Annotated in this window: 46 protein-coding genes and 1 pseudogene (1 of these 47 cut by a window edge); 13 read left to right on the forward strand and 34 right to left on the reverse strand. The window is 69.3% G+C overall.

Annotated elements, in window-relative coordinates:
* Positions 1–170: the end of a M14 family metallopeptidase gene (locus G9Q41_RS08450; RefSeq protein ID WP_165632444.1), read on the forward strand. The gene continues 1,096 nt to the left of window position 1, outside the view; 170 of the gene's 1,266 nt are visible here — the last part of the coding sequence; its start codon lies off the left edge, out of view; the stop codon is at positions 168–170.
* Between the two features lie 150 nt (positions 171–320).
* Here the strand turns inward: G9Q41_RS08450 and G9Q41_RS08455 are convergent, their stop codons facing one another.
* The 6 genes from G9Q41_RS08455 to G9Q41_RS08480 form a co-directional block, all read right to left on the reverse strand.
* Positions 321–473: a hypothetical protein gene (locus G9Q41_RS08455; RefSeq protein ID WP_165632311.1), complete on the reverse strand. Its 153-nt coding sequence runs from the start codon at positions 471–473 to the stop codon at positions 321–323.
* A gap of 94 nt (positions 474–567) precedes the next feature.
* The gene (locus G9Q41_RS08460) at positions 568–1,209 is read right to left on the reverse strand and encodes an ATP-binding cassette domain-containing protein (protein WP_165632312.1); all 642 of its coding nucleotides are present in this window, start codon (positions 1,207–1,209) and stop codon (positions 568–570) included.
* Positions 1,203–2,150, reverse strand: a complete 948-nt coding sequence (locus G9Q41_RS08465) for an ABC transporter ATP-binding protein (protein WP_165632445.1) — start codon at positions 2,148–2,150, stop codon at positions 1,203–1,205. Before G9Q41_RS08465 ends, G9Q41_RS08460 begins: the two co-directional genes overlap by 7 nt.
* Before the next feature lie 92 nt (positions 2,151–2,242).
* The gene (locus G9Q41_RS08470; protein ID WP_092522227.1) at positions 2,243–3,160 is read right to left on the reverse strand and encodes an ABC transporter permease; all 918 of its coding nucleotides are present in this window, start codon (positions 3,158–3,160) and stop codon (positions 2,243–2,245) included.
* On the reverse strand, positions 3,153–4,166 hold the full coding sequence (locus G9Q41_RS08475) for an ABC transporter permease (protein ID WP_165632313.1): 1,014 nt from the start codon (positions 4,164–4,166) through the stop codon (positions 3,153–3,155). Before G9Q41_RS08475 ends, G9Q41_RS08470 begins: the two co-directional genes overlap by 8 nt.
* Positions 4,163–5,752, reverse strand: a complete 1,590-nt coding sequence (locus G9Q41_RS08480; protein WP_347567489.1) for an ABC transporter substrate-binding protein — start codon at positions 5,750–5,752, stop codon at positions 4,163–4,165. Before G9Q41_RS08480 ends, G9Q41_RS08475 begins: the two co-directional genes overlap by 4 nt.
* A 219-nt stretch (positions 5,753–5,971) precedes the next feature.
* Here G9Q41_RS08480 and G9Q41_RS08485 point away from each other — a divergent pair, with 219 nt between their 5' ends.
* Together G9Q41_RS08485 and G9Q41_RS08490 are read left to right on the forward strand one after the other, a co-directional pair.
* Positions 5,972–6,763: a carbon-nitrogen hydrolase family protein gene (locus tag G9Q41_RS08485; RefSeq protein WP_347567490.1), complete on the forward strand. Its 792-nt coding sequence runs from the start codon at positions 5,972–5,974 to the stop codon at positions 6,761–6,763.
* 139 nt (positions 6,764–6,902) lie between these two features.
* Positions 6,903–8,243: an NAD(P)/FAD-dependent oxidoreductase gene (locus G9Q41_RS08490; protein ID WP_165632315.1), complete on the forward strand. Its 1,341-nt coding sequence runs from the start codon at positions 6,903–6,905 to the stop codon at positions 8,241–8,243.
* A gap of 64 nt (positions 8,244–8,307) precedes the next feature.
* On the opposite strand, the gene nadC is transcribed toward G9Q41_RS08490, so the two are convergent.
* Genes nadC through nadA form a run of 3 tightly spaced genes read right to left on the reverse strand, consistent with a single transcriptional unit; the run spans position 8,308 to position 11,878 of the window.
* Positions 8,308–9,195: a carboxylating nicotinate-nucleotide diphosphorylase gene (gene nadC / locus G9Q41_RS08495; RefSeq protein ID WP_092522235.1), complete on the reverse strand. Its 888-nt coding sequence runs from the start codon at positions 9,193–9,195 to the stop codon at positions 8,308–8,310.
* Positions 9,192–10,805: an L-aspartate oxidase gene (locus G9Q41_RS08500; RefSeq protein WP_165632316.1), complete on the reverse strand. Its 1,614-nt coding sequence runs from the start codon at positions 10,803–10,805 to the stop codon at positions 9,192–9,194. The genes nadC and G9Q41_RS08500 overlap by 4 nt, the downstream gene beginning before the upstream one ends.
* On the reverse strand, positions 10,802–11,878 hold the full coding sequence (nadA, locus tag G9Q41_RS08505) for a quinolinate synthase NadA (RefSeq protein ID WP_207630743.1): 1,077 nt from the start codon (positions 11,876–11,878) through the stop codon (positions 10,802–10,804). Before nadA ends, G9Q41_RS08500 begins: the two co-directional genes overlap by 4 nt.
* A gap of 184 nt (positions 11,879–12,062) precedes the next feature.
* Between nadA and G9Q41_RS08510 the strand changes: the two genes are divergently transcribed.
* The 5 genes from G9Q41_RS08510 (at position 12,063) to G9Q41_RS08530 (ending at position 17,586) form a co-directional block, all read left to right on the forward strand.
* Positions 12,063–12,713: an NUDIX hydrolase gene (locus G9Q41_RS08510; RefSeq protein WP_165632449.1), complete on the forward strand. Its 651-nt coding sequence runs from the start codon at positions 12,063–12,065 to the stop codon at positions 12,711–12,713.
* Between the two features lie 165 nt (positions 12,714–12,878).
* Positions 12,879–13,559: an LON peptidase substrate-binding domain-containing protein gene (locus tag G9Q41_RS08515; protein ID WP_165632317.1), complete on the forward strand. Its 681-nt coding sequence runs from the start codon at positions 12,879–12,881 to the stop codon at positions 13,557–13,559.
* A gap of 235 nt (positions 13,560–13,794) precedes the next feature.
* A complete protein-coding gene (locus G9Q41_RS08520) occupies positions 13,795–14,754 on the forward strand; it encodes a hypothetical protein (protein ID WP_242687245.1) in 960 nt (319 codons plus the stop codon).
* Positions 14,755–15,120: 366 nt separating this feature from the next.
* Positions 15,121–16,038, forward strand: coding sequence for a diiron oxygenase (locus G9Q41_RS08525; RefSeq protein ID WP_165632318.1), 918 nt, complete (start codon positions 15,121–15,123; stop codon positions 16,036–16,038).
* A 3-nt stretch (positions 16,039–16,041) separates the two neighbouring features.
* Positions 16,042–17,586 (forward strand): FAD-dependent oxidoreductase, encoded by a 1,545-nt coding sequence (locus G9Q41_RS08530; protein WP_165632319.1) that lies wholly within the window; start codon positions 16,042–16,044, stop codon positions 17,584–17,586.
* 80 nt (positions 17,587–17,666) lie between these two features.
* On the opposite strand, the gene G9Q41_RS08535 is transcribed toward G9Q41_RS08530, so the two are convergent.
* Entirely contained in the window at positions 17,667–18,257 is a 591-nt protein-coding gene (locus G9Q41_RS08535; protein ID WP_165632320.1) for a DUF2567 domain-containing protein, read from the reverse strand.
* A 133-nt stretch (positions 18,258–18,390) separates the two neighbouring features.
* Between G9Q41_RS08535 and G9Q41_RS08540 the strand changes: the two genes are divergently transcribed.
* Entirely contained in the window at positions 18,391–20,388 is a 1,998-nt protein-coding gene (locus tag G9Q41_RS08540; RefSeq protein WP_207630745.1) for an arabinofuranosyltransferase, read from the forward strand.
* Between the two features lie 184 nt (positions 20,389–20,572).
* On the opposite strand, the gene G9Q41_RS08545 is transcribed toward G9Q41_RS08540, so the two are convergent.
* Both G9Q41_RS08545 and dnaE read right to left on the reverse strand, forming a co-directional pair.
* Positions 20,573–21,814, reverse strand: a complete 1,242-nt coding sequence (locus tag G9Q41_RS08545) for a cytochrome P450 (protein WP_092522251.1) — start codon at positions 21,812–21,814, stop codon at positions 20,573–20,575.
* 207 nt (positions 21,815–22,021) lie between these two features.
* A complete protein-coding gene (gene dnaE, locus G9Q41_RS08550) occupies positions 22,022–25,624 on the reverse strand; it encodes a DNA polymerase III subunit alpha (protein WP_092522253.1) in 3,603 nt (1,200 codons plus the stop codon).
* Positions 25,625–25,925: 301 nt separating this feature from the next.
* On the opposite strand from dnaE, the gene G9Q41_RS08555 reads away from it, so the two are divergent.
* Positions 25,926–27,020, forward strand: coding sequence for an AsnC family protein (locus G9Q41_RS08555; protein ID WP_165632321.1), 1,095 nt, complete (start codon positions 25,926–25,928; stop codon positions 27,018–27,020).
* Between the two features lie 177 nt (positions 27,021–27,197).
* The gene (locus G9Q41_RS08560; protein ID WP_347567491.1) at positions 27,198–27,875 is read left to right on the forward strand and encodes a DedA family protein; all 678 of its coding nucleotides are present in this window, start codon (positions 27,198–27,200) and stop codon (positions 27,873–27,875) included.
* Here the strand turns inward: G9Q41_RS08560 and G9Q41_RS08565 are convergent.
* From G9Q41_RS08565 to G9Q41_RS22635, 3 genes and pseudogenes are all read right to left on the reverse strand, one after another.
* Complete coding sequence (locus tag G9Q41_RS08565; protein ID WP_217637757.1) at positions 27,869–28,801, reverse strand: RluA family pseudouridine synthase; 933 nt, start codon at positions 28,799–28,801, stop codon at positions 27,869–27,871. The genes G9Q41_RS08560 and G9Q41_RS08565 overlap by 7 nt on opposite strands.
* Positions 28,798–29,517: a signal peptidase II gene (gene lspA, locus G9Q41_RS08570; RefSeq protein WP_165632322.1), complete on the reverse strand. Its 720-nt coding sequence runs from the start codon at positions 29,515–29,517 to the stop codon at positions 28,798–28,800. The genes G9Q41_RS08565 and lspA overlap by 4 nt, the downstream gene beginning before the upstream one ends.
* A 98-nt stretch (positions 29,518–29,615) precedes the next feature.
* Positions 29,616–29,702, reverse strand: a pseudogene (locus G9Q41_RS22635) (type I methionyl aminopeptidase); the annotation flags it as partial.
* A gap of 218 nt (positions 29,703–29,920) precedes the next feature.
* Between G9Q41_RS22635 and gndA the strand changes: the two are divergent.
* Positions 29,921–31,354: an NADP-dependent phosphogluconate dehydrogenase gene (gndA, locus tag G9Q41_RS08580; protein WP_165632323.1), complete on the forward strand. Its 1,434-nt coding sequence runs from the start codon at positions 29,921–29,923 to the stop codon at positions 31,352–31,354.
* Between the two features lie 205 nt (positions 31,355–31,559).
* Here gndA and ileS read toward each other — a convergent pair whose 3' ends face one another.
* The 8 genes from ileS to ftsZ all read right to left on the reverse strand — a co-directional run bounded on the left by ileS (position 31,560) and on the right by ftsZ (position 41,139).
* A complete protein-coding gene (gene ileS, locus G9Q41_RS08585; RefSeq protein WP_165632324.1) occupies positions 31,560–34,757 on the reverse strand; it encodes an isoleucine--tRNA ligase in 3,198 nt (1,065 codons plus the stop codon).
* 378 nt (positions 34,758–35,135) lie between these two features.
* On the reverse strand, positions 35,136–35,729 hold the full coding sequence (locus G9Q41_RS08590) for a hypothetical protein (protein ID WP_092522263.1): 594 nt from the start codon (positions 35,727–35,729) through the stop codon (positions 35,136–35,138).
* A gap of 110 nt (positions 35,730–35,839) precedes the next feature.
* Positions 35,840–36,700: a DivIVA domain-containing protein gene (locus tag G9Q41_RS08595; RefSeq protein ID WP_165632325.1), complete on the reverse strand. Its 861-nt coding sequence runs from the start codon at positions 36,698–36,700 to the stop codon at positions 35,840–35,842.
* Between the two features lie 46 nt (positions 36,701–36,746).
* Positions 36,747–37,031: a YggT family protein gene (locus tag G9Q41_RS08600; protein WP_175455020.1), complete on the reverse strand. Its 285-nt coding sequence runs from the start codon at positions 37,029–37,031 to the stop codon at positions 36,747–36,749.
* A gap of 19 nt (positions 37,032–37,050) precedes the next feature.
* Positions 37,051–37,668: a cell division protein SepF gene (gene sepF / locus G9Q41_RS08605; RefSeq protein WP_165632326.1), complete on the reverse strand. Its 618-nt coding sequence runs from the start codon at positions 37,666–37,668 to the stop codon at positions 37,051–37,053.
* Positions 37,669–37,729: 61 nt separating this feature from the next.
* A complete protein-coding gene (locus tag G9Q41_RS08610; protein WP_092522269.1) occupies positions 37,730–38,473 on the reverse strand; it encodes a YggS family pyridoxal phosphate-dependent enzyme in 744 nt (247 codons plus the stop codon).
* Positions 38,470–39,189, reverse strand: a complete 720-nt coding sequence (gene pgeF / locus G9Q41_RS08615) for a peptidoglycan editing factor PgeF (protein ID WP_165632327.1) — start codon at positions 39,187–39,189, stop codon at positions 38,470–38,472. The genes G9Q41_RS08610 and pgeF overlap by 4 nt, the downstream gene beginning before the upstream one ends.
* 348 nt (positions 39,190–39,537) lie before the next feature.
* A complete protein-coding gene (ftsZ, locus tag G9Q41_RS08620) occupies positions 39,538–41,139 on the reverse strand; it encodes a cell division protein FtsZ (protein ID WP_165632452.1) in 1,602 nt (533 codons plus the stop codon).
* A 577-nt stretch (positions 41,140–41,716) separates the two neighbouring features.
* Between ftsZ and G9Q41_RS08625 the strand changes: the two genes are divergently transcribed.
* Positions 41,717–42,406 (forward strand): hypothetical protein, encoded by a 690-nt coding sequence (locus tag G9Q41_RS08625; protein ID WP_347567492.1) that lies wholly within the window; start codon positions 41,717–41,719, stop codon positions 42,404–42,406.
* Between the two features lie 72 nt (positions 42,407–42,478).
* On the opposite strand, the gene G9Q41_RS08630 is transcribed toward G9Q41_RS08625, so the two are convergent.
* The 11 genes from G9Q41_RS08630 to rsmH form a co-directional block, all read right to left on the reverse strand.
* Positions 42,479–43,225, reverse strand: coding sequence for an FtsQ-type POTRA domain-containing protein (locus G9Q41_RS08630; RefSeq protein WP_165632329.1), 747 nt, complete (start codon positions 43,223–43,225; stop codon positions 42,479–42,481).
* On the reverse strand, positions 43,222–44,727 hold the full coding sequence (gene murC, locus G9Q41_RS08635) for a UDP-N-acetylmuramate--L-alanine ligase (protein WP_165632330.1): 1,506 nt from the start codon (positions 44,725–44,727) through the stop codon (positions 43,222–43,224). The genes G9Q41_RS08630 and murC overlap by 4 nt, the downstream gene beginning before the upstream one ends.
* On the reverse strand, positions 44,724–45,866 hold the full coding sequence (gene murG, locus G9Q41_RS08640) for an undecaprenyldiphospho-muramoylpentapeptide beta-N-acetylglucosaminyltransferase (RefSeq protein ID WP_175455021.1): 1,143 nt from the start codon (positions 45,864–45,866) through the stop codon (positions 44,724–44,726). The genes murC and murG overlap by 4 nt, the downstream gene beginning before the upstream one ends.
* A gap of 108 nt (positions 45,867–45,974) precedes the next feature.
* A complete protein-coding gene (gene ftsW / locus G9Q41_RS08645) occupies positions 45,975–47,417 on the reverse strand; it encodes a putative lipid II flippase FtsW (RefSeq protein WP_165632331.1) in 1,443 nt (480 codons plus the stop codon).
* Positions 47,418–47,423: 6 nt separating this feature from the next.
* Positions 47,424–48,860, reverse strand: a complete 1,437-nt coding sequence (gene murD / locus G9Q41_RS08650) for a UDP-N-acetylmuramoyl-L-alanine--D-glutamate ligase (protein ID WP_347567515.1) — start codon at positions 48,858–48,860, stop codon at positions 47,424–47,426.
* Between the two features lie 83 nt (positions 48,861–48,943).
* Entirely contained in the window at positions 48,944–50,023 is a 1,080-nt protein-coding gene (gene mraY / locus G9Q41_RS08655; protein WP_165632333.1) for a phospho-N-acetylmuramoyl-pentapeptide-transferase, read from the reverse strand.
* Positions 50,020–51,528, reverse strand: coding sequence for a UDP-N-acetylmuramoyl-tripeptide--D-alanyl-D-alanine ligase (murF, locus tag G9Q41_RS08660; RefSeq protein WP_165632334.1), 1,509 nt, complete (start codon positions 51,526–51,528; stop codon positions 50,020–50,022). The genes mraY and murF overlap by 4 nt, the downstream gene beginning before the upstream one ends.
* Positions 51,525–53,120, reverse strand: a complete 1,596-nt coding sequence (locus G9Q41_RS08665; protein WP_165632335.1) for a UDP-N-acetylmuramoyl-L-alanyl-D-glutamate--2,6-diaminopimelate ligase — start codon at positions 53,118–53,120, stop codon at positions 51,525–51,527. The genes murF and G9Q41_RS08665 overlap by 4 nt, the downstream gene beginning before the upstream one ends.
* A 241-nt stretch (positions 53,121–53,361) precedes the next feature.
* A complete protein-coding gene (locus G9Q41_RS08670; protein WP_207630747.1) occupies positions 53,362–55,128 on the reverse strand; it encodes a penicillin-binding protein 2 in 1,767 nt (588 codons plus the stop codon).
* Between the two features lie 182 nt (positions 55,129–55,310).
* A complete protein-coding gene (locus G9Q41_RS08675; RefSeq protein WP_165632337.1) occupies positions 55,311–56,108 on the reverse strand; it encodes a hypothetical protein in 798 nt (265 codons plus the stop codon).
* On the reverse strand, positions 56,105–57,055 hold the full coding sequence (rsmH, locus tag G9Q41_RS08680) for a 16S rRNA (cytosine(1402)-N(4))-methyltransferase RsmH (RefSeq protein ID WP_092522891.1): 951 nt from the start codon (positions 57,053–57,055) through the stop codon (positions 56,105–56,107). Before rsmH ends, G9Q41_RS08675 begins: the two co-directional genes overlap by 4 nt.
* Positions 57,056–57,671: the final 616 nt, after the last annotated feature.

A 57,671-nucleotide genomic window follows, 5' to 3' on the forward strand; every position in this document is an offset into this window, starting at 1 on the left:
GCGTCAACGACTGGATGTGGGCCGAGCACGACATCCTGTCCTTCACCTTCGAGATGTATCCCGGCAGCGGCGGCTCCGAGGGATTCTACCCGCCGGACGAGGTCATCCAGCGCGAGACGAGCCGCAACGACGAAGCCGTCTCGATCCTGCTGGACGAGAGCGGACGCTGATCCGCCCCTGTCGCCACGGCTCCACACCCGGCGGAACCGACCTTCCGGGCCGGTCCGGATCCGGACCGGCCCGGGGGGTGGTCTCCGCACGACCGCGCTGCCGGGGTGAAACCCGGCCGGGTCGGATCGCTTCCCGGACGAGCGAAAAGCTCAGCCCAGCAACAGGACCACCACTCCCGCCAGGATCCCGAGCACCACCACCGCTCCGGCGATGAGCAGCAACCAGCGCAACTGCGGGTGTTCCTCGCGGATCTCCGACCTCGCTCGTTCGCGCCATTGCATGAACGTGGTCTGTTCGCTCATCAGTGCTCTCCACAACCAATCGGGCGCCTCAGGCCGCCGCTGTCACAACGACCTTGCACTGGTCAACCACCTCACCTTGCCACACCCGTGATCATCACAGCCGGATGACATCGTCCCCGGCCCACGCGCGCAGCAATGACTCGTCGTGACTGATGGCGAGCACCCCGGTCCCCTCCACCCGCACCTGCTCGTCGACAACGCGCACCAGCGCTGCCGTGGTGGAGGCGTCCAACATGCCGGTCATCTCGTCACAGATCAGGTAGCGCGGCCGCAGCGCGATGGCCCGCGCCAGGCAAGCGCGCTGCAACTGACCGTCACTGACCTCGTGCGGGAGCCTTCCGAGCAGCTCCTCGTCCAGTCCCGTCAGCTCCGTCAGCTCCGCCACTCGTTCGGGCACACCCCGCTTCCCGCTCGCCCGGAGCGGTTCCTCCAGCACCCGGCGCAGGGACATCCGCGGGTCCACGGCGGGACGCGGCTGCTGGAAAACGATCCCGACAGCGGTCCGCTGCTCCCGGGAGGCCGCGTGCCGGAATCCCCTGATCGGGGTTCCGTCCAGTTCCACGGTACCGGCCCACGGACGCTGCAACAGCGCGAGCACCCGAGCCAGGGTCGACTTCCCGCAACCGCTCGGCCCGGCCAGTCCACGAACCCCTCCCCGGGGCAGCTCCACGTTCACCCCGTCGAGCACGCGTTGCCCCCGCTGGTAGCCCGCGACCAGCCCGCTCGCCCTCAGCATGGCGGATGAGCCGCGACCGCGCGGTCGCCGTACGAGACGAGTTCCGTGGTTCCGTCGCAGGCGGCCACCCCCGGGGTGTCCGGGCGGCGCTGGCAGAACACGCAGCCCCACTTCCGCTCCAGCGCGTCGAGCTCGGTGAGCGCCGGAGGGTGCCCGGGTATTGGTTCGAAGCCCCGCTCGGGAAGCGCGTTGAGCAGCCCCACGGTGTAGGGGTGCCACGGACGGTCGAACACCTCCTCCGCAGGACCGGTCTCCACCACGCGACTGGCGTACATCACGGCCACGTGCGTGGCCACGCGCCGAGCGGCGGACAGGTCGTGCGTGATCAACAGTACTCCTCGGTTCCGATTCGCCAGTTCACCGAGCAGATCCATGGTGCGGTCCACCAGCGGGCGGTCCAGTCCGGTGGTGGGTTCGTCGGCTACGACCACGGGAGGGTCGGCCACCAGCGCCGAAGCGACCGCGACGCGCTGGGCCATCCCCCCGGAGAGCTCGTGCGGGTAGTGCTCGAGGGCGGCGGGGTCGAGCCCCACCCGCTCGGCCAGCTCGTCCACGTCCCCGTCGTCCTCGTGGCCGCGCAGTTCCCGGACGGTCTCCGCCAGCTGCGCCCGCGCGGTGCGCACCGGGGTCAGATGAGTGGCGGCGGACTGCGGCACCAGGCCGACGCGCCGCCCGCGGACCCGGTCGGCCAGCACCCGCTCGGATGCGGAGAGCAGCTCGATGTCCTCCTCCGCGGCAGCACCGCCGACCCGGGCGCTGCCGCGCAGCCAGGCGTTGGCGGGCAACAACCCCAGCAGGGCCGAGGCCAGCACGGACTTGCCACAGCCGGACTCGCCGACCAGCGCAAGCACCTGTCCCGGGCGCAGCTCCAGCCGCGCCTCCGTGACCGCGTGCACCGTCTCCCCCGCACGACGACCTCCGAGCGCGAAGCGCACCGACATGTCGTCCAGGCTCAACAGCGGTCGGGACGGACCGTCCAACACCGCACCCCCTTCTTCCGACGACTCGGACACCGCTTTCACCGGCCCCGCGGTCACAGCGACAGCTCGGAACGACGCGTGGGAACGGCCCTGTCCCGCCACCCGGCCGCGATGCCGGAAACCGCGAGGGTGGTCGCCACCAGCAGCAGCGCGGGGAACACGACGATCCACCAGGCCCCGAGCAGCACCGCGGCACGTCCGTCCCCCAGGATGTTGCCGATGCTGGCCAGGTGCGGCGGCAGCCCCAGCCCGAGAAAGCTCAGCGCGGTCTCGTGGAAGACCGCGTGCGGAACCAGCAGCACGGCGGACAGCACCGCCTGCGGAACGACCGCGGGAAGAACGTGCTTGCGCAGCACCCACCACCGACCGGCACCCGCCGAGATCGCCGCGTCGATGTACGGGCGGTTGCGCAGACCGAGCACCTCGGAGCGGACCACGCGGGCGACGGTGGCCCAGTGCGTGAGCCCGATGGACAGCACCACGGCAAGCACGGTGCCGCGGTACAGCGCGACTATCACGATGCCCAGCAACAGGTGCGGCACGGAGTTGATCGCGTCGACCAGCCGCATCAGCAGCCGGTCCACCCATCCCCCGAAGGAACCCGCGACGGCTCCCACCGCGGAGCCGAGCACGGTGGAGACCAGGGTGCTGACCGCGGCCACCAGCAGCGAGACGCGCAGCCCCGCCCACGCGCGCGCGAACAGGTCCCTTCCCGAGGTGTCCGTCCCGAACGGGTGGTCGAGCCCCGGGGGCGTGCGCACCGAGGTGTAGTCGACCAGTCCCTGAGCCGGGGACAACAGCGGGACCAGCACGGCCGCGAGCACCAGCGAAACCAGCACGACCACCGACGCACGCGCGCGCAGCCGGACCCTGCCGGTGCCGCCGCGCACGGTGCCCGCACGTGTCCGGGCAGCGCTGCGCCACTCGCCACCGGCCGGGGGGCGGGTTCTCTCGGAATCGACTTCAACCATCGGCGGACACCCTCGGATCGAGCAGTACGGCGGCGACGTCGGCGAGCAGGGATCCGAGCAGCACGGCAGTCGTCGCGAGCAGCGTGAGCACGGCCAGCAGCGGGTAGTCCGCGGCCTCGGCTGCCGTCACGACCGCCGAGGCCACACCGGGCCAGGAGAAGACCTCCTCCACGAGCACCGCACCGGTGACCAGCTCGGGCACGCGGGCTCCCAGCACGGCCACGAACGGGAGCAGCGCGGTGGGCAGGGCGTGCCGCAGCACCACGACCCGCTCCCGCAGCCCGCGGGCCCGTGCTCCGGCCACGTGATCCTCGGTGAGCGCGGCCAGCAGGGACTGGCGCACGTGCAGCACCAGCCACGGGGCCTGGGAGACGCCGAGCACCGCCGTCGGCAGCAGCAGGTGCTCGATCACCTGGACCGCTCCGAGGTCGCTGCCCGCGTCGGTGAGCCCGGCCACCGGCAGCCAGCCGAGCCCCAGTGAGAACAGGGCGATGGCCAGCAGCGCCAGCACGAAGGGCGGTATCCCCTCCAAGGCGTGCCCGAGGGCGGTGATCGTCCGGTCGAACCAGCCACCCTGGCGCCAGGCCGCCACCGTCCCCGCCACCAGCGAGAGGACCACCGCGAAGACCAGACCGCTCGCGGTGAGCAGCAGCGTCCACGGCAGCCGCTCCGCGAGGACCTCGGCCACCGGCTGGCGCATCGAACGAGACACCCCCAGGTCCCCGGTGACCAGGCCGCTGAACCAGTCCCAGAAGCGCAACGGCACCGGCTGGTCGAGGCCGAGCTCGGCACGCACCCTGGCCACGTCCGCGGAGGAGGCGTTGAAGATCTGCACCCCGTAGTACTGGTGGATCGGGTCGAAGGGCGAGGCCGCGGCGAGCAGGAACACGCCGAAGGAGACGAGCAGCAGCACGGGAACAGCCATGGCCAGTCTGCGCAGGACCAGCCACAGCACCGCCTCGCTCCGCCGCCCCGGACGCCCGGCGGGCCACAGTCGAACGCTCAATTCGCGGGGGTCCAGTCCTCGACGTTCCACCAGGGGCCCCAGGTCGTGCCGTGGGTGTGCGGTTCGACCACCGACGCGTACCCGTTCCAGATCCCGGAACGCACGACGTAGCTGTGCTGGATGAAGGCCAGGTACACCAGCCCGGGGTCCTCGGCGTAGGCCCGCTGGGCCTCCTTGTAGTGACGTGCGCGTTCCGCCGTCTCGACGGTGCGCCTGCCCGCGTCCAGCGCGGAGTCGACCCGGGAGTTGCGGTACTTGGCCGGGTTCTTGTAGGTGCCGGTCCCGATCATCGAGGAGTGCAGGGCGGAATACATCTGGATGTCGGGGTCGAGCGGACTCCCGCCGCCCAGCACGATCGCGTCGGTCCCGATGCGTTCGGCGGCCTCCGAGCGCTGCACACCGGCGAGCTCGACCCGGAATCCCACTTTGCCCGCGTCCGAGGCGAAGGCCTGCGCGAACTGCTTGCGCAGCGTGTCGTCGGCGAAGTACATGACGGTGAACCGCGCTTCCGTGCCGTCCTTGCGCCGGACACCGTCCGCCCCGGTGCGCCATCCCGCCTCGTCGAGCATCCGGCGGGCGCGCTGCTGGTCGAAGTCGAACCGGGCCGCGGGTTCGTGGTAGGTGTCCATGGACTCCGGGACGGGTGTGTGGGCGGGTGTGCCGTGCCCACCGAGCAGGCTGGAGATCATGGCCGAGCGGTTCACCGCCAGGTTCAGGGCCTTCCGCACGACCGGGTCCCCCGTCACCGGCTGATCGTTCGGCAGGGCGATGGCGCGGTAGTCGGCCGTGTCGTGGTGGATAGTCCGGTAGGGGGCGGTGCCCACCTGCTCGGCCAGCCTCGGCGGGAGCACGGTTCCGTCGAACTCGCCCGCCTGCACGCGCTGCGCCCTGGTGTTGTCGTCGGTGGCGAACACGACGGTGATCTTTCCCACCGCGGGAGCGCCGCCCCAGTAGTTCTCGTTGGCCTTCCAGATCATCCGCTCGCCCTGACGCCACTCCGTCAGGCGATAGGGGCCGGTGCCGACCGGCGCGGTGTTGATCGGGGAGCGATCCTGCGGAACGGGCTCGCTCAGGGCGGACCTCGGCAGGATCCCCATCACCATCCTGGACGGCCAGGCTGCGTAGGGGATGTTCAGCACGAACCGGACCGTGTGCTCGTCCACGGCCTCGACCTCGTCGAGCATGGACAGATCGGAGCTGATCGTCGACGCGTAGTCCGGGTCGATGGCGGCCCGGTAGGTGGCCACCACGTCGTGAGCGTCGAAGGGCGCGCCGTCGTGGAAGGTGACTCCGCGCCGCAGGCGGACCGTCCACGTGCGGGCCTGCTCGTCGGGAGTGGGCTGTTCGACCGCCAGCGCGGGGTGGAGTTCTCCGTTGCCGTCGAAGGCGAGCAGCCCGTCGTAGAACTTGGCCGCTCCGTAGCGCGCGTAGCCCAGCAGCGGGTTCAGGCTGCTCGGCTCGTACCCGTCGGCCAACAGCATCGACCCCGGGTCGGTTCCGCTCCGGTTGGACGGCGCCGAGCAGGCGGTTCCGGCCAGGGCGAAGGCAGCCAACGACGAGGTCATCAGGGTGCGGCGGTTCAACACGCCGAAACTCTAGACATTGCTGCAATTCACTGGCAACACGATGAGATCTTGCCTACTCCTCCGCGCAGCTACCGCGGCACAACGTGGTCCACCGCCCGCGCGGCGTGGGCGCGCGACCGACCGGCCGGACCGGACGGTCGCGCTGAGCGCGTTCCGCTCGGAGCGGCCGGGATGGGACCATGGGACCGTAGGCACGGTCACAGCTGGAGGTGGAGCCACGTGCGAATCGCACTGTGCCAAATAGCGTCCACTCCGGAGCCGGACGCGAACCTGGAACTCGTGGCCGGTGGTGTGCGGCGCGCGAGCGAAGCGGGCGCGGAACTGGCGGTGTTCCCCGAAGCCACCATGGCCTGCTTCGGGGTGCCACTGGCACCGCTGGCGGAGCCCCTGGACGGCCCGTGGGCCGGAGAGGTGGGCAGGTTGGCCGCCGACGCGGGCATCACCGTGGTCGCGGGCATGTTCACCCCGGCCGAGGACGGACGGGTCACCAACACGCTGCTGGTCACCGGACCCGAGCAGCGGACCCGTTACGACAAGATCCACCTCTACGACGCGTTCGGGTTCGCCGAGTCCCGCACGGTCTCGCCCGGCGAACAACCGCGCACGGTTCGGTTGCCCAGCGCCACCGTCGGACTGACCACCTGCTACGACGTGCGCTTCCCCGGGCTGTACACGACCCTGGCCGAGCAGGGCGCCTCGGTGCTGATCACGGCGGCCTCCTGGGGAGCGGGCAGCGGTAAGCGCGCGCAGTGGGAACTGCTCACCCGTGCCAGGGCGCTCGACTCGACTTCCTGGGTGGTCGCCTGCGGACAGGCCGACCCGCGCAGCATCGGGCGGGAACCGGCTGCCAAGGCCCCCACCGGCATCGGGTACAGCACCGTGGCCACTCCCTACGGCGAGATCCACGACCAGCTGGAGGCCGAACCGGACGTGCTGATCACCGACATCGCCCCGGAACGGGCCGACCAGGCGCGGGAGTCGATCCCCGTGCTGGCCAACAGGAAGTTCTGATCACCCCGGGGGAGCTCGGATCCGCTCCCCCGAACCGCACCCGGTCACCACCGCGGCCGTGCGTCCGCCCGGAGATCGGTTTGATCGAGTTGCCCAGCGGGTACGGGGTAACCGACGAAGCCGAACAGTTGGGGACACGATGGGACGCAACCGAGTAGTGATCGTGGGCGGAGGATTCGCCGGTTACCACGCAGCTGAGCGCCTCGCCGAGGAGACGCGCCGGGAAGAGGTGGAGATCGTCCTCGTCAATCCGACCGACTACTTCCTGTACCTGCCGCTGCTGCCGGAAGTGGCCGCCGGGATTCTCGACCCCCGCGCCATCACCGTGTCGCTGCCGGGAACGCTGCCACGGGTTCGGCTGGTGCTCGGCGAGGTCACCTCGGTCGACCCCGACCAGCGGGAGATCGCCTACACCGACCCCGAGGACAACCCGGGGCAGCTGTCCTTCGACCAGCTGATACTCGCCGCGGGCAGCGTGAACAAGCTGCTCCCGATCCCCGGAGTCGCCACGCACGGGCACGGTTTCCGGGGGATCCCGGAGGCGCTGTACTTCCGCGACCACGTCACGCGGCAGATCGAACTGGCCGCCACCACCACCGACCAGGCCGAGCGGGACGCGCGCTGCACCTTCGTCGTGGTCGGGGCGGGATACACCGGCACCGAGATCGCCGCCCAGGGGCCGGACTTCACCAGGATGCTGGCCAACCGCCACCCCGAGCTGGCCAACCAGTCGATACGTTGGAAGCTGCTCGACGTGGCCCCGAGACTGCTCCCCGGCCTCGACCAGCGGTTGTCCAGGGCGGCCACCGACGTGCTGCGCGCACGCGGGGTCGAGCTGCTCACCGGGACCTCGATCGAGCAAGCGGACACGAACGGAGTCACGCTCGACAGCGGGCAGCACGTGCCGACGCACTCGCTGATCTGGTGCGTGGGCGTCCGCCCCGATCCGCTCGTGGAGTCCCTCGGGCTGGAGACCAGGGAGGGCAGGATCGCGGTCGACGAGACGCTCAACGTGCCCGGATACCCTCGGATCTTCGCCTGCGGTGACGCGGCGGGGGTGCCGGACCGCGGCAACCCCGGCGGGCTCACCGCCATGACCGCCCAGCACGCGACGCGCCAGGGCAAGCTCGCCGCGAGCAACGTGGTCGCCTCGCTGCGCGACGGCACGCCGAAGGCGTACCGGCACCGCGATCTCGGTTTCGTGGTGGACCTCGGGGCGCACCAGGCCGCGGCCAACCCGCTGCACATCCCGATGTCGGGCTTCCCGGCCAAGGTGGTCACCCGGGCCTACCACCTGATGGCGATGCCCGCGAACCGGCTACGAGTGGCGGTGGACTGGACCCTGGAGGCGACGGCGAAACGGCAGTGCGTCCAGCTCGGAATGGTCCGCTCCGGAACCGTGCCGCTGGACACCTCCTCGCCCGAGGTTCCCGACCTGCGCGGCGAGGAGTCCTCCGCCGCGACCTCGTCCACGAGCTGAGCCCGGCCCTTCGCGTGCGCCCCGTTCGAGTACGGCCGCTCACGAGGGGGCGGGCGCCCCGCGCTCACATGTCCAGCCCTATGTCCAGCACGGGGGCGGAATGGGTCAGCGCCCCGACCGCCAGGTAGTGCACCCCGGTGCTCGCGTAGGCGGAGGCGGTCTCGAGGGTCAGCCCCCCGGAAGCCTCCAGCTCGGTGTCGGGGGAGACGGCAGCCGCGCGGCGGACCGCTTCGGCGCAGTCCGCGGGCGTGAAGTTGTCCAGCAGCACCAGCTCGGGGGACTCGGCCAGCACCTCGTCGAGTTCGACCGCCCCGCCGACCTCCACTTCCAGCGGGAGGTCGGGAGCGTGCTGCCTGCACGCCCGCAGCGCGGCACCGGCCGAGCCCGCAGCGGCCACGTGGTTGTCCTTGACGAGCATCGCGTCACCCAGCCCGAACCGGTGGTTGCTTCCTCCGCCGCAGCGCACCGCGTACTTCTGGGGGATTCTGATCCCCGGTGTCGTCTTGCGGCTGTCCCGGATGACGCACCCCGTCCCCGCGACCGCCGCGACCCAGTCTGCTGTCGCGGTGGCGATCCCGGAGAGGTGGCCCAGCAGGTTCAACGCGGTCCGTTCCGCCGTGAGCAGGGGACGTACCGGAGCCCGGACCTCCAGCACGCACTCGCCCGCACGTACCGGCGCGCCATCGGCACCCGCCCGGTTCACCCGGTACCGTTCCGGCCCGATCACCTCGTCCAGCACGGCCAGCACCAGCGGAAGCCCGGCCAGCACCCCGTCGGCGCGGGTGTTGAACCCGGCCGTGGCGACGTTCTCCTCCGGGACGGTGGCCGCCGTGGTCGCGTCCGGACCGTACCGGAGGTCCTCGGCCAGCGCGGCCCGAACCAGCACCTCGGATTCGGCGGGATCCAGTCCCGCGGTGCGCAGGTTTCGAATCGTGGCCTCTGCCAAGTTCACGCGACTGCCCTCATTTCGCCCGGGGTGGATCGGATCAGCCAACCGGACACGTCCAGCCGCAGCGCGTTGCCGCGGCGCCAGTGGCGGTCGTCGGTGTCCGGGTGGTCGCGCCGACGATGGCATCCCCTGGACTCGGTGCGTTCGACGGCCGAGGCGAGCAGCGCGTCCGCCGTCAGGGTGAGGGCGGCGTCCTCCGCGGTCTCCCGCGTCCGCAGCGGACGCACCACCGACGCCTCGTCCAGCCGCTCACGGGCCGCGGCCAACCCGGCGGCGTCGCGTTCGATCCCGGCGTGCGCGCTCATGACCGCTCGCAGCGCGGCGCGATCGACCACCGGGGCCGCCGGCAGCGCCCCGGAGCCGAGCGCGGTCCGCGCTGCTGGAGCACAGCGGAGGTCCCGCTGCACCGCCTCGGCCGCGCGGTTCGCCAGCACCAGCCCTTCGAGCAGGCTGTTCGAGGCCAGCCTGTTCGCCCCGTGCAGCCCCGTTCTGGCCACCTCCCCAGCCGCGTACAGCCCGGACACCTCGGTCCTGCCATCCACAGTGGTCACGATGCCGCCGCAGGAGTAGTGCGCGGCCGTGGTGACGGGGATCGGCTCGACCACCGGATCGATGCCCTCGGCGCGGCACGCCGCGTGCACCGTGGGGAAGCGTTCGGGCAGCGCCGCTCCCAGGCACGTCGCGTCCAAGTGGACCGAGTCCGCACCGGTGGCGGCCATCCTCCTGTCGATGGCCGCGGCCACCACGTCGCGCGGGGCCAGGTCCTCGGCCGGATGCACCCCGCGCATCACCCGGCGCCCGTGGACGTCGACCAGCACCGCTCCCTCGCCACGCAGGGCCTCGGTCACCAGCGGACGCCTTCCGCCCCCGGAGGTCTCCCCGGACGCGGAGCGCAGTGCCGTGGGGTGGAACTGGACGAACTCCAGATCTGCCACGGACGCCCCCGCGCGCAGCGCCAGGGCTATCCCGTCGCCGGTGGCGACCTCGGGATTCGTCGTGGACCGGTACAACTGTCCGATCCCACCGGTGGCCAGCAGCACGGCCTGCGCCTGGATCGTGCCGGGCCTTCCCGCGTCGTCCAGCACGAGCGCTCCGCCCACCGCACCGCTGTCGGTGTGCAGCAGCTCCACGACGCAGTGCTGTTCCAGCACCGGCACGCCCTCGGACGAGGTGGCCTCGTTCAACGCACGCTGCACCTCCGCCCCTGTGGCGTCCCCTCCGGCGTGCACGACGCGGAAAGCACTGTGCCCGCCCTCGCGAGTTCGCGACAGCGTTCCGTCCTCGGCGGTGTCGAAGCACGCCCCGGCCTCCCGCAACCGACGCATCGCCGTGGCACCGTTCTCCAGGATGCCGTGCACCGCTTCGGGATCGCACAGTCCAGCCCCGGCCTCGAGCGTGTCCCGCACGTGCCGCCGCACGCTGTCGCCCGCGTCCCTCTCCTCCTGGCGCACCACGGCGATGCCGCCCTGCGCCCACGCGGTGTTTCCGACCGCTGCCGCGTCCTTGCCGACCACGAGCACGCGCATGCCGAGCTCACGGGCGCGCAGCGCGGCAGTGAGCCCGGCCACTCCGGTACCGACGATCAGCAGGTCGGCCTTCGCCCGCCAGGTCATTCGCCACCACCGGGGCGACCGATGCTGATCATGCGCTCCACCGCCGAACGGGCCTCGACCGCGGTCTCCGGGGCGACCTCGACCCGGTCCGCGCCCTCGGACAGGCACCGCAGCAGCGCGGCGGGAGTGATCATCTTCATGTACTTGCAGGAGGCCCTGTCGTTGACCGCCCGGAAGTCGATCTCGGGAGCGGCGGTGCGCAGCTGGTGCAGCATCCCGACCTCGGTCGCGACCAGCACCGAGGAGGCCCCGGTTTCGCGCGCCGCATCCAGCATCCCGCCGGTGGACAGGATCTTCACCCTCTCGGAGTCCACGGCCCCGTCACCGGCCAGGTAGAGCGCCGAGGTGGCGCAGCCGCACTCGGGGTGGATGAACAGGTCCGCGTCCGGTTCGGAAGCGGCGCGCTCCGCGAGCTCGGCCCCGTTGATCCCGGCGTGCACGTGGCACTCACCCGCCCACACGTGCAGGTTCTGCCTGCCGGTCACCCTCTTGACGTGCGCGCCCAGGAACTGGTCCGGGCAGAACAGCACGGGGCGGTCCTCGGGAACCGAGCGGACGACGTCCACCGCGTTCGAGGACGTGCAGCAGACGTCGGTCTCGGCCTTGACCTCGGCCGTGGTGTTGACGTAGGAGACGACCACGGGCTCGGGCTCACCCGCGCGCACGAACTCGGCGCGCCACGAGCGCAGGTCCTCGGCCGTTATCGAGTCGGCGAGCGAGCACCCCGCCCGCTCGTCCGGAATCAGCACCGTCTTCTCCGGACTCAGGATCTTGGCCGTCTCGGCCATGAAGTGCACACCGCAGAAGACGATCTCCTCGGCCGTGCTCTCCGCCGCGATCCTGCTCAACGCCAACGAGTCACCGGTGTGGTCCGCGACGTCCTGGATCTCGGGAAGCTGGTAGTTGTGCGCGAGCAGCACCGCGTTGCGCCGCTCGGCCAGCCGACGCACTTCCGCTGCCCACTCCGCGTCTCCCGTGACGCCCGTGTACCCGTCCTCGGTGCGCCGCACGGCCGCTGCGTCGATCCCGGCCGGTACGCCGTCGCCACCGGAAGTGGCTGCTGTCGCGGCCATGTCCTCCTCCTCACCGGCGCGGTGGCCGATCACCGCGCCGATTGCCCGCGAGACCCGGCACCCGCCGGGCCGTCGGTCTCCTGATTTTTCCGATCAGGGTTTTCGTCTTATAATCGAAAACGTGTCCCATGCTAACACGGAATCCCGCGGGGATCACCCGAATGTGATATCGACGGGCCACGAGGTGCTCGCGGGCGTACTGCGGATACGGGAGAAGCGGCTGCAGGCACTGCTGTGGCAGCGCGCCAAGCCACCTCACCCGAACCGCTGGTCCCTGCCCGGCGGCAGGCTCGGCCCCGACGAAACGGTGGAGCACTCCATCCGCAGGCAGCTGGCCGAGAAGGTCGACGTGCGGGAGCTCACGCACGTCGAGCAGATCTCGGTGTTCAGCGCCCCGGACCGCGTTCCGGGAAGCCGGGTCGTGGCAACGGCGTTCCTGGGACTGATCCCCTCCGACGCGGACCCGGAACTGCCGGACGACACCTGCTGGCACCCCGTCGAGGACCTGCCGGAGACCGCGTTCGACCACGAGGGAATCCTGTTCGCCTCACGGGAGCGACTGCGGGCCAAGCTCTCCTACACCAACATCGGGTTCGCCCTGGCGCCACCGAGGTTCACCGTCTCCGAGCTCAGGGACATCTACTCGGCCGCGCTCGGATACCGCGTCTCGGCGACGAACCTGCAGCGCGTGCTGTCCCGCCGCGGGGCCCTGGAAGCCACCGGCCAGACCGTCGCGGCGGGCCCATCCGGGGGCAGACCTCCCGCCCTGTTCCGGTTCACCTCGCGGGACCTGCAGATCACCGACGCCTTCGCCGTCCTCCGCCCTCCGGGGTGATCCGGCACCGGCAACCGGATCGCCGGGATCCACCGGGTCGAGCGGGCGCTCGCCGCGCGCCTGCCGCGGTCTCGCGAGCAGCGCCCCGAGCGGCAGCGCGGCACGGACCGGTGAACCACTCCGATCAGTTGGTCAGCCGTGGCCCCGGGCAAGTAGGTTGGAGGCGTGACTGAGACTATCCCGTTGTTCCCGCTGGGAAACGTGCTGCTGCCCGGTGGCTCGCTGCCGCTGCACATCTTCGAGGCACGTTATCGCCAGCTCGTGCAGGATCTGGTCAACGAGGTGATTCCCGGACGCAGATTCGGCGTGGTCGGGATCCGGCAGGGCTGGGAAGTCGGCGAGGACAACGTCGACGCCATGTACGACATCGGTTGCTCGGCCCGGATGAACGAGATACAGCAACTCCCCGAGGGACGCTACGACACCACGAGCAGTGGCGAGCACAGGTTCCGACTGCTGCAGCTGGACACCGAGGCCGCCCCCTACCTGATGGCACGGGTGGAATGGCTGCCGGACACGGAACCGGACCAGGACTCCGAACAGGTCAGGGACCGACTCGCCGCCTCGGCGCGGGCCGCGCACGAGCGGTATCTCGCCACGGGGCTGCGCATGGAGGGCAGCACCTCCCCTCCCGAGGACGCCGACACCGCCGATCTGGCCTACGGACTGGCGGAAAGCTGCGTGCTGAGTCCGGACGACAGGCAGAACCTGCTGGCCGAGACAGACCCGCTGCTGCGACTGCGCAGGGTCAGGTCCCTGATCAACCGGGAGACGGAGTTCGTCCGCAGGCTGCGGGCAGTGCCCGCGCAGCTGTCCGAGTTCGCCGAGCACTCCGGGCACAACTGATCCCCCCGTTCGGGGCCGGCGACCTCGAACGGCCCCACCGAGGTGCCGGTGCCTCCGTTGGAGTCCCTTCCGGAATCCGCGTTCCGGCCGCGGCCCACGCGGAGTCGACAGGGACGCGGGACGCGTGGCACCGGGCCACGTCCGCGGAGATCCCCGCACGCGCTCCGGAAGAGGTTCCCACCGGAACGACCGTCTCGGCGACCGAGCCGACCGGCTCCTACTAGGATCTTGGACCATGTCGTTACCTGGTGGGCCGAACAACCAGTACGGAGCCGACGGTGGGGGTCGGCAATACTACGACCCGTTGAGCGGGCACCCCCTCGACGGGACGTCCGGCCACGATTCCCAGCAGTACCAGGGCGGGCAGTCCCTGCCCGGTGCGCACGTCTCCGGCAATCCGGAAAACTCGGGGTATCAGTCCTTCGCCGCTCCCGGATCCGAACCGGGCGCAGGCTTCGGACCGACACCCCAGGCTCCGCCGAAGCGGAGCTACGGGCCCACCATCGCCGTGGCCGCCACCGCCGTGCTCAGCATCATCGTCATCATCACCACCCTCGTGGTGGTGAAGGGCGGTGACGACCGGGCGAACCCGGCAACGAGCGCATCTCCCTCCACGAGCAGCCCGGTCCCGACCACCGACCTCACCCCGGTGCGGCCGGGGTGGCAGACCGTCCCCATCGGGGACGCCGGAATCGCCTACGACGCCCCTCCCGCGTGGGAGACCGATCACGAGGGAGTGACCGGCTTCGAGAACGACGCCGGGGAACGACTGACGATGAGCAGCTACTCGACCTATCTGGAGGGGTTCTGCCCGCAGGCCTCGTCCTCGTACCGGGCCGTGGTCGGGGTGACCTCGATCAAGGAGTCCAACGCCGAATCCGCGGTCACGACGGTGCTGCGCCGCGTGGCCCGGCTGGGATGGTCCTCCCCCGACGGCACCGAACCACGTGTCGAACTGGACAGTCCGCAGTCGGCCTCCTTGGACGGAGGGTCCCTCGAGGGAACCTTCCGGTCCGGAACCATCACCCCAGTCGAGCAGGGGTCGTGCGGCGCCCCCTCCACCTACGTCGCGGCCATAGCCCTGCCCAGTCAACAGGAGAACGTGGTCATGCTCGGCATCGCCGACCAGGAAGCCATCGGCAGCGTCTCCCCGGAAAGGATCAATCGCTCGCTCAGGTCGTTGCGAATGATCTGAGCCCACGCTCGATCCCTCCGCCACACGCGAACCCGTCCGGCATCCGGGCGGGTTCGTTTCTTTTCCGGCACCGGCGCGCGACTCGGGGCAACGACGGTCGACTCGGCCCGCCCCTGGAGACACAGCGCGGTTCGAGCAGCGCCGCGCAACCACCTGCCCCGCTGTTCGCGCACCACGTTCCGCGCCGGGAACCGGACCTCACCGCGAACACTCGGGAGGACGTCCGAACCGCGCGGACCACTCGTTCCCCAGAATCGAGTGTTACACATCACAGTGACCAGGATCTCGTCGCTTCAGTTGAATAAGTGTTACCTTCAGTAACCCCTAACCGCCGGTAACACCCGAACACCGCTTCAGGGAGATCCCATGACCAGCAGCATCACCGGCTCCGAAACGACTTCCGCCACCTCCGACCGGGACGATGTCGCTCGCAGGCTGCTCGACTCCTCGGAGACCCTGTCCTACGACCCCGCCCAGGAGGTCGACTGGGACACGCCGCTCGACACGAACTACCACGGCACCAGCCCCGAGTGGAGCACGCTCTACGGCACGGCCTACTGGAAGGAGATGACCCGGGAGCAGCAGCGCGAGCTGACCCGCCAGGAAGCGGCGTCGGTGGCCAGCACCGGGATCTGGTTCGAGATGATCCTGCAGCAGATGATGCTGCGGGACTTCTACGCGAAGGACCCGACCGACCCGTCCTTCCAGTGGGCGCTGACCGAGATCGCCGACGAGTGCAGGCACTCCATCATGTTCGGACGCGGAGCCGCGAAGCTGCGCGCTCCCGCCTACCGCCCACCCAGAGGAGTCATCGAACTCGGCCGCGTGTTCAAGACGCTCGCATTCGGCGAGGCCGCCTATGCCGCGATCCTGGTCGCCGAGGAAGTCCTCGACGTGATGCAGCGGGACTGGATGAGGGACGAGCGGGTGGTGCCCTTCGTCCGCACCGTCAACAACATCCACGTGGTCGAGGAATCACGGCACATGAAGTTCGCCAGGCAGGAGACCAAGGAACGCCTGGAGAAGGCCGGACCACTGCGCAAGCAGCTCAACTCCCTGGTCGTGGCCATCGCCTCGTACTTCATCGTCACCAGCATGGTGAACAAGAAGGTCTACGAGAACGCGGGGCTGGACGTGAAACGAGCCGTCCGCGAGGCGAAGAGCAACCAGCACTACAAGTCGCTGCTGCGTTCCAGCTGCTCCGGGTTGATGGAGTTCCTCAGCTCGGCCGGAATGCTGACCAAGGCATCGACCTGGTTCTACAAGCGCGCGAACCTGATCTGACCCATGGCCTACGCGATCACCCAAACCTGCTGCACGGACGCCTCCTGTGTGGCGGCGTGCCCGGTCAACTGCATCCACCCGAGGCCGGACGAACCGGACTTCGGCAAGACGGAGATGCTGTACGTCGACCCGCAGACCTGCATAGACTGCGGTGCCTGCGCCGACGCGTGCCCGGTCGACGCCGTGTTCCCGGTGGACAAGCTCACCGGACCGCTCAAGGCGTACGCCGAGGTCAACGCCGAGTACTACGCGGACCGGAGTCCCTCCACCGACGCCGGAAGCCCCTCGCCCAACTTCCACGAGTGGGGACCTCCTGCGTTCGACCGCGCCGTCCCCAGCGACTTCACTCCCCTGGACGTCGCCGTGGTCGGCACCGGACCGGCGGGCATGTACGCCGTCGAGGACCTGTTGCTGCACACGAACTCCCGGGTCACCCTCATCGACCGGCTTCCCGTCGCGGGAGGGCTCGTGCGGTACGGAGTGGCACCGGATCACCCCTCCACGCGCAAGATCGGTGAAACGTTCGCCCGGTTCCACGAGCACCCACGGTTGCGCCTGCGGCTGGGCGTCGAGGTCGGCGGCGAGGTCTCCGCGGCCGAGCTGTCCGCACGGCACGACGCGGTGATCTACGCCGTCGGGGCCTCCGCCGCCCGCACGCTCGACGTCCCCGGCGAGGAGCTGCCCGGCAGCGTGGCAGCGACCACAGCGGTGGCCTGGTACAACGGCCATCCCGAGGTCGCGGCCGATGCGGTCGACCTGTCGGCGGAACGGGTGGTCGTGGTGGGCAACGGCAACGTCGCACTGGACGTGGCCAGGATCCTGACCACCGATCCCGACGAGCTGGTCCACACCTCCATCTCGCCGCAGGCCCTGCAACGGCTGCGTTCGAGCCGGGTTCGCGAGGTGGTGCTGCTCGGACGACGCGGCCCGGAGCACGCCTCCTACACCAAACCGGAACTGCTCGCCCTCACCCAGCGGGACGACGTCGAGCTCGTGGTGGACACGCACGACCCGCGGATCGAACGGACCATGGACGCGGCCTCCCCCGGGGACAAGGGGGGACTGCTGCGCGACGTCGCCCGCGAGGAAGTCGACTGGTCCGCCGCGCCCGACCCGGGAAGACGGCGCATCGTGTTCCGGTTCAACTCCGCGCCCGAAGCGCTCCTCGGTGAGACACGGGTGCAGGCGCTGCGCACCACCGGTCAACCGCGGACGACCGAAATCCCCACCGGTCTGGTGATCCGTGCGATCGGCTACCACGGGAAACCGGTCCCCGGTCTGCCCTTCGACGAGCGGAGCGGAACCGTCCCGCACTCCGGTGGGCGCGTGGAAGGCAGTCCCGGCAACTACGTCGTGGGCTGGATCAAGCGCGGCCCCTCCGGGGGAATCGGCACCAACAGGAGATGCGCCGAGGAGACGGTCGGCACCCTGCTCGACGACGCCGTCGCGGGCAGACTCCCCGAAGCGCCCAGGCAACCGTCGAAACCGATGAGGATCGCGCAACGACTCCGCCTGCGGAGATCGGACTCCCTCGAGCGGAACCACTGACCCAGCCGCCCGGCTCGGCCGAACTCGGCGACGGAGCGGCTCGGCCGAGCCGGGGCTCACCTCCACCCGGATCTTCCGGGTCAGTCGCGGTGTCTGCCGAGACCGTCCAAACCGTTCCACGAGGCCAGCAACCCGTAGACGAACGCCACGGCCAGCGGCTGGGTCAGCCACGCGGCAGGTGTGTCGATCCCGGGAGCGACCTCGACGACGTCTCCCGGGCTCACCTGCTGCGGCATCGGATACATCCCCGCCGCGATGGAAGTGCCCATCCGAGTACCCAGCCACCCGGCCAGCACCGACCCCGCCACCGCGGCGATCAGCAGCACCGGCCCCCTGCGGCCGCGCAGCAACCAGAGCGCGGCCGCGGTGAGCACACCCGCGGACAGGCTGACGAGCAGGAAGATGGCCAGCCCGTCGAACTCGTGGTAGCTCTCCACCAGCACCGGGACCAGCTCGCCGTCGGCGCTGAGGGTGCTCTCCTGCGGCGGGGCCAGACGTGCCCAGATCCATCCGAGAGGGAACCCCAGCAAGCCCACCAGGCAGAGCACGCTCAGCGCGGGCAGCAGGTCGGCCTTGACCACCACTCCCGGCTTCCGCCGCGGCTCGCCCTCCACCGTTTCCGCCGTGGTCCCCGCAGCGGAAACGGGCTCGTCCTCCGGTCCCTCCGACACGGATCCTCCTTTTCGTGCCGACGCTCGGCTCCTACACCCGCGCTGCCGGGTCCGCAAGAGCCTACCCGTACGTACGTCGATTATTCTTCGTGCGCAGTCATCATCGAATTCGCGGACGAAAGTGGCGGAAGCCTTGCCAAACCCCACGCCGACCGGACCGGGCAACGCCGAACACGACCACGCGATCTCGGTTTCGAGATTACCCACCGGCCAGACGGTCGCCGAGCTGCTGCTCGGCGCGGTGACGGCGGCTGTGCTGAGCATCGTGTTGCAGTTCGGGATCGCCCGGATCGGGATCGTCGAACCGAGCAACGGCCCCGAGGCGCTGGCGGTGCTCGGCACCACAGTGCTGCTCGTCCTCGTCTTCGGCGCGGTGGTTCTCGCCCGCTGGTTCCCCGAAGCGAGATGGCTGCGCCTCGGGGGGGTCTGGGTGACGCTGACCACGCTGAGCACCCTCGCCCTCGCCCTCCCGCTTCAGGGGACTCGCTTCTACTACGGCGGTTCCGGCGGTGACAACGCCTTCCGGATGCAGTACATGACCCGGATGGCGGAGAACCTGATCCCCGCGGACATGAACTACGCCAACATCCCCCCGTACTACCCCTCGGGATGGTTCTGGCTGGGCGGCCGCTTCGCCAACCTGATCAACTGGGAGGGCTGGGCCGCGTACAAACCGTACGCGGTGGCCTGGATAGCTGTGGCCGGAGTCGTGGCCTTCACGCTGTGGAGCCTCAGCCTGCCGCGCAAGCTGGCCCTGCTCGCCGCGTTGGCCACCGTTCTGGCCGGGACCCGGCACGGGCTGCTCGAACCCTACGCATGGCCCTCGGCAGCCTGGCTCGCCCCGATCGCGGTGCTGACCTGGCGCGCGCTGTCCGCACGAGCACGCGCGCCACGCGGAGCGCTGATCGGCATCGGAGTGTTCACCGGTTTCGCCGCGATCACCTACACGCTGCACTTCGGCTTCAGCGTGCTGCTCACAGTTGTCATGGCGGTGATCATCGGGGTGCTCCGGGTGCGGGGCGGCTCCTCGGTGGGCGGAACCGCGCGCGAGCTCTTCCTCCGGCTGCTGCCCGTCGGGATCACCAGCGGGATGATAGCCCTGGTGGTGTGGCTGCCGTTCCTGCTGGCAGGTGGCCTGTTCCAACGCAGCGCCGCCCAGCACTACCTCCCGGAGGGCAGCGCCTTCCTCCCGCTGCCGATGACGGATCCGGAACCGTTCGGCCTGCTCTGCCTCTGCGGACTCGTGTGGCTGGTCGGCTACACCAGAACGAACCGCATCGCCCAGGCGCTGCTCGTCGTGATCGCCGCGGTCTACGTCTGGTTCGGACTGTCCACGCTGGCCCTGCTGGCGGAGACGACCCTGCTGGCCTTCCGCCTGGAGGTGGTCCTGGAAAGCGCGCTGGCCGTGGCGGGAACGCTGGGGCTGGTCGAACTGGTGAGTTACCTTCGCCGGAGGCTCTCGGTGTGGCACGCGACGCGGTTGACCGTGTTCGCCGTCGTCATCGCGGTAACCGGTTCGCTGGCCGTGCTCCAGCACGAGATGTCGTCGGGGTTGAGCTCGGAGAAGAAGGCCGCCTACAACGACTACTACCCGAACGGGACCAACGCGCTGGCCGAGGAGGAGTCCGGTGAGCCGGGGGTCTGGCTGGACGAGCTGCACTCGACGATCGGCGAGCTCACGCACGACCCGCCGCAGCGCGACATCCTGCTCACCACGAACTACGACCTGCTCTCCTACCACCCCTACTGGGGCTTTCAGCAGGAAACCCCGCACTACGCCAATCCACTGGCCGAGTACGCGCGCAGGGCGGCCACGGTGCGGAGGTGGGCGCACGCCGCGAACAGCGCGGAGCTGTCCAGCATGCTCCAGCACTCCGCTTTCGAAGCTCCCGACGTGTTCGTCGTGCGGCACCACGTCCCCCGGAAGGAGGTGTACGTGCCGGAGATCATCGACGACGCCGATCGGGTCAATCCCCCGAAGGGCAAGTACTCGGTGACCATGAAGGCCGACGCGTTCCCCCGCCAGCCCAATGTGCACAACTACCCCGTGGTGTTCGACGCCGAGCTGTTCCAGGGGTCCGACTTCGTCAAGCGCCGGGTCGGCCCCTACACCGTGATCGCACGCCGCTGAGGCTGCGCCGGCGTGCGCCGGACCGAGACGCCGCAGCGAAGGTGCGGTGCTCTCCCGGCGGTGGCGAGCAGCGCAGCGAGCCGTTCCCCGGGCGGTGCGGGTCCTCTCCCGCCCGCACCGCCCGGTGGCGAGTTCGCCCGCGCAGCGGGCACCGCGGCTCGAGCCGACCCGGCAGCTCTCACTTTCAGGAGAGCCGCACCGGCAACCGCTCGAGACCGCGCATGAGCGTGCTGAAGCGGTAGCGCAGGTTCTCCCGCGGGACGCCGAGCGCGATGTCCGGGAAGCGTTCGGCCAACTGCCGCAGCGCGATCTCGCCCTCCATGCGGGCCAGGGGCGCTCCCACGCAGAAGTGGATGCCGTGCCCGAACGCCAGGTGCCCGCCGGTGGCCCTGTCCTGGTCGAACCGGTGCGGGTCGGGGAACTTCTCGTCGTCCCTGTTCGCCGAGGACAACGCCACCAGGACCACCTCCCCCTCGGGGATGTCCACTTCGCCCACCCGCACCGGTTCGCTCGTGAACCGCAGGGTGGCGAGGTTGACCGGTCCGTCGAAGCGCAGCGCCTCCTCGACCACCTTCGCGGCCCGCGTCGGATCGGCACGCAACTTCGCGTGCTCCTCGTCGTTGTCCAGCAACGCCAGCATCCCGTTGCCTATCAGGTTGACCGTGGTCTCGTGCCCGGCCACGAGCAGCAGGAATACCATGGCGACCAGCTCGTCGCCGCTCAGCCGGTCGTTCTCGTCGCTGGCCTCGATCAGGCCCGCGAGCAAGTCGTCGCCGGGGCTCGCGCGCTTGCGCTCGATCAGCTCGAGCAGGTACTCCGACATCTCCCGAGCGGCCTGTTCCGAGGCCCGCGGGTCCTTGCCCGACACGAGAGTGTTGGACCACGCGCGGAAGTCCTGCCTGCGGTCCTCCGGAATGCCGAGCAGCTCGCAGATCACCTGGATGGGCAGGGGAAAGGCGAACTCGTCCAGCAGGTCCACCTCGGCCTCGCCCGCGGAGTCACGCGCGGCCAACCGGTCGAGCAGCTCGCCGGTGATCTGCTCGACGCGGGGACGCAGGGCCTCCACCCGCCGCGCGGTGAAGGCCTTGACCACCAGTTTGCGCAACCTGGTGTGGTCTGGCGGGTCCATGTTCAGCATGTGAGCCTGTATCGAGTCCTCGACGTTGGCCCTGTCCGCCCCTTCTTCGGCCTTGCGGTCCAGCACGGTGCGCATTCCCCGGTAGTCCTTGCTCAACCGCTGGTCCGTGAGCGCGGCCTTGGCCTCCGAGTAACGGGTGATCAACCAGACCGGCAGCCCGGTTACGGTCGTCACCCGTCGAGTCGGCTCGTCCTCCCGCATGCGCTCGTACTGCACGTGCGGGTCCTGCAGGAACTCGTCGTCGAGCACAGTGGTGGCGGTGTGCGGGCACTGCTGTGACGCGGTCATGACACCCTCCCGGTAGACGCGTGATCACCATCAGTTAACACCGTTTAGACCCAGGTTGTCATCCCACGCTCAACGCAGTGAGCACGAACTCGAGGGCGCCGGGAGCACCCGACGCCCTCGAACACCTGGCTGAAGCGCCTCCCGCCCCGCCTGTCCCGGCGCGAAGGGCCGAGCCGGACGCTCCGCCGAGTCACGGCCGCCGAGAACTCACTGCGCCGACTCGAAGCAGCCCGCGCCGAGCAGCCCCTTCAGCTCCCCCTGCAGCCCGTTCTCGGTGTTGACGTAGTAGTCACTGGACAGGGCCAGCCGGGTCACTCCTCGGGTGCCCTGCAGCTTGACCTGCACCGGAACGTCACCGGAATGGGCGCGCAGCGTCCGCTTGAGCTCGTGCACCAGCGGGCGGTCCACCTTCGTGGCCGGGATGCGCAGCACGAAGGCCGGACTGCTGCCCGGGTCGGTCTCGGCGGCGGAGATGTCGATCGGCACCGCGTCCGAGGCGAAGACGCTGATCGCGCCCTCCCGCTCGTTGATCCTGCCCTTCACGGCTATGGCCGTGTCCTCGACCAGGGTCTCGGAGAACACCTCGTAGGCCTTGGGGAAGAACAGGACCTCCACGCTGGCGTCCAGGTCCTCCAGCGTCGCGATCGCCCAGGGCTGACCGTTCTTGTTGAGCTTGCGCTGGATCCCGGAGATCATCCCCGCGACGCGGATCTGCGGCTCCTTGCCGTCCTTGCCCCCGGAGAAGGAGCGTTCCCCGCCGACCAGCTCCGCGATCCCGGTGTCCTGGTACGGGGCGAGCAGCTTGTGCGCCCCGTCCAGGGGGTGCGCCGAGACGTACAGTCCCAGCATCTCCCGCTCGTAGGCCAACAGCTGCTTGCGCGGCCACTCCTCCTCGGAGAAGGTCAGGTGCGCCAGCGGGGAGCTCTCCGAGGCTGCGTCGTCGCTCGAAGCGGGGCCGAACAGGTCGAACTGCCCGGCTGCCTGCTGGCGCTTCAGGGCCAGCACCGCGTCCACGGCGGACTCGTGCTGCTCGGTCAGCCCCATCCTGGTGTGCCCGAGCGAGTCGAACGCCCCCGCCTTGATCAACGACTCGACCACGCGCTTGTTGCAGGCCACCGTCTCGGACTTGTCCAGGAAGTCCTGGAACGAGGTGTAGCGTCCCTGCTCCTCGCGCACCCGGCAGATCGAGGAGACCACGTTGGAGCCGACGTTGCGCACCGCGCTGAGCCCGAAACGCACGTCCCTGCCGACGGCGGTGAACGTGTCCCTGGAGTCGTTGACGTCCGGCGAGAGCACCCGCACGTCCATCCGGCGGCACTCGGAAAGGTAGACGGCCATCTTGTCCTTGTTGTCCCCGTTGGCCGTGAGCAGCGCGGCCATGTACTCGGCGGGGTAGTTGGCCTTCAGGTAGGCGGTCCAGTAGGCCACCAGGGCGTAGCCCGCCGCGTGGGACTTGTTGAACGCGTAACCGGCGAACGGCAGCACCGTGGTCCACAGCGCGTTGATCGCTTCCTCGCTGTAGCCGTTGCCCGACATGCCGGAGTGGAACCGGACGTACTCCTCGTCCAGCACCTCCTTCTTCTTCTTGCCCATGGCCCGGCGCAGGATGTCGGCTTGTCCGAGGCTGTAGTCGGCCACCTTCTGCGCGATGGCCATGATCTGCTCCTGGTAGACGATCAACCCGTAGGTCTCGGCCAGGATGTCGCGCAACGGCTCCTCGAGCTCGGGGTGGATGGGCTCGATCGGTTTGCGACCGTTCTTGCGGTCGGCGTAGTCCAGGTGCGCGTTGACCTCCATCGGCCCCGGCCTGTACAGGGCGTTGGCCGCGACGATGTCGGTGAACTCGGTGGGGCGCAGCCGCTTGAGCAACTCGCGCATCCCGCCGCCCTCGAGCTGGAAGACGCCCAGGCTCTCACCCCGCGCCAGCAGGGCGTAGGTGTTGGGATCGTCGAGCGCCAGCTTCGAGAGGTCTATTTCCAGGTCGTGGTTGATGCGCACGGACTGCAGGGCGTCCCCGAGGATCGTCAGGTTCGACAACCCCAAGAAGTCCATCTTGAGCAGGCCGATGGCCTCACAGCTCGGGTAGTCCCACCCCGTGATGATCGAACCGTCGTCGCGCATCCACAGCGGGACCGTGCCCATGAGCGGCTGGGAGGACAGGATCACCGCGCAGGCGTGCACGCCTGCGTTGCGGATCAGACCCTCCAGCCCGCGCGCGGTGGAGAAGATCTGCGCCACGGACTGGTCGCTCTCGATCAGCCCGCGCACCTCGGCCGCTTCCGCGTAGCGCTCGTGCTCGGGGTCGACGATCCCCTCGAGCGGGATGTCCTTGGCCGCCACCGGGGCGGGCAGCGCCTTGGAGATCTTCTCCGCGATCGCGAAGCCCGGCTGGCCGTGGTGCACCCGCGCGGCGTCCTTCAACGCCGCCTTGGTCTTGATCTTGCCGAAGGTGATGACCTGCGCGACCTTGTCCCGCCCGTACTTGTCGTTGGCGTACTGCAGCACCTCGTCGCGCCTGCGGTCGTCGAAGTCGAGGTCGATGTCGGGCGGGGAGTCGCGCTCCGGGTTCAGGAACCGCTCGAAGATCAGCCCGTGGGCGATCGGGTCCAGATCGGTGATGTGCAGCACGTAGGCCAGCAGCGAACCCGCTGCCGAACCACGTCCCGGACCCACGTGGATGTTCTCCGACTTCGCCCAGCGGGTGACGTCGCCGACCACGAGGAAGTAGGCGCAGTACCCCTTGGTGTCCAGCACGTCGATCTCGAGCCGGAGCCGCTCCCTGTAGTCCTCGCTTACCCCCTCGGGGAAGCGGGTCGGCAGGTAGTGCTCGACCTCGGCCGCCAGCGCGTCCCGCTCGGTGGTTCCTGCCTCGACCGTCACGCGCGGCATCCGGTCGGAGTAGGTCCAGACCTCCTCGTAGGACTCGACCAGCTCGCTCACCAGCAGCGTGTTGTCCGCCGCCCCGGGGACCTCCTCGTCCCAGTACTCCCGCATCTCCGCGGACGACTTGAGGTAGTAGCCGTCACCGTTGAACTGGAACCGGTTCTCGTCGTGGAGGGTCTTGCCGGACTGCACGCACAGCAGCGCGCCGTGCGACTCGGCCTGGTCGACCGTCACGTAGTGACTGTCGTTGGTGGCCACCGGTTTGAGGTCCAGCTCCTTGCCGATCTTGAGCAGGTTCTCGCGAACGGAACGCTCGATGACCAGGCCGTGGTCCATCAGCTCGAGGAAGAAGTTCTCCGCGCCGAAGATGTCCTTGTAGTCGGAGGCGGCCTGCAGGGCCTCCTTGTACTGCCCAAGTCGCAGCCGGGTCTGCACCTCTCCCGAGGGACACCCGGTGGTGGCGATGATCCCCTCGGCGTACTCGGAGATCAGCTCGCGGTCCATCCTAGGTTTGCGGTACTGCCCCTCGAAGGAGGCCCGGCTGGACAGGGTGAACAGGTTGCGCAACCCGACCGAGTTGCGCGCCCACATGGTCATGTGCGTGTAGGCGCCGGCGCCGGAGACGTCACCGCCCTCACCGAACTCGTCGATGCTGCGCTGCTTGGCCTCACCCCAGAAAACCGGCTTCTTGTGGTACCTGCTCTGCGGAGCGACGTAGGCCTCGATGCCGATGATCGGCTTGATCCCGGCCTTCTTGGCCTGCTGGTAGAACTCGTCGGCCCCGAACATGTTTCCGTGGTCGGTCATCGCGACCGCGGGCATCTCCAGACGTTTGGCCTCGGAGAACAGGGCCCCCATCTTCGCCGCGCCGTCCAACATCGAGTACTCGGTGTGCACGTGCAGGTGAACGAACGAATCGGAGGACACGGCGAATCTCCCCTTCGCGAGCAACACGACGCAAATCAATGCTGTGACCGGGAAGAACAGTTACCCGGCCGGACGAAAAACCGGCGCGATCGGCAACCTCGCTCCTGCGACGGGAGGTGGTTGGACGCCGTGCCCCAAGCCTAGTCCAGCGCCCCGCTCGAGCGGGGCCCTGCCCCCTGGCGCGTCGTCCCTCCCGCGCAGGCCGCACCGGCCGACCTCGGCCGAGCACCCGATCACCCCTGCGGAGCGGACCGACACCACGGGGAGAACGCTGTCGATCAGGCGGGTAGCGTGGCCGGATGTGGCTGGACCGGATCCCGTGGATGTACACCTGCTGAACGCCGTCGCCGAAACAGGCCGGGTGGCGGTGCACGAACTCGCCGCTCATCTCGGAATGGACGTGCGGGACGTGGCCGCGCGACTGGCCGCGCTGTCCACGACCGGGCTGCCGCTCGTGGTCGGCGTGGAATGCGACCCGAACGGAATTCGCAACGCTCTGGCCGCAGCGGGTGCGCAGCCGATGCAGTACCCCGCAGCCCCGCAGGCTCCGGGCCAACCGAGCGGAAACTACCCGGCCCCGCCCGTGGCCGGGGGAAACCCGGGCATGGGGGGTCCTCCACCGCAGCCACCCCACCAGTCCGGGCAGCACAGCGGGAACCACCCGGTCTACGGAGGGCCGAGCGGCCCCTACCCACCGCAGAGCGGCCCGTACCCCGCACCCGTCCCACCTGCGCAGGCACCCCAGCCTCCGCAGGGCGGCGCACCTCCGCCCCAGCAAGCACCGCCCCAATCCCCGGCTCCGCAGAACCCCCCACCTGGACAACCACCGCAGTGGCCCGCGGGCTCACAACCCGGCCAGGCCCCTCCACCGGGCGCACCGGCTGGGTGGGGACCCCCCGGTTCCGCCTCCTGGACCAGGGCTGACCAGCCGAGCTCAGCGGGCAGCGCGGCACCTCAACAACCATCCGTCCCCCGTTCGGGGAAGGTGGGGACCAAGCTCGAGGGGGTCGGCCCCGGCGGGGAACCGGTGTCCGTCCTGCTGGTCGAAGTGGTGGATCCGGCCGACTTCCTGTTCAGCGCGGCAGGGCACACCCTCGCCGAGGGCGAGCGCGCCGTCGTCGTGCACACCGAGCTGACCAACCGGGGATCCACGGTTTACGACGCTCCGCCCGATGCGAACCTGGTCCTGGTCACCACGCAGGGTTCGCCCGTTTCCAAGGCGTCGGCCTCGCTGTCCTCCCGGCCCCCGCACAGCTCCGGCGTGTCCCCCGGCGAGACGGGCGGTGGGCACACCGTCTTCGTGCTCCCCGAGGACACCGAGTTGAGCACGGTCGAGTGGTCACCACGGCCCGATCCGGGCCCCAACTCGCTGACCTGGGACATCTCGGACCTCTGAGCTCCCGGCGGTGCCTCCGGGACGGGGCGGAGCCACGTGAGCGGCGCGGAACCCCTCGGGGCGAGTGCCGCCCCTCGCCCGGGGGTGGGCTCGGGGACATCCCCGATGACGCGGGGCCGGTCCACCGCTACCGTCGGAAAGGTCTCATCCCCGAAAGGACCACAGGAATGTGATCGTGTGGACGCCGTCGAAATCGCGCAGAACGTCATGGGCTCGCCGTGGCTCTACCTGGCGATTTACGTGTTCGTGGCCATCGACGGATTCTTCCCGACCATCCCGGGGGAAGCTCTGGTCGTCACTTCCGGGGTGTTCGCCGCTTCCGGCCAGCCCGAACTCCCCCTCGTCGTGCTCGTGGCCGCCGCGGGCGGAGTCACCGGGGACCACGTCTCCTACGGCATCGGGCGGCTGGCCGGCAGCCGACTCCTGGAACGAATGCGCCCCGGAACGCGCAAGCGCAAACCGTTCGACTGGGCCGCGCGGACGCTGCGCCAACGCGGCGGCTCGGTCCTGATCGTCTGCCGGTTCGTCCCCGGATGCCGCACAGCCGCGACCCTGACCACGGGAAGCGTGCGCTTCCCGCTCCCGTCCTTCGCCGGATTCAGCAGCCTGGGCGGCCTGTGCTGGGCGAGCTACTTCACCATGGTCGGCTATCTGGGCGGGATCACCTTCCGGGAGCACCCGCTGCTCGGTGTCCTGCTGGGCATCGCCCTCGCCGTTCTGCTCGCGGGAGCCGTCGAGGGCACCAGGAGCGTGCGGCAGCGCCGGGCGGGAAGGGGCCACGACGCCCCCACCGACGAAGCACCCGGGCAGCCGCCTCCGGATCCCCTCCGTGAGGGCGCCGAGAAAATTCAGTGATCCTGGGCGCGCAGCTCGTCCAGAGCGTGTTGCAGATCGGCGGGATAGGCGCTGTCGAAGGTGACCCGCCCGCCGTGGCCCGGATGTTCGAAGACCAGCGAATAGGCGTGCAGCCACTGGCGGGTTAGTTCGAGTCGCTGCGCGAGGACGGGGTCGGCTCCGTAGGTGAGGTCCCCGACGCAGGGGTGCCGCACCGCCGAGAAGTGCACCCGAATCTGATGGGTGCGCCCGGTCTCCAACTTCACGTCCACCAGTGAGGCCGCCCGGAACGCCTCCACGATCTCGTAGTGCGTGACGCTGGGCTTGCCCTCCGCGACCACTGCGAACTTGTAGTCGTGCCGAGGGTGCCGATCGATCGGCGCGTCGATGGTCCCCTTGCTCGGATCGGGGTGGCCCTGCACCAGCGCGTGGTAGTGCTTGTCCACGGTGCGCTCCTTGAACGCGCGCTTGAGCACCGAATAGGCGTGGTCGGACTTGGCCAGGACCATGACCCCGGTGGTACCCGCGTCCAGCCGGTGCACCACCCCCTGGCGCTCCGGCGGTCCGGAGTTCGCGAGCTTGATCCCCGCAGCGGCCAGCCCGCCCAGCACGGTCGGCCCCTCCCATCCGGGACTGGGGTGCACCGCCACTCCGATGGGCTTGTTCACCACCACGATGTCGTCGTCCTCGTGCACCACCGTCAGCCCCTCGACCGGGACGGGAACCACAGCGGCCGGTTCCTCGCTCTCGGGCAACCGCACCTCCAGCCAGGACCCGGCCAGCAGGCGGTCCGACTTGCCGACCGGGGAGCCGTCCAGCTCCACGTCGTCGGACTCGGCCAGCGCGGCGACCGCGCTGCGGGACATCCCCAGTAGTTTGGCCAGTCCCGAATCGACCCGCATACCGTCCAGGCCGTCCGGAACAGGCAGCGTTCGCAGGTCACTCAAGATTTTTCCTCACCGTCACCGCGTTCCGGATCGGTGGCGCCGGAACGCTCCGACTCCGCACCGCTGTCCTCGCGTTCGACCGTCCCCGCGCCGCCTCCGTCCGTGTCCTCGTCCGCGGAGTCCCGGGACTTCTTCCGCTGCACGGTCCCGTCGTAGTCGTAGCCGAGCAGCGCGAGCAGCACGATGAGCACACCGCCGCAGACGATCCCCGAGTCGGCCAGGTTGAAAACCGGCCAGACGCTGCCGTCCGGGGCCAGCACCGACAGGAAGTCGATCACGTGGCCGCGCAGGGGCCCCGGTTCCCGGAAGATCCGGTCCGCCAGGTTGCCGGTGGCTCCGCCGAGGATGAGACCGATGCCGACGGCCCACCCCTTCGACCGGAGCTTGGGCGCGAACCAGATGATGACCCCGATCACCACTATCGCCAGCAGTGCGAGCACCCAGGTGAGCCCGGTGGCGATGCTGAAGGCCGCCCCGGGATTGCGGAAGAGCACCAGGTAGAGCGCTCCACCGAACAGCTCCACCGGTGGCTGTCCCTCGAGTCGCGCTATCGCCAGCGACTTGGTGACCACGTCCAGCCCGAGCAGTGCCAGGGCTATCCCGAACAGCAGCCCCAACAGCCGCCAGCGGGGTGACTTCCGCGGGACGGCGGAATCCGCCCGTGCCGTGCGCTCCTCGGAAGACGTCGAGTCGGATCGGCGGCGCTCATCGCTCACACGACCATTCTCCCCGACCGGGTGGCGACGCACTCAGCAGGCCGCCACCACGCGCCGGCTCGACGCCGACCGGGCCTGCCCGGACCGCTCCCGAGGGCTCAGGGGCGGGTCAGCACCAGTGGCCCCTCCTCCGTCACCACCACGGTGTGCTCGGAGTGGGCCGTGCGCGAGCCGTCCGCGGACCGAACCAGCCGGGAAACCCCCATCGCGGCTCCCGCGGACCGGACCGCGCGCTGACCGACCGATCGAGTCCGCGGCCTCCTCCCCACCCCGCACGTCCTGTCGCACTGCGCACAGCTCCGGAATGAGCTAGTCAATCCGGGGAACATTCCACCGGATCGGCGACGTTGCTCCTCGGGATCTCCGCACTGCTGCATCCGGAACGGGAACGAACGGAGCACACATGAGCGACAAGGCACAGATCGGCGTCACCGGACTGGCGGTCATGGGCCGCAACCTGGCGCGCAATCTCGCCCGCAACGGCCACCGCGTCGCGGTGCACAACAGGCGCCGCGAGCGCACCGACGAACTGATGGAGCAGTTCGGCTCGGAGGGAGAGTTCGTACCGAGCTACTCGCTGCGCGAACTGGTCGACTCCCTGGAACGCCCGCGCCGCATCGTGGTGATGGTCAAGGCCGGAGGCCCCACCGACGCGGTGATCGAGGAACTGGTCCCGATGCTGGACCGCGAGGACATCGTCATCGACGCGGGCAACGCCAACTTCGAGGACACCCTGCGCCGCGAGTCCGCCCTGGCCGAACGGGGCGTGCGCTTCGTCGGAACCGGGGTCTCCGGCGGCGAGGAGGGCGCGCTGCACGGTCCCAGCATCATGCCCGGCGGCTCGGCGAGCGCCTACCGCGAGCTGGAACCGATCCTGCGCTCGATCGCGGCCGACGTCGACGGCACCCCGTGCGTCACACACGTGGGCGAAAACGGTGCGGGGCACTTCGTCAAGATGGTGCACAACGGCATCGAGTACGCCGACATGCAGCTCATCGCCGAGACCTACGACCTGCTGCGCGGAGTGCTCGGACGCGGCCCGGGCGAGATCGCCGAGACCTTCCGCGAGTTCGACCGCGGGCGTCTGGACTCCTACCTGATCGGGATCACCGCCGAGGTGCTCGACCACACCGACCCCCGAACCGGCCGCCCCTTCGTGGACGTCGTGCTCGATCAGGCCGAGCAGAAGGGGACCGGGCGCTGGACCGTGCAGAACGCGCTCGAGCTGGCCAGTCCGGTCAGCGGCATAGCCGAAGCGGTCTTCGCCCGCTCGATGTCCGGGCAGGTGCAGCTGCGCCAGGCGGGCAGGGACCTTCCCGGGCCGTCCACCCCGGCCGAACGCCCCGATCCCGAGCAGTTCGTCGCCGACGTGGAACAGGCGCTGTACGCCTCGAAGATCGTCGCCTACGCGCAGGGCTTCAACCAGATCCGGGCGGGAAGCGAAAACTACGGCTGGAACATCGACTACGGAGCAGTGGCCACGATCTGGCGCGGCGGCTGCATCATCAGGGCGAAGTTCCTCGACCGCATCCGCGCCGCCTACGACCAGAACCCGGAGCTGCCCAGCCTGCTCGGCGACGAGGACTTCCGGCGGGCCCTCGAGCAGGCCCAGGACTCGTGGCGACGCGTGGTGGCCACCGCGACCTCCCTCGGCATCCCCGTGCCCGGGATATCGGCCGCGTTGTCCTACTACGACACCGTTCGAGCCGAGCGACTGCCCGCCGCGCTGATCCAGGGACAGCGGGACTACTTCGGCGCGCACACCTACCGGCGCACCGACGTCGACGGGGTGTTCCACACGGAGTGGGCGGGTGACCGCTCCGAGCACGAGGCCTGAGCGGACAACGCCCGGCGGGGCGCACCGGGGGCGGAGGAGCGCTCCGCCCCGGCGCGCCCCCTCGGTGCTGCTCGTCCGAGCTATCCCGACGCGAAGGGCATCTCCCCACGCGAAGGGCATCCGAACGCCCGCGCGCGGGTTCGGTGAGCGGGGCGCACCGCCGCCGGACGACCGGAGCGGACCGCGTCCCCGCTCGCCTCCGGGATCAGGAACCGGACTTGACCACAGACACGGCGATCTCGGTGTCCTTGTCTCCCACGGTGCCGACCGACGCCCCCTGCGGGAACTCCTCCGCCAACTCCACGGAATCGGCCAGGATCTCCCCCGCGACGAACGAGCGGTGCTCGTCGATCGCGTCCCGCACTGCCGCGGGGGCCGCTACCGTGGCGATGATGCGGTCCGAGACCACCAACCCGGCGTCCCGCCTGGCCTGCTGGGCCACCCGGATCACGTCGCGGGCGGTCCCCTCGGCCGCGAGTTCCGCGGTCACCTCCGTGTCCAGCACGACCAGGCCCTCACCGCTCGGCAGCGCGGCCGCTGCCCCGGAATCGGTGGAAACGAGGTGCTCGGAGAACTCCTCCGGACGCAGCTCGATCCCCGCAGCGGACACGTTCCCGCTCGAGGTGCGCGCCCACTCCCCGGACTTGACGGCCTTGATCACCTTCTGGACGTCGCCCCCGAGTCGCGGACCGGCCGCACGCGCGTTGACCGAGATCTCGAAGTGCCCGTGCGCGGCCACATCGGTGGTCAGCTCCACGTTCTTGACGTTGACCTCGTCGCGGATCAACTCCACGAACGGCCGCAACGCGTCAGCCTGCGGCAGCGCCACGGTCAACCGCCGCAGCGGGAGCCGCACCCTGAGCTTGTTCGACTTGCGCAGTCCGAGCGCGGTGGAGCACACCCGCCGGACGCTGTCCATGGCGTGCACCAGCTCCGGATCGGAGGGCAGCTGGTCCGCCGCGGGCCAGTCCGCCAGGTGCACGGAGCGCTCACCGGTCAACCCGCGCCAGACCGCCTCGGTCGTGAGCGGGAGCAGCGGAGCCATCACCCGGCAGATGACCTCCAGCACCGTGTGCAGGGTGTCGATCGCGTCGCGGTCGCCCGCCCAGAAGCGGTCCCTGGACCGCCGGACGTACCAGTTGGTCAGCACCTCGAGGAAGTCCCGGACCGAGGCGCAGGATCCGGCCAGGTCGAACACGTCCATGGCGCCCTGAACGTCCTCGACCAGTTCGCGCGTCTTCGCCAGCACGTACTGGTCGAGCACGTGCCGGCTGTCGGTGCGCCAGCTCCCCTCGACCCCCTCGGCGTTGGAGTACAGCGCCAGGAAGTACCAGGAGTTCCACAGCGGGAGCACCGCCTGCCGCACCGCGTCCCTGATGCCCTTCTCCGTGACCACGAGATCGCCCCCGCGCAGGACCGGGCTGGACATCAGGAACCAGCGCATCGCGTCCGAACCGTCGCGCTCGAACACCTCGCGCACGTCCGGGTAGTTGCGCTTGGACTTGGACATCTTCAGCCCGTCGTGCCCGAGCACGATGCCGTGGGCAACCACGTGGGAGAAGGCCGGGCGGTCGAACAGCGCGGTGGCCAGCACGTGCAGCGTGTAGAACCAGCCGCGGGTCTGCCCGCTGTACTCCACGATGAAGTCGCCCGGGTAGTGGTGCTCGAACCACTCCGCGTTCTCGAACGGGTAGTGCACCTGGGCGAACGGCATGGCCCCGGACTCGAACCAGCAGTCCATCACGTCGGGAACCCGCCGCATGGTGGACCTGCCCGTGGGATCGTCCGGGTTCGGCCGCGTCAGCTCGTCGATGTCCGGGCGGTGCAGGTTCGTGGGACGGACCCCGAAGTCGGCTTCCAGCTCGTCCAGCGAACCGTAGACGTCGGTACGCGGGTGGTTCGGATCGTCGGACATCCACACCGGGATGGGCGAGCCCCAGTAGCGGTTGCGCGAGATGTTCCAGTCCCTGGCGTTTTCCAACCACTTGCCGAACTGCCCGTCCCGGATGTGCTCCGGTACCCAGTCGATCCGCTGGTTGAGCTCCACCATCCGATCCTTGAACTGGCTCACGGCCACGAACCAGGACGAGACGGCCCGCTGGATGAGCGCGTTGTCGCAGCGCCAGCAGTGGGGATAGGGGTGATCGTAGGTCTCGTGCCGCAACAACAGGCCCGCGGCCTTGAGGTCGCGGATGATCTGCTTGTTCGCCTCGAAGACCTGCTGCCCCTCGTAGGGGGCGACCTCGGAGGTGAACCGCCCGTGCGCGTCCACGGGAACCACCGGCTCGATCCCGGCCGCGTCGGTTACGGTCTTGTCCTCCTCACCGAAGGCCGGGGCGATGTGCACGAGCCCGGTACCGTCCTCGGTGGTCACGTAGTCGGCTTCCAGGATGCGGTGCGCGTTCGGCCTGCCCGGGAAGAAGTCGAACGGAGGGTCGTAGGCCACTCCGAGCAGCTCGCTGCCCGGGAAGCGCGCGAGCACGCGCTCGGCCACGTCCTCGCCGAGCTCGCGGGAGTAGGCCTGCAACCGGTCCGCCGCCACGACGTAACGCCGGTCGCTGTCGGCGGGCTGCACCAGCACGTACTCGATCTCGGGGTGCACGGCCGCGGCCAGGTTGGACGGCAGCGTCCACGGGGTGGTCGTCCAGACCAGCGCGTAGGCACCGTCGAAGGAAGCGCCCTCCGCGTGCAGCCTCAGCCCCACGGTCACCGCCGGGTCCTGACGCTGGCGGTAGACGTCGTCCATCCTGGTCTCGGTGTTGGACAGCGGCGTCTCGCAGCGCCAGCAGTACCAGAGCACCCGGAAGCCGTTGTAGACGAGCCCCTTGTCCCAGAGGTTCCGGAACGCCCACATGACGCTTTCCATGTAGTCCAGGTCCAGCGTCTTGTAGTCGTTGGCGAAGTCCACCCACCGCGCCTGCCTGGTGACGTAGTCCTGCCACTCGTCGGTGTAGTTGAGCACGGAGGAACGACAGGCCTCGTTGAACTCGGCGATCCCCATGGACTCGATCTCGGACTTGGTGTTGATGCCGAGTTGCTTCTCCGCCTCCACCTCGGCGGGAAGTCCGTGGCAGTCCCAGCCGAACCTGCGCTCGACACGCTGACCACGCATGGTCCGGTACCTCGGGACCACATCCTTGACGTAGCCGGTCAGCAGGTGTCCGTAGTGCGGCAGGCCGTTGGCGAAGGGGGGTCCGTCGTAGAAGACGAACTCGTTGGAACCGTCAGTTCCGGGGTTCCTGGCTTGAACACTGGCGCGGAAAGTGTCGTCGCGCGCCCAAAAGTCCAGCACCGCGCGTTCGATAGCGGGGAAGGACGGCTGTGCGGACACCGACCCGCTCCGCTCTGCCGCTTCGGTGTCCTCGGAACTCGCGCCGTTGAACGGGACCTTCGGGTAGGCCATCGCGGATGCGCTCCTCGCGAATGTGTCGTGGTTACTCCGCGCCGAGCACCGGAGAGCGGTGCTCTGCGGGGACGACACGACGAGACGTGCTCAGCGAAAGCCACTCGCGTACCGCGGTACCACCCCGCTTGCCACGCACGTTCCTCCCCGAGCGTGGCCACTCGTTCACGGCTGTCACGGGCCTACCCGTCCGGTTCTACTGGGGTGGTTGCCCACCCGTTCTTCCGGAGGCTCCCCGGTGATGGCCGGATCGACGCCGTTGCTACCAGCATAGCGGGGCCGCGCCACTCCTTTCCGAACCGGGGACTCGTCGAGACCCCGCTAACCGGGAGCAGTGCCCCACTACCGGAATCGCCGAACGGTCAAGACGGAAAAGACTCACTCTTTCGTGTGTTCTTCTTCCGCTATCGACCGATCGGGGCGACAGACGGAGCAGGGAGTGAAGCCGAGTTCCCGCGCCTCGCGGACGGGAAGCGGCAGAGTCGTTCGCTCGCCGACCCACGAGCAGTCACCGCGGTGATAGCGCGGCCTCTCGTCGATCACGAAGACATCGATCGCGGAGTCGGCCACCAGCAGGACGTCAGCGGCGTCAGTCTCCTGCTCCGGTGGTTCGGTGTCGAAATCCGGTTCGGTGACGAGTCCGTCCCGCGAATCCGTCAACCGGTCGGCCCCGGATCCTCCGGGGGCCGCAGCGGGTCCTCCTCCGGAAGGCTCTTCGACCTCCGCGGCGGAGCTGACCCGCTCCGGGCGCTCCTGCTCCCGGCTCGTCCGGTCCGAAGTTCCGACCGAGTGCCGCGGACCCGACGAAACAGCAGCGCGAGCCCGGTCACGCCTCCGTGCCAGCAACAGCACGAACCCGGCGATCACGCACAGCAGGACCGACAACCACGCCCACTGCGCGACTCCGGCCGAAACGGCGAACACCAGGACTCCCGCCGCCCCGATCAGGAGCAGCAGCACGATCACCAACACGCACGTCCACGCTTTCCCGGCACACCGAGCACGGGCCCCGCGAGAGGACCACGACCGCTCCGTCGAGAACGGGCGGCGCGCTGCTCACGCGCCGCCCGCCACCACCGTCATCAGCCGGCTTCCGCCGCCCGAGCACCGAAGTTGTACCCGCTGCTTTGCTGCTGTCCCGCGGACCTGCCCCCACCGGAGTTCTCGGCCGGAGCGGCCGACCCGCGGTCCTGGAGCTCCCGCAGCTGCGATTCGAGATAACTCTGCAGTCGTGAACGGTACTCGCGTTCGAAAGTGCGCAGCGTCTCGATCTTCTTCTCGAGCGCGTTCTTCTCCTGCGTGATGTTGCCCATCACCTCGGCGTGCTTGTGCTGCGCGTCGCGCTCCAGCCCAGCAGCCTTCTCCCTGGCCTGACGCTCCAAGGTCTCGGCCCGACTCCGCGCGTCGTTGAGCATCGTCTCCGCCCGGCTCCGCGCGTCGTTGACCATGCTGTCGGCCTTGGTGCGCGCATCCGAGAGCAACTGCTCGGACTTGGTTCGCGCCTCGGAGAGCATGTTGTCGGACTCGGTCTTGGCCTCACCCGTCAACCGGTCGGCCATCTCCTGAGCCAGCCCCAGCACCTTGGCGGCCTGGACGTGCTGATCGCCACCGGGCGAGGTCTGCTCGGAAGCCGCCGGCGGCGGCACGGGCTGCAATCTACGGGGTTCCTCGGAGCTCGCGCTCGCGGCCGGGGCGCTCTCCTCAGCCCCCCCGGTCGAAGCGGGCTGGCTGCGCGCCTCGTCGAGATCGGAATGAGCGGACTGCAGCTGCGACTCCAGCTGCTCGACCTGATTCCGCAGGTCGCCGTTTTCCTCCACGAGCCGCGCAAGCTCGGCTTCAACGAGATCGAGGAACGCGTCCACCTCGTCCTCGTTGTAGCCCCGCTTGCCGATCGGAGGTTTGCTGAACGCCACGTTATGGACGTCGGCCGGGGTCAGGCCCACAAGATCACCTCACGCACTCCTCGGCTGCGAGTCACCGGGTTCCCCGTTACCCGGGTTGAGCCAGTCGCATCAAGATATACACGACCAGCAGCAGCACCATAATGGACAAGTCCAGCCCGACGTTGCCGATCCGGACCGTCGGGATAACCCGACGCAACAAGCGTACGGGTGGGTCGGTCACTGTGTAGATGGTCTCCAGCACGATTGCAACCCCGCCACCGGGGCGCCAGTCGCGAGCGAACGCGCGCACGAGCTCCACCACGATACGGGCGATGAGCAGCAACCAGAAGAAGAACAGTAGATAGTAAAGAACGATCAGGGCCGGTTCCACAGCTCAACTCTGCCACCACTTACCCATAATTGAAAAAGGCCCCCTCGGCGAGGCGCCGTTTGTCCTCCGCCGCCACGTCGACGTTGGGAGGTGAGAGCAAGAACACCCGATTGGTCACCTTTTCGATGGACCCGCGCATCGCGAACGCCAAGCCGGCGGCGAAGTCCACCAGCCGTTTGGCGTCAGCCTCGTCCATCTCGGTCAGGTTCATGATCACCGGCGTGCCGTCGCGATATTGCTCACCAATGGTCCGCGCCTCACTGTAACTCCGCGGATGCAGGGTGGTGATCTTACTCAGACTGTACTGACTGCCCGTGTCGGTCACCGCGCGCAACCGTGGAGTCTGCTCCAGGTTCGGATCCACGGCCAAGGAGCCACGCACCGGGGCGTCACTCGACCACTGCCTACGCCCGCGGGGAGCCCGGGGACGTGGCTGCTCGTCATGCTCATTCTCTTGTTCCTCGTCCTGCGAAGCGCCGCGCGCCCCGGAGAACCGACGGCTGGTACCGATACGATCCTCGGGCGCGTCGTACTCGTCGTAGTCCGACGCGTAACCATCCCGCGCTTCGTCATACTCGTCGACTTCTTCGGCCGGGACCATACCGAAGTACGCCTTCAGCTTGTGTAGCTTACTCATCGGCAAGCCCCTTCCTCCGCGAAAGGTACAGCGACGGCAGACCTTCGACCCGTTTGGTGGCTCACGGCGAGACTAACCGGCGACCGCCGAGCAATGCCGTTCCGACACGCACACGGGTCGAACCGTGGGCTATCGCACTCTCCAGGTCCCCACTCATCCCCGCCGACAAGTCCCGAGCTTCGGGGAAGTCCCGTCGGAGACGCTCGGAAATCCCCGAAAGGGTGGCGAAAGCCACATTTGGATCTTCGCCCAACGGAGCAACAGCCATAACACCACGGAGTCGAATCTCACACATTCGCGTGACAATCTCCGCTAGTTCGGGGAGCTCTTCGGGAGAGCAACCACCACGATCGGCACGCTGCTCCAGGTTCACCTGCAGCAACACGTCCAACGGCCGCGAACGTTCACCGGCCTCCAGCGCGTTGCCGACGGCACGCTGCAGGGCCTCTGCGAGACGCCTGCTGCCCACCGACTCCACGACGTCCGCCCACCGGGCCACGGAGCGGACCTTGTTCCGCTGCAGCTGCCCCACCATGTGCCAGCGCGCCCCGGAATCGGGACGCAACCTGGCGAACTCCTCGGTCTTGGGCCGTGCCTCCTGCTCCTTGTTCTCCGCGAGCTCGAGCACGCCGAGATCGGCGAGCAGCGCCGCATCGCTCGCGGGAAAAGTCTTGGTCACCGCGAGCAGCTCCACCTCGTCGGTGGACCGCCCCGCGGCCGCGCACGCGCGAGCTATCCGCGCCCTGATTCCCTCCAAGGCCTCGGTGAGCTCGGCACGACGCCGCTCGACAACCTCGTCACTCACTGCTGTCCCTCCGATTCGGACCACACGACCGCCGCGATCCTGCCCGTGCGCTCTCCGTCCCGCCGGTGACTGAACAGCTCCGAGGATTCGAGGGTGCAACGTGGATCCTGACCGATCCTGCCCACGCCCGCCGCGGCCAGCTGTTCCCACAGCCCCGCGCGCAGATCGAGTCCGGGGGTTCCCCTGCGGGTCTTGCTCGAGCTTCCCGGCAACGCCCGCTCGACTTCGTCCCGCATCTCGACGGGGACCTCGTAGCACTCGCCGCAAGCCGCCGGTCCGAGCAGCGCCTCGACACGATCTATCCGCGCCCCCGCCGCGACCATCTCGCGCAACGCGGAAACGAGCACTCCGATGCGCGCCCCCACGCGTCCGGCGTGCACGGCCCCGACCACCCCGCTGACCGGATCGCCGAGCAGCACCGGAACGCAGTCGGCGGTCAGCACCACCAGCGGGAGCCGGGGGGCCGCGGTCACCAGCGCGTCCGTGACCTCCACGGGTTCGTCCCGAGGACCGTCCACCACCGTGGCGGTCCTGCCGTGGACCTGTTCCATCCACACGAAGCGGTGCTCGTCGATCCCGATTCCCCGGGCCAGTTTGGCCTGGTTCGCCGCCAGCGCCTCGGGGTCGTCGCCGACACGTCCTCCGAGGTTGAACGAATCGAACGGTGGACGGGAATACCCGCCCTCACGAGTCGTGACGACACGACGTATCAGCAAGACAAGCCCTCCCCGAGTGTTCGGAACTCCACGTGAGGCGCCGATCGACGATCACGGCGCGCTCACCGACATTGTCCCGCACTCACTCGACGGAAGGGCACCTCACTGAGATTTCCCGCTCTCCCCGTGGTGGGTGTTCACTTGACGGGGCTTCCGCGGCTCCGTGGGGCGTCTCCCCCGCAGCGGGAGCCGTCCGCACGAGGCGGGGAACCGTCCTCACGGAAAAGCACGCGGAAAGAACCCGCGGCGGCACCGCCCGCTCCGCTGGAAGCCGCGACACCGCCGAAGTAGCAGAAGGATCCGAACCAGCTGACAGCTCGACCGGAGAAACACCGGCCGGTCAGCCGATCACCTCCTCATGAACGGTGGGATGTCCACCTCGTCGTCGTTGTCGTCGTCGTTCTGGTTGCGCGAACGCCCGAGCAACGATCCGCCAAATCCGGTGGAATTCGCCGTGGGATTCGCAGTGGGGTTCGCAGCGGGATTCGCCGGGTGACCACCCGTGGGCCTGCCCTGCGCACCCGCGCCCTGCTGCTCTCCTGAGATCGTGGATCCGTCGTTGCCGATGGGGCCTGCTGCACCGGGTTGCCCGGAACGCTGTTCCCCCGTTCCGAATTGCTGGTCCGAACGCTCGGTGTCGGCAGCGGCAGCTCCACTGTCCCCGCCGGAGGGCATCGGACCACGTGCGTGGCCGAGCACGCTCGTCCGCTCGGACTCCCCGGGAGACTGCGCGGGCTCGTCCTGTCCCGAGGGGCGATAGGCCTCCTGCCCCGAGGGGCGCTGGGGACGCTCGTTACCGAGGGCTTCGGCCCGCCCCGCCTGCTCACCACCGGCCGGGCGCTGGGGGGGAGCCTGCTGCTGGGCGGAGACCTGCTGGGGAGCCTCCTCCTGCTGCTGAACCGGCTCAGCCTGGCCGTCGACCACCTGTCCCTTGCCCACGACCGCGTCCTCGGACTCGTCGCGGGAGCCGACCTTGTCCGGGTCCAGCTTCTTGTGGGTCGGTGCTCCGGCGTCGAAGCCCGCCGCGATCACGGTCACTCTGACCTCGTCCCCGAGGGAATCGTCGATGACCGTACCGAAGATGATGTTCGCCTCCGGGTGCGCGGACTCCTGCACCAACGAGGCGGACTCGTTGATCTCGAACAGTCCGAGGTCGGAGCCACCCGCGATGGCCAGCAGCACACCGTGGGCCCCCTCCATGGAAGCCTCGAGCAGCGGGGAGTTGATCGCCTTCTGAGCGGCCTCCACCGCTCTGCCCTCGCCTCTGGCCGAACCGATCCCCATCAGGGCGCTGCCCGCGTCCGACATGACGCTTTTCACGTCGGCGAAGTCCAGGTTGATCAAACCGGGGGTGGTGATCAGGTCCGTGATGCCCTGAACACCGGAGAGCAGCACCTCGTCGGCGGACCGGAAGGCGTCCATGAGGCTCACGCCGATGTCGCCGAGCTGCAGCAGCCGGTCGTTCGGGATGACGATCAGCGTGTCGCACTCGTCGCGCAGGTCCTTTATCCCCTGCTCCGCCTGGGAAGCCCTGCGCTTTCCCTCGAAGGAGAACGGGCGAGTGACCACACCGATGGTCAGCGCGCCCAGCTTGCGCGCGACGGAGGCGATCACCGGAGCACCGCCCGTCCCGGTCCCACCGCCCTCACCGGCGGTGACGAAGACCATGTCGGCGCCCTTGAGGACCTCCTCGATCTCGTCCTTGTGATCGTCGGCTGCCTGATAGCCGACATCAGGTGCCGCACCGGCACCCAGTCCGCGCGTCAGCTCACGGCCGATATCGAGCTTGACGTCGGCATCCGACATCAGGAGGGCCTGCGCGTCGGTGTTCACCGCGATGAACTCGACGCCTTTGAGCCCGACCTCGATCATCCGATTCACGGCGTTTACACCGCCGCCACCGATGCCGACGACTTTAATCACCGCGAGATAGTTGTGCGGGGGCGTCATCGTCATCCGCCTTCCTGGTCGTGGCTGAAGCGCTCGCTGTGGTGGACCTGGCCGGTCCTGTTCGCGGACGCCGGTTGGCGCCCCATGGTCGTGCCGCCGATCAACGGCTACGCGGTTGGCTCGCTGTCAACCCCGTACATGATCGGACGTTAGGCATCGCGGCCGGGACTAGTCCAGCAGCCACGCCGATGGCCGCTGTCGCGTGTCGCCGACACCATCCCGCCACGAACGCCGTACCAACGTCTAGGAAGTGCCCGCGCCCCACACCACGACACCTCGAACGCATTCATTCCGCCGTATCACGACCACAGTTCCACCGTACCGCGAAGGGGTTCGGAACGGGCGACGTCCACCGTGGTCGGTCCACGAACGAGTCACAGCGGGACCTTCTCCACTTTCCGGACACGTCCCGCCCCTGCTGCCCTGCCGGAACATCGCCCCTCCAGGCGCGTCTCCCCTCCGGTGGTGCCACGGAGCGCGACACCGGCATCCTTCCATCCACGGGGGACACCGCGCGGAGACCGAAGCTCACGGAGGACAATCGCACCGGACCACGACAGGAGGGGTGGGCTCAACAGTGGCAGTCGAACGGGTGGCGACAGCGCACTCGCCCCGTGGCGAGACGGTGCTGTCACGCCGGGAGGACGGAACGCTCGAACTGCGGGTCAACGGCGTTTTCGTCATGGACACCGCGCACACGGCCAGCGAACGCGCACTCGCGCGAAACGCCCTCGACGCGTTCCACGGCTCCCCGGGCTCCGCACGAGACGGCACAAGGGTGCTCATCGGCGGCCTCGGCCTCGGATTCACGCTGCACGAGGTGCTCGGCTACTCCGAGGTCGCCAGCGTCGTGGTCTCCGAGATCGAGCCTGCGGTCGTGGAATGGTTCCTGCAGGGGCTGGTTCCCGAGGTCGCTGCCGACCGCCACGACGATCGTGTGACATTGGACACCGCGGAAATCACCGAATCGGTGTCCGCGCAACGGGACTCCACGCTGGACGTGCTGCTGCTCGATGTGGACAACGGTCCCGGGTACCTGGTGCGTTCCGAGAACGCTTCCGTGTACGGAACGGGCTTCCTGCGGCAGTGCCGGGACAAGCTCGCCCCCGGCGGACTGCTGGCAGTCTGGTCGGCGAACCCGGCCCCCGAGCTGGCCGAGACCGTCCGCGAGGTGTTCGGATCCGTGGAACAACGTGCTGTTCCGGTGACGCTGGGTTCGCTGGAAACCGAGTACCACCTCTACACCGGCCGCATCGGCGCGAACTGACCGCTTCCCGCCGGTGAGGCGGCTCCGAGAATTTCGTCCGGAAAGCGCCGCGCACCCACCCGGGCGAGCACCTCAGGACACAGTGGGCAATTCCGGAGCGGTGACGTCGTAGACCCGCCCCTGGCGGGTGAGCAGCGCGGGAAGCACCGCGGCCTTGAGCTCCGACTCGGCCGCGCTGCCCCACTCGACGGTGCGCCCCCGCGTCAACAGCAACCGCACCCCGCCGGAACCGTCGAGCTCCACCACCCGGACCTGCTTGCGGACCTTCTCGTCCAACGAAGTGAACGCCGTGATCGCTTCCTCGGTCCGTTGTTCGCCGACGTCCTCCGGGAGGCGGAGTTCGGGCATCCTCCGGGATGGTTCGGGCACCTCCGCGAAACCGACCCCGTCGTCGTCGACCAGTCGGACACCGCCGGAAACCCGTTCGAACAGGACCGGTTCACGCTCCACGACCCGGATCCGCACCGTCGAGGGCCAGACCAACCGCACATCGGCGGACTCCACCCGGGAGATCCCGGTAACCCGCTCGCGGACGGCCGCACGGTCCACGCGCACTATCGGGGTGCCCTCCTCGATGGAGGCCACCCGGCTCACCCGACCCGCATCGAGCACCTCGGTACCGCTCACCCGCACCGAACGCACTCCGAGCACCGGGGTGAAGAAGACGAGCACGGCAGCCGTGGTGATCAGAGCGAGCGCGACGAGAACGATCCAGCGGGCGATCCGACCCCGCCCCGCGGACTCCTCCCCGTCACGGCCTCCCCGCGTCCGCGAGCTTGTCCGTCCCCCGGAGGAACGGGCCCGCCCCGACTCCCTCATGACTGCTCCGTGTCACTCGGTTCCGATCCCGTCGTGCTCCGGTTGCCCACCTCGGTCAGGATCTCCGGGCCGAGCATGGTGACATCGCCGGCCCCCATGGTCAGTACGACGTCACCGGGCCGGACCAGCTCGGCGATCCGGAGGGGGACCTCGGTGATCGACGGCTCGTAGTGCACCCGCTCCGGAGGCAGCGGCACCGCCCCGGAGATCAGCTCCCCGGAGACACCGGGCTGCGGTTGTTCCCGCGCTCCGTACACGTCGAGCACCACCACCTCGTCGGCCAGGGCCAACGCCTCGGCGAACTCCGCGGCGAAAGCAGCGGTCCTGGAGAACAGGTGCGGTTGAAAGACCACGACGAGCCTGCCGGAGTCCACCTCGGTGCGGGCGGCGCGCAGCTGCACGCGCACCTCCGTGGGGTGGTGGGCGTAGTCGTCGTAGACGCGCACCCCGTCGGCCCTGCCCTTGAACTCGAAACGACGGCGCACCCCGCCGAACGCGGCCAGCCCTTCCAGCAACCCCTCCAGCGGCGCTGCCAGCTCGAGGCCCGCGAGCAGCGCCGCCACCGCGTTGCCCGCCATGTGCTCCCCCGGCACGGAGACGGACAACTCCACGGACCGGGTGCGGCCACCTTCGCCGAGCAGCAGCTCGACCATGCTCCTGCCGTGGCTCGGGTGGTGCGCGACGAGCCGTGCGTCGTCCTCGCCCTCGACGGCGGAGCCGTAACGCCGAACGCGGAAACCGGCGTTCTCGGCCCGATCGGCGAGGGCGGCCGCGCCGGGATCGTCCACCCCGGCGATCAGCACCCCACCCGGCCGGACGCGCTCGACGAACTTCTCGAACACCTCGGTGTAGGCCTCGACGCTGCCGTGGTGGTCGAGGTGATCGGGCTCCACATTGGTCACCACGGCGACATCGGGGGAGAACACGAGGAAGGAACCGTCGCTCTCGTCGGCCTCGGCCACGAACACGCCTCCGTCTCCGTGGTGGGCGTTCGCACCCGAGTCGTTGAGATCACCACCGATCGCGAAGGACGGATCGAACCTGCAGTGCTGCAGGGCGACCGTGAGCATCGAGGTCGTGGAGGTCTTGCCGTGGGTGCCGGTCACGCAGGCGACCCGGTGATCACGCATGAGCGCGGCCAACGCCTCGGCGCGCCCCAGCACGGGGATGCCGCGCTCACGCGCCCCCACCAGCTCCGGGTTCCCCCCGTCGATCGCCGTGGACACGACCACGGCGCTCGGCGGGTCCACGTACTGGTCCAGGTTGTCCTCGTGATGGCCGATCCCGACCCTGGCCCCCTGGGTCCGCAGCGCGAGCACGGTGCGGGAGTCGCGGGCGTCCGAGCCGGAAACCCGCTCCCCCCTGGCCAGCAGGATACGAGCGATTCCGCTCATGCCGGCCCCGCCGATACCGACCAGGTGCAGGTGGGACAACAACTCGTCCGTCGCCGGCGCGAGCGCCTCCTCCGCGGAACTCGGTCCGCCTGCTGCCTCACCGCTCACTGCGCGGCCACCTCCAGTACGGTTTTGGCCAGCACCCGATCGGCTTCTCGGTGGCCGCTCTCCAGCGTCGCGCGGTTCATCCGCGCCAGCATCTCGGGGTCGCCGGCCAAAGGTAGCACCTCGTCGATGACGCGCTGCGGCGTCAACTCCTCGTCGGTGATCATCCGAGCCCCTCCCCCGCTGACCACGGGCTGGGCGTTCAACGCCTGTTCCCCGTTCCCGTGGGGCAACGGCACGAACACCGCGGGCAGTCCCGCCGCGGAGACCTCGGCCACCGTCATGGCCCCGGAGCGGCACACGACGAGATCGGCCGCGGCGTAGGCCAGGTCCATCCGTTCGAGGTAGGGCACGGGCACGTAGGGAGGTGCCCCGGGCACTTCCCGCACCGCGAGGGTGTTCTTCGGGCCGTGCGCGTGCAGCACACCTATCCCGGCCCGTCCGAGCTCGTCGGCCGCCCCGGAGAAGGCGGTGTTCAACGTCTGCGCCCCCTGCGAACCGCCGAAGACGAGCACCGTGGGGGCGCTGGGGTCCAGACCGTAGTGGGCCCGCGCCTGCTGCCGCAGCGCGGCGCGGTCCAGCGTGGTGATCGACTCCCGCAACGGGATCCCTATGGTGCTCGCTCCGGGTAAGCCGCTGTCCGGGACGGCGGCCAGCACGCGCTCAGCCAGCCGCGCTCCGACCTTGTTGGACAGTCCGGCTCGTGCGTTGGCCTCGTGCACGACGATCGGCACCCTGCCCCTGGCGCCGAGATACGCCGACAGGGAGACGTAACCACCGAAACCGACGACCACATCGGCCCCCACCCGGTCCAGGACCTCGCGGGTCCGGCGGACCGAGTCGCGGACCTTCAACGGCATCCGGAACAGTTCCGGGCTGGCCTTCCGGGGCATCGGCACCGGAGGAACGAGCTCGAGCTGGTACCCCCTCTTGGGAACGATGTCGGTCTCCAGCCCGCGCTCCGTGCCGAGCGCCACCACACGAGCGTCCGGACGGATCCTGCGCACCGCGTCGGCCAGGGCCATCGCCGGTTCTATGTGCCCGGCCGTGCCCCCGCCCGCGACGACCACGGTCGGTCCCCGCTGCTCCGGGGCGGACGAACCCTCTCGACCTGCGGGGGTGCTCGGCTGCTGTGTGCTCAACGAAGTACTCCTCGTAACTCGGGATTCACGCGACGCCGTGCGCTTTCGCCGCCGCTTTCACGTACGTCCCCGGCAGGACGAGCGGAAATCGTGCACAACCGCTTCCGCTCATCGTGCCGAGCGGGCCCCTCCCGGGCCCCGTGCTGCGCCTTGTCGTTGCTTTCCCGCCCGCGAACCACCGGTCCCCGACTTCCCGGAAGGTTTGGCCGGTTGGGGACCGCGTTGCTTGGCGGTGGTGCTGTTGTTCGAGCGGCGCGACGCCGGAGGCCGGTACGGCGCCGGGGTGGGCAGGCGCAGCAGTTTTCCGACCCTGCCCGGCCCCAGCGAGCGCAACGCCGCGATGGCCTCGGGCTCGTGTCTGGCGCAGTTGGCCAGCAGCCCGAAGACGATCATCGTCGTCACCACGGAACTGCCTCCCGAGGAGATCAGCGGAAGCGGAAGCCCCGTCACGGGGAGCAGCCCGACCACGTAGCCGATGTTGATGGCTGCCTGGGCCACCAACCACGTGGTCAGGGTCGCAGCGACCAGCCTGATCCACGGATCGGTGTTGCGGCTGGCGATCCGCATCCCCACGTAGGCGAGGGTGCCGAACAGGATCAGCACCACGACGCAACCGACGAACCCGAGTTCCTCCCCGAGCACCGCGAAGATGAAGTCGTTGTCGGCCTCGGGAAGGTACTGCCACTTGGACCAACCCCGCCCCAGCCCCTCGCCGAACAGTCCACCGTCGGCCAGAGCCAGCAACGCCTGGTTCGACTGGAAACCGGCCCCCTGGGGATCGGACCCCGGGTTCAGGAACGAAGTGACCCGGCCCATCTGATAACCCCCGAGGGTGATCAGTGCCGTGGCGGCCGTGACACCTCCCAGCAGGACAGCGCTGAACAGTCGCAGCGGAGCCCCCGCGAACCACAGCAGCGCCAGCAGCACCACCCCCAGCAGCACCGTGGAGCCGAGGTCCGGCTGCATCATCACGAGGGCGAATATCAGCAGGGCGGCGGGGACCACCGGAACGAGCAGGTGCCGGTACTGCCCGAGCAGAGCACGTTTGGTGACCAGCACGTGCGCACCCCACAGCGCGAGGGCGATCTTGGCCGGTTCCACCGGCTGGAACGAGACCGGTCCGAGCGCGAACCAGCTCTGCGCCCCGTTCTCGGACGCCCCCAGACCGGTGAGCACGAGCACGAGCAGCAGCAGGCAGATCAGCAGCAGCACGTGGCTGAAGCGACGCAGCACCCACACCGGCGTGCGCATGGCGACATAGCACCCCACCGCGCCGACCAGGCAGTGCGTCAGATGGCTCAGGAAGATGCTGTAGGAGGAGCCCTCCTTGTTGAACGACTCCACGCTGGAGGCGGACAGCACCATCACCAGACCGAAAGCCGTGAGCAGCCCGAACACCGCGAGCAACAGGTGAAACGAGGCGAGCGGCCTGGTCAACCAGGCGGTCAGCGCCGAGCTCACTCCGCGCAGACCGTCACCGACGCCCTGTCTGCCGCGTTCGCGGGACCCGCTGCCGCGCTCACGAGAACCACTGACGTTCCCGGCCGCCACGACTGATCACCCCCTGTGCCGTTCGGCCGGGTCCACGGCGGACTCGGCCAGCAGCGCACGCACGGAATCGGTGAACTCCCGCCCCCTGTGGGCGTAGTCGGTGTACATGTCCATCGACGCCGCGGCCGGAGCCAGCACCACGGCTGATCCCGGTTCGGCGCGGGCGGCGGCCAGGCGCACGGCTTCCGACATCGCCGACTCGTGCTCCGGGGGGACGCTCACCACGGGGACGTCCGGAGCGTTCCGCCGCAACGAGTCGGCGATGAGCCCACTGTCGGTGCCGATGAGCACGACCGCCAGGAAGCGCCGCGCGTGGGTGCGCACCAGTTCGTCGACGTCGGCGCCCTTCAGCAGCCCGCCCGCGATCCACACCACGCCGGAGTGCGCGCGCAGGGCGGCCGAGGCGGCGTGCGGATTGGTCGCCTTGGAGTCGTCGACGTAGATCACCTCGTCGGCCTCGCCCACGACGACCGAGCGATGCTCACCGGGAGCGAAGTCGCGCAGCCCGCTGGAGCAGGCCGCGGGGGCGACACCGTGGGAGCGGGCGAGCGCGCAGGCTGCGAGCGCGTTGGAGAGGTTGTGCGTCCCCACCTGACGGACGTCGCTCACCTCGGCCAGGGAGGTGGAAGCGGACTCGTCCGCTCCATCCAGGGGGAAGGCCAGGTCGCGGAGCTCCTCCCCCACGAGACCGAGCTGCCCGCCCACCGGCTCTCCCGTGGTGATGCCGACGGAGGACGCCGTGGCGTACTTCTCGGCCAGCATCGTCGAGGCCTCGTCGTCGGCGTTGTACACCGAGCAGAGGTTGCCCCGGTAGACGGCCGACTTGGCGAGACCGTAGGCGTGCAACGAGCCGTGCCAGTCCAGGTGGTCGTCGGCCAGGTTGAGCACCACCCCCGCGTGGGGGGACAGCGTGTTCGACCAGTGCAGCTGGAAGCTCGACAGCTCCACGGCCAGCACCCCGTGCCCCGCGCGCACGGCGTCGACCGCGGGCAGGCCGACGTTGCCGCAGGCGACCGCGTCGAGGCCCGCGGAACGCAGGATCGACTCGAGCATGCCCACCGTGGTGGTCTTGCCGTTCGTGCCCGTGACGGCGAGCCACACCGCCGGTGCGGAACTCGCGCGGTCGATCCGCCAGGCGAGTTCGATCTCACCGATCACCTCGATGCCGGCGGCGGCCGCGGCCTCGAGCAGCGGGGCGTCCGGACGCCACCCCGGACTGGTGACCACGAGATCGGTTCCCGCCGGAGGCTCGGCCAGGTCGGTGCACAGTTCCGCGCCGCGCTGCCGCAGCTCGGAGAGCGCGGCCAGCCGTCCCTCGGACGCGTCCGTGATCGTGACGGCGGCGCCCTCGGCGAGTAACGCCTCGGCAGCCGATCTGCCGGACACTCCGGCACCCGCGACCAGAACTCGTGCACCCACCTTGCTCATGACCTCACCAACGATCCACGTGAAAGATGTGCCGTTCGGCGCCTCTCCGCATCCGCGGCCCGCTCGTCACGGCTCGGGCGCGCCGCGAGCGGACTCCATCAGGTCCCGCCCGCCAGGGACAGCCAGTCGGCGTAGAACAGGCCCACCCCGAACAGGCAACTGATCGCACCCAGTATCCAGAACCGAATGATCACCGAGGTTTCGGCCCACCCCGCGAGTTCGAAGTGGTGGTGGAACGGCGCCATCCGGAACAACCGCCTGCGCGACGTGCGGAAAACCACGATCTGCAACACCACGGAGAGGGCCTCGACAACGAACAGACCGCCGATGACGATCATCAGCAGTTCCGTGCGGGTCGTCATCGAGAGCCCGGCGACCAGTCCACCGATGGCCAGCGAACCGGTATCGCCCATGAAGATCTTGGCCGGTGCCGCGTTCCACCAGAGGAAGCCCACGCAGGCCCCCATGGCCGCCGCCGCGACCACGGCGACGTCCAGCGGGTCACGCACCTGGTAGCAGGCCGGTCCGAGCTCGGCAGCCAGCTGGCAGGAGTTGCGGAACTGCCAGAAGGAGATCAGCACGTAGCTGGCCAGCACCATCGCGGCCGTTCCTCCGGCCAGACCGTCCATGCCGTCGGTGAAGTTCACCGCGTTGGACCAGCCGCTGATGGCGATGTAGGCGAACACCACGAAACCGACGAGGCCGAAGGAGACCACGTTGATGTCCCGGATGAACGACAGGTTGTCCGAAGCGGGGGTGAACCCGTTCCTGTCGGCGAACTGCAGGGCCAGGACGGCGAACAGCACCGAGGACAGCATCTGTCCGATCAGCTTCGCCGTCTTGTTCAGCCCCAGGTTGCGGCGCTTGCGGATCTTGATGAAGTCGTCCAGGAACCCGACGATGCCGAGCATCGTGGTCAGGCCGAGCACCAACAGCGCGGTGATGCTGGGGAACGTGTCGGACACCGTCAGATGAGTCGCCAGGTATCCGACCCACATGGCGACGAGAATCGCCATTCCCCCCATCGTGGGGGTCCCCCGCTTGGACGAGTGGGACTTCTGCACCTCCTCGCGGATCTCCTGACCGAAACCCTGTTTCGAGAAGACCTTGATGAGATACGGGGTGAAGAGAATGGAGACGACCAGGCCGACGGCCGCGGCGACGAGAATGCTCTTCACGTCGTACCACCGCCTCGCGCGGCGTCCTCCCCGGAGGACTCCCCTGCGGTGGATCCCGTCAGCTCCTCGGCGACGCGCCACAGCGCCGCCGCGTTGGACGCCTTGATCAACACGGCGTCATCGGGCCGCAACTCGTCCCGCAACAACCCGACGGCGGCCTCGACGTCCGGTACCAGAGTCGACTCCTCTCCCCAAGAACCTTCCAGCGCGGCACCCTGGTGCATCGCACGGGCCTGATCACCGACCACGACCAGTCGGTCGATGTTCAACCGCACGGCCAGTCGTCCGATCTCGTCGTGCGCGGTGGACGTCTCGTCGCCCAACTCGCCCAGCGCGCCGAGAACGGCCCAGCTTCTCCCCGGGCCACCGTGTTTCATCGAGGCGAGGGCCTTCAGAGCCGCCCGCACCGATTCCGGGTTGGCGTTGTAGGCGTCGTTGATCACCGTGACCCCTCCCGGGGTCTCGGTGACCTCCATCCGCTTGCCGGACAGCTGACGCACCTGCTCCAGACATTCGACGGTCTGCTCGACGGTGGCTCCGAGCTCCCTGGCCACCGCCGCCGCGGCCAGCGCGTTGCCGACGTGGTGCTCGCCGTGCAGCGGCAGCCGCACCGTGGCCCGCCCCTCCGGGGTGACCAGCGTGAATCCGGGGCGCGCCTGCTCGTCGAGCTCCACGTCCTCAGCCCTGACCTCGGCGTCCGGGCGCTGCCCGAACCGCAACACCCGCGCGTCGGTGCGCTGGGCCATGGCCGCCACGGCCGGATCGTCGGCGTTCAACACCGCGACCCCACCGTCGGCCGCGGCGGGCAGCGCCTCGACCAGCTCACCCTTGGCCCTGGCCACGGCCTCCCGCGAACCGAACTCGCCGAGGTGGGCGCTGCCGACGTTGAGCACCACTCCCACGCGGGGCGGGGCCGACTCGCACAGCTCCGCGATGTGCCCCGTCCCACGGGCGGACAGCTCCAGAACCAGGTGGCGGGTGTCCTCGTCCGCACGCAGCACCGTCCAGGGATGGCCGATCTCGTTGTTGAACGATCCGGGCGGAGCCACGGTCGGCCCCGAGGGTTCGAGCAGCTGCGCGATCAGGTCCTTCGTCGAGGTCTTGCCGGAGGAACCGGTGACCCCCACGACCGTGAGCCGCTCCAACCGGTCGACCACCAGACGGGCGAGTCGCGCCATGGCGACCAGCACGGCGGCTCCCGAACCGTCCGTGTCACCGGCCAGAGCCATCGCACGGGCCCGTTCGGCCGCGTCGACGGGCGGCACGATCACGGCGGGGGCGTCCACTTCCCTCGCCGCGAGCACGGCGACAGCTCCGTCCGCGACCGCACGCTCCGCGAACCGGTGCCCGTCGACGTGTTCCCCCGGTACCGCAACGAAGAGTCCACCGGGGCGTATCTTCCTTGAATCGAATTCGACGGCCGCGGTGACGACCTCGCTACCGTCGGCGCGGTGCAGTCTGCCACCGACTACCTCAGCGATCTCGTCGAGGCTGAGCCGGATCACCTTGCCTCCTCGTCACTTCCCCGGTTCTCCTCCGGGGACCACCGCACGGCGGTGTTCTCCGTCCCTTCCGGACCTTCAAGTCGTTCGCGCAACGCGGCCGCCAGCTCGTCCCGGTCCGAGAAGGGGTGGGTCACCCCGGCCACTTCCTGACCGGTTTCGTGCCCCTTCCCCGCGACCACGACGACGTCGCCTCCGCGTGCCCGACGCACCACCTCGTTGATCGCCGTCCGCCGATCGGCGATCTCGCACAACACGGCGCGGTCTTCCTCGGCCACTTCCGCCGCCCCGTCGAGCACGCTCGCTCTGATCTCCGCCGGATCCTCACCGCGCGGATTGTCGTCGGTCACCACCAGCAGGTCCGCCGACCGCGCCGCGGTGGCTCCCATGACGGGACGCTTGGCCGCGTCCCGGTCACCTCCACAGCCGAGCACGACGAGCACCCTCCCAGCCGCTTGGGCCCGCGCCGCTTCCAGCACGGCCTCGACGGCATCGGGCTTGTGCGAGTAGTCCACCACTGCGGCGAAGTCCTGGCCCAGTGCGACACGCTCCATGCGCCCCGGAACGTCCACCTCGGCCAACCCTTCGGCGACGGACTCCGCGTCCACGCCGAGTTCCCACAGCACGGCCGTGGCGAGCAAAGCGTTGGCGATGTTGAACGACCCCGGCAAGCGTAGCCGGATATCCACACGAGCCTCGCCCGGACCAATCGCGGTGAACTGCTGCTCCCCGCTCGGATGAGCCACGACTCCGTTCGCGGTCCAGTCGGCGTCCCGCCCGTCTGCAGCAACCGTGACCACCCCGGAGCGGACCAATCGCCGCCCCCACTCGGTGTCCAGGGACACCACCTCACGCGCACAGCGGCCGTCGAACAGCATGGCCTTGGCGGCGAAGTAGTCCTCCATATCACTGTGGAAGTCCAGGTGATCCCTGGAAAGGTTGGTGAAACCGCCCGCGGCGAACTCGACTCCGGAAACCCTGCCCAGCGCCAACGCGTGGCTGGACACCTCCATGACCACGTGCGTGACACCGCGTTCGGCCATCACGGCCAGCAGGGCCTGCAGATCGGGAGCCTCCGGGGTGGTGAACGCGCTGTCGAGGCGGGTTCCGGCCACGCGGGTCTCGACCGTTCCGATCAACCCGGTGACGCACCCCGCCCGGCGCAGCGCGGCCTCGGCCAGGTAACTCGTGGTGGTCTTGCCAGAGGTACCCGTGATGCCCAGCACGGAAAGCCGCCGGGACGGCCTGCCGTAGATCTCGGCAGCCAGCGCACCGAGGACACGACGCGGTTCGGGGTGCACCAGCAGCGGAACTTCGCCCCCGGCCACCGAGGTGTGTTCGGTCAACGCCGCCGCGCGTGCCCCCTCCTCGTCCGTGACAACGGCACGCGCCCCCGCGTCGAGGGCGGCAGCGGCGTGCTCCGCACCGTGGGTGCGGGCACCGGGCAACGCGGCGAACAGGTCACCGACGACGACATGTTGAGCACGCAAAGTGACACCGCTCACCTCGACAGGGGTGTCACCGACGGAGTCCGTCGACTCGGTGATGCGGACCACGCGGGCACCGGTCGACTCGGCTAACTGCTGAATACTCACCGGCTCGACGCGCGATGGACGAGGCGGGGAAGTCGCAACCGCGGAAGGCACGGCGAAAAGGTTACCTGTACCGCTCGGAGGAGCAGCCTCACGGTGGGCGCGTCCCCCGAGCGGTCGTCCCCGCTACGCCGAAAGGCGGAGGGGGTGGAATCGCACCTCCACTCCCCGTCCCGTTCCTCCGCGCGGACCTCCGGGGATTCCCCTGGCGAAACGGCCGGTCCGCGTGCTTCCCCTCCGGGAATCAACGTTTCTGCAGCGTCTTCCGCGGGGCCGGTTCCGGGGAAAGCGGAATGTCGTAGCGCCGTGTCAGGTCGGCTGCCACGTCGTGGAACAACGGTCCGGCCGATTCGGTGCTTTCCGGTTCGTCGAGCATGATTCCGACCACGTACCTCGGATCGTCCGCCGGAACCATGCCCGCGAACGTCACCCAGTACTTGGAATTGCTGTAGCAACCACAGGCGGGATCGGGTTTCTGCGCCGTCCCCGTCTTGCCCGCGATCTGGTAACCGGCCAGCGCGGCCCCCGGAGCGGTTCCCCCCTGCTCGTCACCCTCCTGCACCACGGCGCGCAGCATGTTCTTGACCGTATCCGCGGTCTGCTCCCCGACCACTCGCACTTTCTCGGGGCGCGGCTGAGCGACCTCCGTGCCGTCGGGGCGCACCGTCGACTCGACGAGCCGCGGCGGGATCCGCACTCCGTCGTTGGCGATCGCCTGATACATACCGGCCATCTGCAGCACGGTCATCGAGAGCCCCTGGCCGATCGGCAGGTTCGCGAACCTCGTGTCCGACCACTGCTTGCGCGCGGGAACCGTCCCCGACGTCTCCCCCGGCAAGGCGATACCGGTCTTCTCGCCCAGACCGAACTTCCGGATCAGCTCCGCGAAGCGGTCCTTGCCGAGCTTTTGCGCCACCTTCAGGGTCCCCACGTTGGAGGATTTGGCCAGCACGCCCCGGAAAGTCAGCGGAAGAGTCTCGTGACTCCAGGCGTCGTGGATCGTGGCACCGCCCATCTTGATCTCGTCCGGGACCTGCAACACCGTGTCCGGTTCCACGATGTCGTGTTCGATCGCCCCCGCCGCCGTGATCAACTTGTTCACGGACCCCGGTTCGTACGGCGTGGTCACCGCCCGGTTGCTCAGGTTCCGGGCAGCCCTGCTGGACTGGTCCTCCGGCTCCGAGGGGTCGGCGTTGGCCAGCGCACGCACCTTTCCGGTCTTCGTGTCGAGCACGACCGCGCTTCCTCCGGAGGCTCCCCTCTCCTTGACGTAGGAGGCCAGTTTCCGGTTCAGCGCGAACTGCAGGTCGGAGTCGAGAGTCAACCGCACGTCCGCCCCCGGCTCGGCGGCCTTGATCTTCTTGGTTCCCGGGATGACCAGACTGCTTCCCATGGCCGTGTCCGAGATCTTGACCCCGTCCTCACCGGTCAGCTTCTTGTCCAGCGCGTTCTCCATCCCCACAGTCCCGCGGATCTTGTTCTCCCCCTTGCGCCAGGAGGCGGCCCCCACGATGCCCGCCGCCACCGATCCCGCAGGGTAACGCCGAACGGCCCGGTACTCACTGCCGATCTGCGGGTACTTCTCGTGGATCCTGCGGGCCGTTCCGGGATCGATCAGCGGGCCGAAGTAGAGGAATTGCTGGTCGGAGAACAACGCGTCCAGAACCTGCTGCTCACTGACCTTGCCGTGGGTTATCTCGGCGATACCCTTGGCGATGGCCCGTTTCTTCTCCGGTCCCGTTTTCACCCAGGGCTTCTTCTCGCGCTCCTTGCGCTGCTGCTCGTCGAGAAGGCGTGGATTGGCGTAAAGCTTGCGGGCCTCACCGCTGAAGGCCAGCACCCTGTCGTTCACGTCGGTGATCGAGCCGCGCTCCGCCGGAATGGCCTGCTTGGTCACCAGCTGGTCGTTGGCCTGCTCCGACAACGCGCGCGCCTCGAACCCCTGGACGATCACCAGCTTGGTGCCGGTCGCGACCAGGGCGAGCACGAGCAGCAGCCTGCCGATGCCCAAGCGCCTCTTGCTCGCAGCGACCTTGGTCCGCGGAGTCCGGGTGGAGCGGGTTCCGCGCGAGCCGCTCGATTTCCGGCCCTGACTTTTGTCCGCCGGGCGCACCGGAGCGCGACGGGTCGCGTCGCGCTTGGAGCCTCCGCGTCGGGGTGTACCACGTTGCCTGTCGCGACGAGCCATATGCGTTATTCCATCGAGGGGTCGTTCGACGGGGACCGGTCGGAGTTCACCGCGTCCCCGGAGTTCGCTTCCTGACCGGGTTCGTTCCGCGAGTTGTCCTGCCGCTGATCCTCCGAGGCGGTGCTTTCGGACGAAGGTTCCGGTTTCGGGGGATCCGGCGTCGGGGCGGCGCTGGGATCACCGACCACGCGCACCGATCCGTCCGGGGCGACCACCAGGTGAGCCGGGTCCGGTGCGGGGACCATGTTCATTTCCTCGACCCGCTGCTGGACCTCCGAGATGGAGCCCATCTTGCTGACCGAGCGCATCAGATCCTCCTTGCGCTCGGTCAACGCCTGCACTCGTTCCTTCGAGTCCTGTATGCGGTACGAATTGCTCACGGCTGCGATCGACAACCACAGAGTGGCGACGATGCCCACGGCCAGCACGACCATGGCGGTGCCCACGAAGGCCGCCCGGGAGGTCGCCACCTTGCTCAACAACCGGTAGAAGACCCCGGCTCCCGATTGGAGGAGCCCGCTTCCCGAGAGGGCGAGGCGTGACTTCCCCTGCGCGATCCGGTTCTGCCCGGGGCGTCTCCCCCGCCGTTCGGTGCTCCGCTCCTCCTTCTTGCCGGCCTCCTCCTTCTTGCCGGCCTCGGGTTGCTTGCCCCGCTCGCGTTTGCGCTCGTAGGCGCGCTCCGCGCTGGCCGAGCGAACACGCCCCCTGCGGCTGCTCCGGCCGTTGCCGCGCTGCTCGGCACGTTGCCGTTGCCTGCCGCTCTTCCGTTCCCCGTCGTTTCCGCCGCGCGCCGGCGCCGTCATGCCTCCTCCTGGATTCGCTCGGCGGCTCGCAGACGTACCGAACTCGCCCTGGGATTGGCCGCGACCTCCTGCTCGCCCGCGAATTCAGCGCCACGGGTGAGCACGCGCAACTCCGGCCCGTGCCCGGGCAGCTCGACCGGAAGGTCCAACGGTGTCCGCGATTTCGCCCGCTCCGCAAAAGTGCGTTTGACGATGCGGTCCTCCAAGGAGTGGTACGACATCACCACGATCCGTCCTCCCCCCGCCAACGAGTCGATCCCCGCGGGAAGGGCACGTCGCAGCACCTCCAACTCGCCGTTCACCTCGATGCGCAGCGCCTGGAAGGCGCGCTTGGCGGGATGTCCTCCACTGCGCCTGCTCGCCGCCGGAACGCTGTCGTAGACCAACTGGACCAACCGCGCGCTCGTGACGAACGGTTCCCGATCGCGTTCCCGCACTATCCGCCCGGCGATCCTGGACGCGAACTTCTCCTCGCCGTACTCCCGCAACACCCTCGTCAGCTCGTCCTTGGAGTACGTGTTGAGCACGTCGGCGGCGGTGAGTCCGGCCGTGCCGTCCATGCGCATGTCCAGCGGGGCGTCCCTGGAGTAGGAGAACCCGCGTTCCGTCTCGTCCAACTGCAACGAGGACACTCCGAGGTCGAACAGGATTCCGTCCAGCGAGGACAAACCCTGCTCGGCCAGGATCTCCGGAATGCGGTCGGCGACGTCGTGCACCAGCCGCACGCGTCGCGAGTAGGGCTCGAGACGCCGGCGGGCCAGCTCCAGGGCCTCCGGATCGCGGTCGACACCCACCACGGTGGTTTCCGGGAAGGAGCGCAGCAACGCCTCGGCGTGCCCGCCCATCCCGAGAGTGGCGTCGAGAACCACCCCGGGACGCGCACTCAGCACCGGCTCGAACAGCCGGACCGTCCGATCCAGCAGCACCGGGAGGTGGCGCCGCTCCACGTGCGAATCCGACTCCGCGGAATCCCTCGTTCCGTCCTCCGCTTCGGAGTCCCGTCCCGGAACCTCTGACACAGTGGCTTTCCCTCCTCTTCGAACCGCCCGGGGAGGACGGGGCGGAATTCCTCTCGAATGGACGCCCGAGGTCCGCGCGCTCGTTCTTTCGAGTTCGCGCCGCCGAGTTCGCGCCGCCGCGCGGCGCACGAGAAACGGCGTTTCGCCCCAGGTGTCCGTCCAACCCCACCAACAGGTCGGCCGCCCCCGAAGCCACTCCCCGAGCGGTGCGCCCCTGCTGCCACTCACGCTACCGGCAGTCACGCGAACCACGACGCCCACGACGCGGCAGGATCCCCTGCGGAACTGTCCGCGTTTCCACGCCGAAAGAGATCTCCCCGACCGACCTCACATTACCCCACCCCGCCCCTTCGTCAACCGGAAACGCCGGGGGCGCGACTCGACGATCCCCACGATCGTGCGAAACCCCCGCGAACCGCTCGCACGCGGGGCGTGTCGGTGAGCTGCTTCCCACCGAGTACGGCGCTGGAACGCACGCGGGGATTTGAGACACTTCGGGGCACACCGCAACACGAGCGCTCCGTGCGACCGGAACCGCTCGGCC

Origin of the sequence: Actinopolyspora sp. BKK2 (genome assembly GCF_011291845.1) — a bacterium.
Lineage (GTDB): Bacteria > Actinomycetota > Actinomycetes > Mycobacteriales > Pseudonocardiaceae > Actinopolyspora > Actinopolyspora saharensis.

Excerpts from the sequence above, each read along its gene's own strand:
- G9Q41_RS08500 (WP_165632316.1), bottom strand. The coding sequence starts at position 10,805 with ATGACCTGGCGGGCGAAGGCCGACCTGCTGATCGTCGGTACCGGAGTG.
- G9Q41_RS08630 (WP_165632329.1), bottom strand. The coding sequence starts at position 43,225 with ATGAGGGAGTCGGGGCGGGCCCGTTCCTCCGGGGGACGGACAAGCTCG.
- G9Q41_RS08465 (WP_165632445.1), bottom strand. The coding sequence starts at position 2,150 with ATGTCGGTGCGCTTCGCGCTCGGAGGTCGTCGTGCGGGGGAGACGGTG.
- G9Q41_RS08520 (WP_242687245.1), top strand. The coding sequence starts at position 13,795 with ATGTCGTTACCTGGTGGGCCGAACAACCAGTACGGAGCCGACGGTGGG.
- G9Q41_RS08675 (WP_165632337.1), bottom strand. The coding sequence starts at position 56,108 with ATGACGGCGCCGGCGCGCGGCGGAAACGACGGGGAACGGAAGAGCGGC.
- G9Q41_RS08490 (WP_165632315.1), top strand. The coding sequence starts at position 6,903 with ATGGGACGCAACCGAGTAGTGATCGTGGGCGGAGGATTCGCCGGTTAC.
- gndA (WP_165632323.1), top strand. The coding sequence starts at position 29,921 with ATGAGCGACAAGGCACAGATCGGCGTCACCGGACTGGCGGTCATGGGC.
- sepF (WP_165632326.1), bottom strand. The coding sequence starts at position 37,668 with ATGAGTAAGCTACACAAGCTGAAGGCGTACTTCGGTATGGTCCCGGCC.
- ftsZ (WP_165632452.1), bottom strand. The coding sequence starts at position 41,139 with ATGACGCCCCCGCACAACTATCTCGCGGTGATTAAAGTCGTCGGCATC.
- ileS (WP_165632324.1), bottom strand. The coding sequence starts at position 34,757 with ATGGCCTACCCGAAGGTCCCGTTCAACGGCGCGAGTTCCGAGGACACC.
- G9Q41_RS08455 (WP_165632311.1), bottom strand. The coding sequence starts at position 473 with ATGAGCGAACAGACCACGTTCATGCAATGGCGCGAACGAGCGAGGTCG.
- nadA (WP_207630743.1), bottom strand. The coding sequence starts at position 11,878 with ATGGCCGCGACAGCAGCCACTTCCGGTGGCGACGGCGTACCGGCCGGG.
- G9Q41_RS08460 (WP_165632312.1), bottom strand. The coding sequence starts at position 1,209 with ATGCTGAGGGCGAGCGGGCTGGTCGCGGGCTACCAGCGGGGGCAACGC.
- G9Q41_RS08545 (WP_092522251.1), bottom strand. The coding sequence starts at position 21,814 with ATGACCGCGTCACAGCAGTGCCCGCACACCGCCACCACTGTGCTCGAC.
- G9Q41_RS08470 (WP_092522227.1), bottom strand. The coding sequence starts at position 3,160 with ATGGTTGAAGTCGATTCCGAGAGAACCCGCCCCCCGGCCGGTGGCGAG.
- G9Q41_RS08525 (WP_165632318.1), top strand. The coding sequence starts at position 15,121 with ATGACCAGCAGCATCACCGGCTCCGAAACGACTTCCGCCACCTCCGAC.
- G9Q41_RS08530 (WP_165632319.1), top strand. The coding sequence starts at position 16,042 with ATGGCCTACGCGATCACCCAAACCTGCTGCACGGACGCCTCCTGTGTG.